Below are 56,957 nucleotides of genomic sequence, written 5' to 3'. Positions count from 1 at the left end.
CACGCGGGCTTCGGCCTGCGCTTCTGGAAGCGCGGGCGACTCAAACAGTGCGCGATGCAAGAAGCCACCGAGCAGTCCACCGACCAGTGGGAAGACGATGAAGACCCACAGCTGCGCGAGGGGCAGTGCGCCACCATAGATTGCCGTCGCGATCGAGCGCGCCGGGTTCACCGACGTGTTGTCGATCGGGATAGACGCGAGGTGAATCAGCGTCAGGGTGAGGCCGATGACGAGACCCGCCATGGCGGGGGTGCCCCGCTTGCTGTTGGTGACTCCCAGAATGATGACGACGAAGATCGCGGTGAAGAGAATCTCGGCCGTGATCGCGGCGCCGAGACCGAAGCCGCCGGGCGAGCCTTCGCCGAAGCCGTTGCTGGCGAAGCCGCCGTTCTGCGCGTCGCTCAGCCAGCCGTCAGGCCCGAAGGTGCCGATCAGCACGAGCAGGGTGGTGGCTACGGCGCCACCGACAATCTGCGCGATGATGTAGGCCGGAACGTCCTTCCAGGCGAAGCGGCCGGCCGCAGCGAGACCGAAGGTCACCGCCGGGTTGAAGTGGCCGCCTGAGATGGCTCCCCACGCGTAGATGCCGGCCATGACGGTCAGACCGAACGCGAGCGATACGCCCAGGAATCCGATTCCCAGCGAGGTGCCGTTGGCTCCCGTACCGAAGTCGGAAGCGAATAACGCGGCTCCAATTGACCCGAAGACGAGCAAGAACGTGCCGAGGGCCTCGGCGACAAGCTTGTTCGCCGTGCTCGGCGTGGTAGTGGTATCCGACATGGCGGACTCCTTTCCTCGACTGGAGCATAGCGGTTCGCACAGCAAATACTCAGGTACGCGGGCAGATGTCTTTCGAAGTGCCGCGTGCACGGCCGGGGGCGCCGCGACGGCCCACTCGGTTCAGAGCCGTCCCTGCGCCTTGAGATCCAGATAGCGGTCCGCGATTCTTGGGGGCAGGCCCTCGGGCGAAGCGCTGATGGCCTCGGCCCCGGCGCGTGCGATTGCCGAGACCACGCGTGCAGCATCCAATCCCGTGCGCTCATGTGCGGCCTGGCGGTAGATGTCTTCTGCGGTAGCGCGAGCCGACAGGGCAATCTCTTCATCGCTGGCCGCCCCGACGAGCACGTGACTGCGCTGTGCCAAGCCGGGTAGCGACCCGAGAAAACCCCTTGCGGCTTCGGTCGCATCTTGAGCCGTGAGCACCACCACGAGCGACGGGCGAGAGGTGAGCGCGCGAACGGCGGCGAATGCGGCGTCCCAATCCGTATCGATCAATTGGGCTTCTACGGGTGCCATGGCGTCGACGAGCGCGGGCAGAAGCGCGGCGCCGTCGACACGGGTTACACGGGCGCGCGCGACGCGGTCGAACATCACCAGATGCACGTGATCGCCGGCGCGCGTGGCAAGCGCGGCAAGCAGCAATGCCGCCTCCATCGCGGCATCCAGGCGAACGCCATCACCCACCCTGGCCGCTGAGGTACGCCCGGTGTCGATGAGAATCACGACGTGCCGGTCTCGCTCTGGGCGCCAGGTGCGCAACATCGTGGTGCTTGAGCGCGCCGTTGCTCGCCAGTCGATAGAGCGAACGTCATCGCCGCGCACATACTCACGCAAGCTGTCGAACTCGGTGCCCTGACCGCGAACCTGCACGCTCGTGTTGCCGTCGAGTTCACGCAGCCGAGCCAAACGAGAGGGCAGGTGCCGCCGCGAAGTGAACGGTGGCAACACTCGAATTGCCGCGACAGAATCGAGTCGACGTTGTCTGCCCGCCAACCGGAGCGGCCCATCAGAGCGCACCACCACGAACTGCGAAGTGAGTTCCCCGCGGCGACGCGGGCGCAATGCGACGGTGATGGTGCGGCTTTCGCCCGCAGGAATCGTGAGTCGGTATCGCTCGGCGGGGGCACCGGCGGTCGGCTGCCAAGCATCGCGCAGCCGGCCGCGCAGCGCGCGCGTGGCGAGATTTGTCACAGTGACCGTGGTCACCACCGATTCGTCGAGTCGTGCTTTAGGTGGCGCGGAGCGCGACACCCTGACCCGCTCCGGGTTGGTGGCCAATGCGGCATCGGCGACGCCAAGCGCCGCACAGAGCACGATCCACCCGGCGCAGGCCGCCCACGCGCTGATGCCCGCGAGCGAGAGCAGCACGACGGGCAGCGCGCCGAGAGCGACGAGCAGCGGAAGACGGCCGGTGAGATACATGGTTTAGATCGGCACCCGCGTCTGTTGCAGCACCGAACCGAGCACCGCGTCAACCGAGACGCCCTCGAGTTCGGCGTCGGGTCGCAGGCGAATGCGGTGGCGCCACGTGGGAACCACCATCGTCTGAACGTGATCTGGTGTGATTGCGGGGTAGCCGCCGAGCCATGCCCACGCTTTTGCCGCCGACAGCAGAGCGGTTGACGCGCGCGGGCTCACCCCCAGTTGCACTGAAGGGCTTTGGCGTGTGGCCTGCGCAAGATCCACCACGTAGCCGAGCACATCGTCAGAGACCGTCACCGCTGCGGCCGCTTTGCGAGCGGCGCGAATCTCGTCGGCACTCGCGACGGCCTGCAGCCCGGCACCGGCCAGATCGCGCGGGCTGAAGCCATCGGCGTGGCGCCGCAGCACCGCAAACTCGGCGTCGCGGGCGGGCAGATCGATGATCAGTTTTAGCAAGAACCGGTCGAGCTGCGCTTCTGGCAGGGTGTACGTGCCTTCATGCTCAACGGGGTTCTGAGTAGCGGCGACCAGAAATGGATCAGGCAGCGAACGTGTCACGCCGTCGGTAGACACTTGACGCTCTTCCATTGCTTCGAGCAGGGCAGATTGCGTTTTGGGGGGCGTGCGGTTGATCTCATCGGCGAGCACGATGTTGGTGAAGATCGGTCCCTCGCGAAATTCGAACTCGCCAGCCCGAGCATCGTAGATCAACGATCCCGAGACATCACCGGGCATGAGATCCGGAGTGAACTGAATGCGCTTGGTGCCAAGACCGAGCGCGGTGCTGAACGATCGCACCAGCAGAGTCTTGGCGACTCCGGGCACTCCCTCGAGCAGCACGTGGCCGCCAGCGAGCAGGGCGATCAGCAGGCCGGTGACCGTGCCGTCTTGGCCGATAACCGCCTTGCCGACTTCAAGGCGCACGCGATTCATCGACTCGCGAAGCGCATCATCGGTGGCGGGGGTATCTGCAGACGTCGCAGTGGGGTCGCTCATGAAGAGTTCCTTTCTGGGCGGACGGCCGTGTGCACGGCGCTTTCAAGTTGGCGAAGCTGTTCACTGAGCGACACGAGCTCGGCGTCGGTGGTGGGCACGTCATCGAGGAGGATCCGGCGAACGTCGACACGATCGCTTTCGGTGATGGATGCTGCCGCGTCGGCGACATCGCGGGCGTCCGCGTGTGCGCCCATGCGCAGGGCATGCGAGAGGCGCCCGATCGCCGCGATACGCAGTTGGTCAGCCGCGTGGCTGGCATCGCGCGAGGCGGCGTACATGCGAGCGCGGCCCTCGGTGGTTTCCGAGGCGCGCACGGTGACCGGCAACCGCTCTGCGACGAGCGGACCGAAGCGGCGCCCTCGCCAGATCGCCGCTGCCAGTCCCGACACGAGCAGAAGCACGATGACCGGGCTGACCCATGGCGGAGTCAACTCGCCCAAGGTGGGATCAGTGTTGGCGAGGTCGGTGTCACCGGCGCCCGGGATGTACCAGACCAGTCGGTCGTTCCCGCCCATCAGATTGATCGCGAGTGCTGCATTGCCGTTGTCGGCAAGATGCTGGTTGGTGAACAGCACCTGCGCGTCGACGGCCACGGCCACGCCGTCGGCATGCGCAGCGCTCACGAGCGCCCATCCGTCGTCGACCGGGTAGCAGCTCGCGCCGCTGATCGACGCAGTGAACAGGGCGCCCGGGGTGATCGGGCCTGATCTTTCGGCGGCGCCGAAACTGCATGCCGGTGTGACCGCCTCGTCTGGGGCGTAGCCTGCCGGTGTTGATCCGTCCACCAGCAGATCGAGGGTTCGAGACCGCGGGTCTACGAGCACGATGTCGTCGGCGGCGCCCGCGATCTGCTGCAGGCGCTCGTCTGACAATCCGGGGGTGTCGAGCAGTACCAGCGTGGCGGGTGCAGCATTCAACTCGCGTTCCGCAGCGGTGTGATCTCGAACCACCTGAACATCGACGCCGTGATCACGGAGCACCTCGACGACGGCTCTCGTTCCGTTCGGGCCGCTCGAATCGGGGTCGAGCAGTCCGCTTTGCGTCCATTCGCCGATTCCCGACAGTGTTGCGCCGATCGCGCCCAGGGCGACGAGGCCGAGACCGATGGCCGTCCAACCTGCTAGCCGAGTGCGCAATGAGGTCGGCGGCGTGCCGACGGTCACGCTCACGCGAGTGCTCCATCGGCGATGGCGGGCCGGGCGGCGGCCAGCGCGTCGTCGGTGGCGACTATCTGCCGGTAGAGCTCTGCTGTTCCGCGGCGGCGCAGATAGCGCACGTCGTCGAACGCGGTTGCGGCAGTCTCAAGCGCATCGGCTGAGGCAGGAAAGACGGGGGCGGCGGCACGAGCGAATGTATGGACTGTGGCGCCGGGGGGAGTGTTGACGACACCGCGTTCGATGCACCCCCGAGCGATCGCGCGAAAACGCAGCACGATGGCCTCATCCCACTCCGCGGATGTCGCTTTGGCGTGCGCGTCTCGACGAAGCTGCGCCGCAGAGCGCGCATCGCTCTCACCGAACAGTGCGGGCGGGTTTCTTCGTGCACGGCGAATTGCGCGTGGCGCGCCCCAAATGGCGAAGGCGGCAGCGATCAGAACGACGACGACGATCGCGGCGACCACGGCGGCGATCGGCCCGAACTCGCCGGGCAATTGAGGTGAGAACAGATTGGCGATGAACTCACCCACCGCCTGCGCGACACGGTCAAACAGCGTCGGCTCGGCGATGTCGTAGATCGGGTTCGACAGTTCTTCTTCTGCCCAGCGTCGCGCCGTTTCTTCGTCTGGGATCAATGGCGGAGCATCCATCGGAGCAAGGGGTGCAGCGATGGACGTCGTGAAGCGGGCTAGCTCCACGACGATTTCGGCTCGGCGGACTTGTCGCCAGACGGTGCTGAGGCGCCGGGAGCCGCCCACGTGGTGGGAGAGGTGGGCGCAGGCGAGGCGGGTGTAGCCGGGGGTGCGGCTGGTTGCGGTTGCTGAGGTGGCGCCGGGTAGGGCGGTTGCGGGGGATACGGCTGGGCGCCATCACCGGGCGCGTAGTCAGCTGGCAGGGCGTACGGGTTCACGGCGACGCGCGGTTCAACCTCGCGGCCGATGTGCTGCCGGTACGGATCTGTCAGCCCGGTTGCACCCGCATCGCGGTGCTCGATGTACGCGAGAAGGTCAAGGTCGAGACCTTCACGCCGCATACGCGCATCGATGTAGATAATGGCGGTCGCCGTGGACTGCACGACAAGCGCGACGGATTGGATCAGCAGCGTCAGGATCTGGGCGAACAGTGTGATCACCACGATGGCGATGATGGCGGAGGCATCGGGGTCGCCGGTCGGCGCGATGATCGATGTGAATGCTGAGCTGAGCAGACCGAGTGGAAAGCTGATCACCTGACTGACCGTGCCAAAGATCAGCGACACGACCAGCAAGAGACCGAGGGTGCGCCAAAACCGCCCGCGGATGAGCAGCCATGACCGTGACAGTGCCTTGCCGATGCTCTGATGCTCGATGATGATCGCCGCGGGAACCAAGAGCAGCTTGATCCCCAACCACCATGCGAGTGGGATCGTGGCGAGGGCGACAAAGATCCCCAACACCACCGCGAGAGGTACGGCGACGAGGCCGAGCGCGAAGATCGCACCGCCGAGCACCGCCAGTAGCACCAGCACCGCGACCACCATCAACGCGGTGTACGCAATAAGCCGTCCGACGACGGGTTTGATCTGCCGCCATAGTGCGCCCAGCGTGAGCTTCTCTGCGACCGCGGCGTGCGCGACCTCAGCGATGACGACCGCCTGCACAACGATGGTGAGCGCGCCCACGGCAAGTCCGAGCAGCAGGCCGGCGATAGCCGTGATCGTGATGGATCCGGCGAGAATGGCGTTGAAATCGTCTGAACCGGGAGTCACGGTGTCAAGACGAGAGAAGGTCAGCCACGCCACACCTCCGACCGCCACGGTCAGCACGATGTACGCAACGGCCTGGGCAACGAGCGCGAATCCCAACAGCACTCGCGGGTTCTGGCGCAGCGCGGCGAACGAACGGCCCAGGATCGTGCCAAAAGTCAGCGGGTGCAGCGGAATGATTCCCGGTCGAGAGGCGGGCGTCCATGCGGGATAGGCGGTCATCAGTCTCTCCCCTCGGCGCAAGCTGGAAAAGCGCCACGCAGTGTCCACTATCGTCGCACAGGCATGCCTTGACCTTGCAGTTGAAATCGTTCGGTTTCTTTGCCATCGGCCCTGGTTCAGCACATGCTGACCAGTCGTCGACTACTCTGTGTGGAGCGCATGGGGACGGCGCTGTTTCTGCGGTCCCTGCCGAACGCAAAAAAGGAAGACGCGTTAGATGACTTCACGCATCCTGGTAGTCGACGATGACACCGCTCTGGCCGAGATGATCGGCATTGTGCTGCGCACAGAAGGATTCGAGCCACTCTTTTGTGCCGATGGCGCCGTTGCCGTCGATGCTTTTCGCAATGAGCGGCCCGACCTGATTCTGCTTGATCTCATGTTGCCCGGCATGGATGGTGTTGAGATCTGCACGCGAATCCGCGCGGAATCAGGCATTCCCATCATCATGCTGACCGCCCGCACCGACACCGCTGACGTGGTGAAGGGTCTCGAGTCTGGTGCTGACGACTACATCGTCAAACCCTTCAACCCGAAAGAACTGGTCGCACGCATCAAGACGCGACTGCGCCCCGGGGGTCAACCGGCGAGCGAGACGCTGCGCATCGGCGACCTCAGCGTCGACGTTGCCGCTCATGAGGTGCGGCGCGGCGACACGCCCATCGCGCTGACGCCATTGGAGTTCGAACTGCTCGTGGCACTCGCTGCTAAGCCGCAACAGGTGTTCTCACGAGAGATGCTGCTCGAGCAGGTGTGGGGCTACCACTACAAAGCTGACACGCGACTCGTGAACGTGCACGTGCAGCGGTTGCGGGCCAAAGTCGAGCTTGACCCCGACAACCCGAAAATCGTGACCACGGTTCGCGGCGTGGGCTACCGCGCCGGCGCCGTGGTCTGAGGCAGCGGTGGCTTCCGCCCACGCAGGGGGTGAAGCATCCCGCGCGCGGCTGACCGGCTGGCGCGAAATACGCTCCTGGCCCGCGAACCTCGCACGATTGTGGCGTCAGTCGCTGCGGTTCAAGACGATCCTGGTCACCCTCACGCTGACCGCGGTCGCCGTGGCGATCGCCTGTGTGTGGATGGCGCTGGCGATTCAGAACGACCTCTTCGTCTCGCGCAAAGACCAGGTGCTCGTCGATGCGCAACGGGCGACGGAAGCGTCGCAGACGACTCTGGACAGCGCAGCGGTGCAGGGCGACGTTGTTCAGATTCAGAATCTGATGACGCGCGTGCGACTCACGCTCGGTCAGCAGTCTGCCAGCGACGAGTGGGCCGTTTTTCGCATCGGCCCGTTCTCGGCGATCGCCCCGCAAGATATCGCCACCGACCCGGCACTCGAAGAGATCATCACGCCCGAGCTACGGGCGAGTGTGCGAGAAGACTCGCAGCACCAGTACTGGCAATCGGTGGCTCTACCCGCCGGTGATGACGGCTCCGTGCCAGGCATCATCGTGGGCCAACAGATTGACGTGCCAGAAGTCGGACCCTATGAGCTTTACCTTGCCTACGACCTGGCAAGTGCGCCCCAGACTCTCGGCTTCGTGCACAGTACGCTCTGGATTGTGGGCATCGGGCTGGTGCTGCTGATCGGCGGAATCGCGTGGTTCGTGCTGCGCTCCGTCACCCGTCCGATCGGCGAGGCGGCCGACACGAGCGCAATGCTCGCCGCGGGGGAGCTTGGCGTGAGACTGCCCGTGCGGGGTGAAGACGAGCTCGCCACACTTGGGCGCTCGTTCAACGCGATGGCCGACAGCATCGAATCGCAGATCAAAGAGCTCGCAGAGCTGTCGCTGGTGCAACAGCGCTTCGTGTCAGACGTTTCACACGAGCTGCGCACCCCACTGACGACCATTCGGCTCGCAGCAGACATGATCAACGATCAGCGGTCCGAGTTCGAACCCGCCACAGCTCGTGCCGCCGAGCTGCTCAACGCGCAGGTGCAGCGCTTCGAAACGCTGCTGACCGATCTGCTTGAGATCAGCCGGTACGACGCGGGGTCTGTGCAACTCGAGCTTGAGCCGACCAGCCTGGCGGCGCTCGCCGAAGATGTGATCGAGTCGATGGCGCAATTGGCCGAACAGCACGGCACCGACGTTCGCCTGGTGGCCCCCGGTGGCTATTCACCGGTCGACATGGACCCTCGACGAGTGCGCCGAGTCGTTCGCAATCTGCTGGGCAATGCGATCGAACACGGTGAGGGGCGCCCGATCGTCGTCACCGTTGACAGCGACCAGCAGGCCGTCGCTATCGGCGTACGCGATTACGGCCTTGGAATGACGCCGACCGACGCCGAGCGAGTCTTCGACCGATTCTGGCGTGCCGACCCGTCCCGCAAACGAACTATCGGCGGCACCGGGCTCGGGCTCTCGATTGCCCTCGGCGACGCGCGTCTGCACGGCGGTGAGCTGGCCGTGTGGTCAGAGCTCGGTCGCGGCACGAACTTCGTGCTGACGCTGCCACGTGCGGCGGGCAAACTCACCGCTTCTTCGCCCGTATCTGCCGACCCGGGCGATGACTCGGTTGCCGCCGTGGATGACCTCGGGCTCACCCAGCCGCTCGAGGTGCTGAGCACCGGATCGGTGCGCACAGACGCGGTCGAGCGAGCTCGCAAGCCTCACCGCAAGGGAGACAAGTCATGACGCGGTTGCGCAGCATCCTGACCCTCGTGCTGGCGATGTGCATGAGCATTGCACTCGCCGCGTGCAGCGGGTTGCCGACGAGCAGCCCCGTGCAAGAGGGCCTCGAGCCTGAAAGTGCTACCGGGGTGCAGGATTTCTCCTTCTTGCCGGATCTTCCCCAGCCGGGAGCCTCGCCCGCAGAGATCGTGGAGGGGTTCATTCGGGCCGGCTCCGGTCCGGGCGCCCTCGGGCGGTGGGACAGAGCACGGGAGTTCCTCGCCCCCGAGTTTGCTGAAGTCTGGCGCCCCGACACCGGGGTGACCATCGACAGCCCAGGAGACCGCGTCTACGCGACCGACGACGACGGCAGCATCACCGTGTCGGTCGTCGCGGTAGCGACAGTCGACGACAAGGGCTCATACCAGCGCGCAGAAGTGGGCCCCACCGACTTGCCGTTCACCCTTGAGCAGCAAGAAGACGGCGAATGGCGCATCACTTCTGCTCGCGACGGCGTCGTGCTCGATCGCGACATCTTTCCCAGCGTCTTTCACGAGTACGCGGTGGCCTACTTCGATCCATCGTGGCAGTACCTCGTACCCGATGTTCGCTGGTTCCCGATCTCGAACGCGGCGACGCGGGTAGCCGATGCGCTCGTGAACAAGGCGCGAAGCACGTGGCTTGAAGATTCCGTCGTCACGGCGTTTCCTGAGAATGTGACGATGCTGGCGTCCGTGCCCGTAATTGACGGGGTGGCCGAAATCGATCTGTCAGATCAGGCCCTGGATGCCGACAGCACCGCTCTGGATCGAATGCTCACCCAGCTCGAAGCGAGTCTCGCAACGGCTGGCGCGACGTCTGTCTCGCTGACCGTGGGATCAAGTCCGATCGCCGCCGAGGCTGTCGCGACGCGCAGCACTCGCATTGCCGCCGCACCGCTGGTGCTCACTGACGACGGTTTTGGCTTTCTCTCGGGCGAATCGTTCGAGCCCATCCCAGGGCTGTCAACAGCGGTAGTGGATGCTGCGCCGACGGCCATTCAGGTTTCGGCAGACCGTCAGCTTGCCGCCGTCACTCAGGCTGATGGCGCCGTCGCTCGCGTAGGTGCCGATGGATCCAACCTCGTGATCGATGAGCGCGCCGATCTTGTGGATCCGACCATCGACCCGTTCGGTGTGGTCTGGACGGTGCCAGAAGACAGCCCGAGCGACGTTCACGCCGTGAATCGCGATGGCTCTGTCGTGACGATCGACGAAGCATGGCCAGATGCCTCAACCATCTCAGCCATGGCGATCTCGCGCGACGGAACCCGCATGGCGGCCATCGTGATGTCGGGTGAGCGTCAGATGGTGTGGGTCGCCGGCGTGACGCGAAGCGCTGACAGACAACCCGCGCGGCTGGGAGCACCAATCACAATCGGCGCTGTCGCGGGTTCAGGAGTGAATATCACCTGGCTCGATGACACGACCGTGGCGGCGCTTTCGAGCAGCGACGACACTTCGTCGGTGCTCGAGCAGGTCATCGGTGGCCCGTCTGCGGTCACCTCAGCCGCCGAAGGCATGACCTCGATCGCTGGTGGCGCAACAGCGGCGACGCTGCGCCTGCACGGCGCCGATGAGGCGGTGTACTCGAAGCGCGGCACTAACTGGGAGCAGACCGCGACCGGCGTCATCGTGCTGGCCACGCAGCAGGGCGTGCCGCAGTAGCGACGCGATTCCTCCCCGCGGTGTGCTGACGCTCGCGTCTGCACAGCAGGCGGGGATCTGCGTTACGCGTCGCGTCTGCGTCGCAGGCTGTCGCAATGCCCCTCACACTCTTCGACGATCTCGTTCGACCCGCACTCGCTCAAGCTCTCACCCTGGTGATGCCCGTGGAATGCGGCGGATGCGGTGCCGCCGACGTCAACCTCTGCGAGCGATGCGTCGACGAGCTGCGGCCCCACCCGAGCCGGCGCGCGCTCGCGGGTGTCGACGGCGACGTGCCGCTGTGGAGCGGCCTTCGCTTTGAGGGCGTCGCGGCTCGCGTGATTCGCGCGGTGAAAGAGGACGGACGTACGAGCCTCATTTCGTCGCTCACGCCGGCACTGAACGCAGCCGTTGCCAAGGTGTCGCCCCCTGCTGACACGGTGGTCGTGCCGCTGCCCACCTCACGAGCGGCGTATCGTCGGCGAGGCTACCGAGTGCCAGACCGCCTCGCGGCGCGTACGACACTGCCCGTGGCTCGCTTGCTGCGCACAGCTCGGCGTACCGCCGACCAACGAGGGCTGACGATCATGCAACGTCGTGAGAACGTGTCGCTGAGCATGCGGTCGATGGATGCTGCTGGGCGCCGTGTCATCGTCCTCGATGACGTTGTGACGACGGGCGCAACCCTCCAAGAGGCGATCCGGGCATTGCGATCAGCCGGAGCCATCGTACTGGGTGCCGTCACAGTTGCCGCGACACCGCGACAGGCTTCGAGCGAATATCAGACCTCCGCTAAGAGCGAACGACGCATTTGATACTCACAGGTGACATGTCGGTGTCGCGGGGGCTACGGTGGGGGCACAAGGCGACTGAGGTCCGCCCTTGACCCGGCGGACCGGAACATGGAGGTCAGGGATGGAAACCAGCATCGTCGGCGTTGGCGTGGGAATCACGGATCGATTTCGCGCAGTAGTCGAAGAAAAGGTAGCCCGAATTGAGCACCTCGCACCCCGCGCGCAACGCGTCGAGGTCAAGGTAACGCATCGAGCCCATCACAACGGTCGGATGGAAGACGACACCGTTGAACTCACGGTTGTGGGCAAAGGTCCAATCGTGCGGGCAGAGGCGAAAGATGGCGACAAGTTCGCGGCCCTTGATCTCTCGGTCGACAAGCTGTGCGAGCAGTTACGCAGGGCGAAGGACAAGCGCGTAGATGCGCGAAACCATCCTCGAGGCGCCAAGTTCGAAAAGGGGAGTGGCGAGATCTCCGGCCTCGATGTGCAGCCAGCCTCAGCCGAAATGCTGCGTGCAGTCGCGACGGGCGAAGTGCCCGTGCAGGCTGGCGACGAAGAAGAGCCCGACTACACACCCGTCGTCATCCGAACGAAAGAATTCCATCCTGAGTGGATGACGGTGGAAGAAGCGGTTGATCGGATGGAGCTCGTCGGACACGACTTCTTCCTGTTTGTCAACGCAAGCACCGACCACCCCAGCGTGGTCTACCGCCGCAAAGGCTGGGACTACGGAGTGATTTCCCTCACGACGCAGGCGGCGCCCGAAGCGGTGGCTTCCTGACAGTCTGAGCGAGAAACGCCCCGATCAATCGATCGGGGCGTTTTCTCTTTCGTTCGCGCTCAGTCGAACATGCCGTCCAGCAGGCTTCCGATCACGAATCCGCCGAGCAAGCCGCCCATCAGGTCGCTTCCGCCGCCGCGGCGGCCGCCGCCCGGTCCTGGCGGCCCCCACTGGTCGCCACCGGACGGGCGAGAAGAATTGATGTCGCGCTGCGCGAGTTGCAAGGCTTCGCCCGCGAGGAACGCCACGCGTCGAGCGAAGGTCAGCGCTTGCTCGCGGTGATCGTCGTCGATGGTGATCGCCGTCGATGCCGAAGTCCCCAGAAAGTGATCGAGGTTTGTGCGCAATCGCTCTGCTTCAGCGAGACGGGTGCGGGCATCGGCCCCGATCCAGCCGCGGTGCCCGGCAATCACACTGCGCGCCACGGCCAGCTGCTGGTCGGCATCGTCGATGGCATGGCGAACGTGAGCCATGTCGGGAATCACTCGCGCTGCGCGCTCACGCGCGGCGCTGATGGCGGCATCCAGTTCGCTGTTCGCGTCTCTGAGGCGTGAAAGCAGAGCGAACGGGTCGGTGTTGACCCCAACTGCTGGCAGCGTCTTGAGGGCCGCTTGCAAGTTCGACATCGCTGTCGTGACGGCGGGCACCTGGGGGGCGGAGCGCGCAGCCATAAGGTCTTCTCGTGACTCTTCAACCACCGCGGCGAGTGTGGACTCGGCGCGCAGCGCTTCCACTTCGAATGTTTCCACAGCGTCGATCAGTGTCGCCGCTCGTCTCGCTGCCTCGGTAGAGGCTTCAAGGGCGAGATTGGCCTGCTCTCGCTGGCCGGCTTCACGTCGCCGCTCGGCCACCGTGGCGCTGTGCTCAGCGAACCCGAGAAGCTGGTCGGCTTCGGAGGGATTCGACTCGACCTGCTCGAGCGCTTCGGGCGCATACCGCGCAGCGAGACGCTGGACTGTCTCACGCGCGTGCGGCACGCGAGTGCGCAACCGTGCGGTGTCCGCCCGCACCCGAGCAATAATCTCGGGGGCCCGGCGCGCGCGTTCGATAGGTTCGGCCAATGCCGCTGTGCGGTCATCGAGCAGCTCTTCGGCCCACTCACACAGTTGAACAATGCGCGCGTTGCGCGTGCGCAGCTCTTCGGGGGTGTCGGGAATGTCGTCGTGATTGAGCTGATGAAGATGAAACGCCTCAGACATGTGCGTACGCACCGACTCGAGCGCATCGCGCAGGTCCTTCGTCGACGTCGGGCCTAGCTCGGCATCGGCGAAAGCCAGCTCATCGGTGGTGACGCGAATGCGTTCGTCAGTTGCGACCAGCGCAATCTGCGCGCGGCGCGCGACATCAGCATCCTGAGCATGAAGTTCTTCTTGCTCGCGTTTACGTTTGCCCCAGAATCCGGCCATAGCTTCGATCCTAAGGTCGCAAACCATGCGTCGGCTGACCATCGGTGCTGTGCACTCGGGTCAGCGGCCGTCACGCGTGCTCGAGTCGTTGATGGATGCCGGGGTCAGCATCCATCAACGACTCACGACAGTGTCAGTACTCGCGCTTCTGGCGGGGCTTGCGCTCGCCACGGCTGGGACCGCCCGAGTCGAGACGGATCTCGATGAGCTGACCCGAGATGCGCGTATCAGAGAGTCGGCTGAGCGTGTCGCTGGAAAGGTTTGCCGGCAGTTCGACCAGCGAGAAGTCAGGGCGAATCTGGATCGCGCCGAAGTCACCACGGCTGAGGCCGCCCTCGTTGGCGAGTGCACCCACGATCTGGCGCGGTTCGACCCGCTGGCGCTTGCCCACGGCGATGCGGTAGGTCGCCATATTCGGGTTGCTGGGGCGCTGACGGCGCTCGCGCTGGCCATCGCGGCTGTCGCGATCAAAGTTGCTGCGGCGGTCGCCACGGTCCGCGAAATCGCGCTTGGGGCGTTCCGCCTCGGCGTCGAGCAACAGAGGCGACTCGCCCTGGGCGACGACGGCCAGTGCGGCCGCAACGTCTACTTCAGGTACGTCGTGGTGGCGCACGTAGTGGGCGATGATGTCGCGGAACCGCTCAATGCGGTCGCCTTCGCCAAGCGCCGCAGTGATGCGGTCGTCGAAGCGTGACAGTCGGGTGACGTTGACTTCGTCGACGCTCGGCAGGCGCATTTCGGTGAGCTCCTGGCGGGTTGCCCGCTCGATAGCGCGCACCAGGCCACGTTCACGCGGTGTGACGAAGCTGATGGCGTCACCTGAACGACCGGCGCGTCCGGTGCGGCCGATGCGGTGCACGTAAGACTCGGTGTCGGTGGGAATGTCGAAGTTCACCACGTGCGAGATGCGCTCGACGTCGAGGCCGCGCGCCGCGACATCGGTGGCCACGAGAATATCGAGCTTGCCCGACTTCAGCTGGTTGACGGTGCGCTCGCGCACTGGCTGGGCAACGTCACCGTTGATGGCGGCCGCAGAGTATCCGCGGGCGCGAAGCTTCTCGGCGATCTCTTCGGTGACGCTCTTGGTGCGACCGAAGATGATCATGCCCTCGAAGTTCTCGACCTCGAGAATGCGCGTCAGGGCGTCCATCTTCTGCTGGAACGACACGATGAGGTAGCGCTGCGTGATCGTCGACGACGTCGTGGTCTTGGTTTTGACCGTGATCTCTTCGGGGTCGTGCAGATACTGCTTCGACATGCGGCGGATCGTCGCCGGCATGGTGGCTGAGAACAGGGCGACCTGTTTGGTCGACGGGGTGTCTGCGAGGATCGTCTCGACGTCTTCGGCGAAACCCATCTTGAGCATTTCATCGGCCTCGTCGAGTACGAGGTACTTGAGCTCTGAAAGGTCGAGGGTGCCCTTGTCGAGGTGATCCATGATGCGGCCGGGTGTTCCGACGATCACGTGCACGCCACGGCGAAGCGCTGACAGCTGCACGCCATAGCCTTGGCCGCCGTATACCGGAAGAACGTGAACGCCCTTCACGTGCGAGGCGTACTTCTCGAAGGCCTCGCACACCTGCAAGGCGAGCTCGCGAGTCGGTGCAAGCACGAGTGCCTGCGGGGTCTTCTGCGACACGTCGAGGCGGTCGAGAATGGGCAACGCGAATGCGGCTGTTTTGCCGGTTCCGGTTTGGGCAAGACCTACAACGTCACGTCCCTGAAGGAGCGTGGGAATGGTGGCAGCCTGAATAGCAGAGGGGGTCTCGTAACCGACGTCACGCAGTGCTTTGAGCACCGATTCGCCCAATCCGAGGTCAGCAAAAGTTGTCGCGGTGGGCTCGGTCTGAGCCTCGGCCTGGGGGTTCGTTTCGTCTGTAGACACAGTTAAGAGTAGTGTGCCGAGGCTGTGAAGCGACAGGGCGCCGCGCCGAGCCCGCGCTCAGCGGCTGGCATCTCTGGCAGGTCTGCCGCGTTTGGGGCGCTCTTCGGAGAGCTCGAAGGCCATCGATCGTTCAGGATGCTGCGCCAAACGCCGCTCGGCACGGTCGAGCCAGCGCAGTTCGGCTTCGGCAGTGCAGATCATCGAATCGATGACGATCGAGCGAGCGAGAGCCCGCGGGTCGTTCGTTGCGGCACCTTCAGGCTGTGTGCGCTGCAGCTCGTCGAGCTGAGCAAGCGAAACCTGCCGTTGCGCTTCGATAAGCGTTGCGACGTCGACTCCTGGCAGCGTGGCAGCGAGCGCGAGTTTTATCGCGAGCTCGTCTCGTGTTCCGCCGGTGCGACGTACCGGAGTGCCTAACCAGTTGTCGACCTCTGATGACCCCGCGTCGGTGATCTTCCAATAGACGTGACCCTGCTCGTCGAGGTCTGCCTTGGTGACAAGGCCATCGCGCTCCAGGCGGTCCAAGGTGTTGTAGATCTGCCCGACGTTCAGCGGCCAGGTTGAACCGGTGCGCCGATCGAACTCAGTGCGCAATTGGTAGCCGTAGCAAGGGCCTTGATTGAGGATGGCCATCAGACCCTGCCGCACCGACACGTGAAACGCTCCGTTCTTCGCATACTGAGTATGTAATTGCCGAGTATAGGCACGCCTGGATTTCGCGACAGTCTGATACCCAGCACACGCCAAGGTCACAGACAGATAACATGGGCAGGTATGCCTGGGCGCAGCTTCCGGGCGGCATGGGCGCCAAACGCGTCGAACCCGACAAGATGGAGACACTTCGTGGCAAACCCCCTCGAGAAACTGCTTCGTGCCGGCGAGGGCCGAATCCTTCGTCGTCTGAACCAGGTCGTCAAAGCGGTCAACGCCCTCGAAGAGGACTACGCACAGCTCACCGACGAGGAACTGCGCGGCGAATCCGCAGAACTTCGCGCACGCCATGAGGCGGGCGAGACGCTCGATCAGCTCATGCCCGAAGCGTTTGCAGCCGTTCGTGAGGCGGCCAAGCGCACCCTCGGTCAGAGAGCGTATGACGTTCAGATCATGGGTGGCGCCGCGCTTCACCTCGGCAACATCGCCGAAATGAAAACCGGCGAAGGAAAGACTCTGACGGGTGCATTCCCGGTTTACCTCAATGCGATCGCCGGCAAAGGCGTGCATGTCATCACGGTCAATGACTACCTGGCGTCGTATCAGGCAGAGCTCATGGGGCGCATCTATCGCACCCTTGGCTTGACCACCGGCACGATCGTCGCCGGACAGACGCCCGAGGTCCGTCGTGCGCAGTACGAGTGCGACATCACCTACGGCACCAACAACGAGTTCGGCTTCGATTACCTTCGCGACAATATGGCGTGGCGAAAAGAAGACCTCGTTCAACGCGGTCACTTCTTTGCGATCGTCGACGAAGTCGACTCGATCCTGATCGACGAGGCTCGCACCCCGTTGATCATTTCTGGACCCTCCTCCGGCGAGGCCAACCGCTGGTTCGTAGAGTTCGCGAAGATCGCCAAGACGCTGGATGCTGGCGTCGACTACGAGGTTGACGAGAAGAAGCGCACGATCGGTGTGCTCGAGCCCGGCATTGAAAAGGTTGAGGATTACCTCGGCATCGACAACCTGTACGAATCGGCCAACACGCCACTCATCTCCTTTCTCAACAACTCGATCAAGGCGCTCGCACTTTTCAAGCGCGACAGCGACTATGTCGTGATCAATGACGAGGTGATGATCGTCGACGAGCACACCGGCCGCATCTTGGCAGGCCGACGCTACAACGAGGGCATTCACCAGGCCATCGAGGCCAAAGAAGCGGTTCCCGTGAAGGCTGAAAATCAGACTCTCGCGACGGTGACACTGCAGAACTACTTCAGGCTGTACGACAAGCTCGCGGGTATGACCGGTACGGCAGAGACCGAAGCCGCCGAATTCATGTCGACCTACAACCTCGGTGTGGTTCCGATTCCGACCAACCGGCCGATGGTGCGCAAAGACCAGTCCGACCTCGTCTACAAGAACGAGCAGGCCAAGTTCGCCCAGGTCGTCGAAGACATCGCGGTGCGCCACGAGGGCGGTCAGCCCGTTCTCGTCGGCACGGTGAGTGTCGAGAAGAGCGAATACCTCTCACGGCTGCTCGCGAAGAAGGGCATCAAGCACGAGGTGCTCAACGCGAAGAACCACGCACGTGAGGCAGAGATCGTTGCCCGTGCGGGCCGCTTCGGCGCGGTGACGGTGGCCACCAACATGGCCGGTCGCGGTACCGACATCATGCTCGGTGGAAACGCCGAGTTCCTCGCGGTGCAAGAGCTCAAGTCCAAGGGCCTTGACCCGGTTGAGACGCCCGAAGACTACGAGGCCGAGTGGGACTCGGTCTACGAGTCGATGCGCGAGAAGGTCGCTGAAGAGAGCACCAAAGTTGTCGAAGCCGGTGGGTTGTACGTCCTCGGCACCGAGCGGCATGAATCGCGTCGAATCGACAACCAGCTGCGCGGCCGCTCTGGTCGTCAGGGTGACCCCGGCGAGAGCCGCTTCTACCTGTCGCTCACCGATGACCTGATGCGGTTGTTCCAGTCGGGCGCAGCCGAAGCGATTCTCGCGCGCACGAACTTTCCCGACGACGTCGCGATCGAGTCGGGAATGGTCTCACGGGCCATCAAGTCGGCACAGAGCCAGGTGGAGAGCCGCAACGCCGAGATCCGCAAGAACGTTCTGAAGTATGACGATGTGCTCAACCGGCAGCGCGAGGCAATCTACTCGGATCGTCGCCACATTCTTCAGGGCGACGACATCGCAGACCGCGTGCAGCACTTCATCGAAGACGCCATCAACGCGGTCATCGATGACCACACCGGGTCGGGTCACACCGAAAGCTGGGACTTCGACGCGCTGTGGACCGAACTCAAGACGCTTTATCCCGTCAGCGTGACCATCGACGAGGTTGTCGCAGAAGCCGCGGGGCGCCGGGGCGGTATCAACGCGGAGGGGCTCAAGCGCGAGATCATCTCCGACGCACGAATCGCGTACAGCGCCCGCGAAGAAACTCTTGGCGACGCGGCAACGCGTGAGCTTGAACGACGCGTGGTGCTGCAGGTGCTTGATCGCCGCTGGCGCGACCACCTCTACGAGATGGACTACCTCAAAGATGGCATTGGCCTGCGTGCCATGGCACAGCGTGATCCCTTGATTGAGTACCAGCGCGAGGGCTTCCAGATGTTCCAGTCGATGATGGGACAGATCAAAGAAGAGTCCGTCGGCTACTTGTACAACCTCGACGTCGAAGTACGTCGTCAAGGTGAGGGTGAAGCTCAGGTGGAGGCTAAGGGTCTCAGTGCCTCGGCACCCATCGAGGGCCAACGACTGGAGTACTCGGCCGCCAACGATGCTGGCGAAGTCGAGGTGCGCAACGAACGCGGCCAGGTGCAGCAGTCGGCGACATCGCGCATGCGTCAGGCCGCCGCGACCGCGGCGGCGCAGGGCCAGACGCAGGCGGCGCCGCCCGCTGAGGCGCCTCGTGGCGCGTTCGGTCAGAAAGCGGATGCCGGCAATGCCGGCCCGGCCGCACAGAACCGCGCACAGCGCCGCGCTGCAGACAAGAGCAAATAGAAACGACGCACGCAGAACGCGCGTTCGCGGCAGGCTTTGCGCTGCCTCGAGCGCGCGTTCTCTGTTGCGTCCGGGTGCGGCTGCCCGACGATGTCGATGGGCTCTCGCTCGACCCCGATATCCTGGTGCGATGAGTCAGCTTCGCCCCCTCGATCAGTCCCGCAAGCTCAAAGACGTGCTCTATGAGATTCGTGGGCAGGCGCTCGTTGCGGCGGATCGTCTCGAAGCCGATGGTCACACCATTTTGAAGCTCAACACGGGAAATCCCGCCACGTTCGGCTTCGAAGCACCGTTTCAGATCGTTCGTGACATGATCGACGCTGTGCCGCAGGCGCACGGCTACAGCGACAGCCGTGGCATCATGTCGGCCAGACGCGCCGTGGTCTCGCGATATGAAGAAGACCCCACCTTTCCGTCGTTCGATCCCGATGACGTGTATCTGGGCAACGGTGTATCTGAACTGATCACGATGGTCATGCAGGCGCTGCTCGATGAGGGCGACGAAGTTCTCATTCCTGCACCGGACTATCCGCTCTGGACGGCGATGACGAGCTTGGGTGGCGGAACACCCGTGCACTACGTCTGTGATGAAGAGAATGGCTGGCAGCCTGATCTCGAAGACATCCGCTCGAAGATCACTCCGCGCACCAAGGCGATCGTCGTCATCAACCCGAACAATCCAACGGGCGCCGTGTATACGAGGGAAATACTCGAGGGGATCGCCGACATTGCACGAGAGCACTCGCTGCTGGTGCTGTCAGATGAGATCTATGACCGCATTCTCTTCGACGACGCGGTGCACATTCCGATGGCATCCGTAGCGCCAGACCTTCTCGTGCTCACCTTCAACGGGCTGTCAAAGACATATCGTGTCGCCGGCTACCGATCGGGTTGGTTGGTGATCACCGGCCCGAAAGCCCACGCCGCCGGGTTCATCGAGGGCGTGACGCTACTGGCATCCACCAGGCTCTGCCCAAACGTTCCCGCACAGTTCGCGGTGCAGGCCGCTCTTTCTGGCGTGCAGTCGATTGACGCGCTGATCGCGCCCACCGGCAGGCTGCACGAGCAACGCGACGCTGCGTGGAAAACACTTGAGTCGATTCCCGGTGTCAGCTGCGTGAAACCGCAAGGAGCGCTCTACGCGTTCCCGCGATTCGATCCGAACGTGCATGAGATCCACGACGACGCGAAGTTCGTCTACGACTTCTTGATCGCAGAGCATGTGCTGCTGGTGCAGGGAACCGGTTTCAACTGGGCGAGCCCAGATCATGTGCGCATCGTGACCCTGCCCGAAGCACGTGTGTTGACCGAAGCTATCGAGCGGCTCGGCAACTTTCTCGCGTCGTACAAGCAATAGCTAGAGAAGAGCGAGCGAGGTCGCTCGCCAGCGCCCGTCCATGCCCTCGAGACGGGCTGCAACGGCACGAACCCGTGTCGGGATCTGCACGATCACCGTGCCCTCGACGACGCCGTCGGTGGGCGCTGAACAGTGCACGCTGAGGATCTGATGAACCGGGCGCACGGCGGGAACGCCTCGGGCGCTTCGGGCTCGGGTCGCAAGATTTGTGCGAGTGACGAGCTTGCGAAACGGATCTTCGGTGAGCCAGCGTGCCAGTTGATCCACTTCGCGCACGCCCGCGAACACCTCGAGAACTCCTCGAGTGAGGTTGCGGAGGAAGACTTCTGGGTCGGGGAGCTCAACGGCTGAGGTTCGCTGTGGGGCGAAGAATTCAGAAAGCTCCAGCGCTTCATCAGAGGCGCGGTATGCGCGGGCGTGGCCCGTCGGCGGCGTTGCCATGGGGTACCTATCTCAACAGTGGGGGGTTATCCGTGAGCTAGTAGAACACTTGTGAGGCCCGTAGGAAAAGGCGAAACCCCAGGTTGTGGATAACTTCTCATCGAGTCCTAATGCATCGCCTACTCTCGGCACGTGCGTTGGGACCGCTTTTTTGCCGATCTTGAGGATCAGCTTGCCTCTGAGTGGGAGGCCGAGCGTGCGGCGCTCGACACCGAAGCCGAACGGCTGCGTCTTTCACGCGTCGCGCTCCGAGATCGCCTTGGTGTGCTGGCATCGCGCGAACGCACGACCTCGGCTCTCGCATTCGAAATGTCTGACGGGTCGACTCTGCACGCCGAGGTATCAGGCGTCGGCGCTGACTGGGTCGCGCTTGAACCGACACAGCCGCTTGCCGGTGCCGTGCTGGCTCCGCTCGAGGGCATCGTGTCTGTGCTCGTGCCCCATGTTGACGTCTTACGCAGTGCGCGCCCGGTCGCCGAGCGATCTTCACTCAGCGACCGGGTCACTTTTGGTTTTGTGCTGCGCGATCTCGTTCGGCGACGGGTTGGCGTCGGGGTGACCCTCGCTGTGGGCGGGCGTCACCTCACGGGTACGATCGACCGCGCCGGCGCGGATCACTTCGATCTCGCGCTGCACGATAGCGGGCAGCCCCGCAGAACCACCGACGTCACGGGGCATCGACTGGTGCCGTTCGCGGCGGTGTCGTGGATTCGGCTCGACGCAGACGCTCCACTGATCTAACAACAACGAGTCATTCAGATTGACGAATGATTCCGCCGCCCCAGAGCTCAGGAAAACTGGCGGTATTCGACTGCCGCCACAGCGCCATCCGGCGAGCTTCCTCGGCTTGGTCGTCGAGATAGCCACTCACACTCGCCTCTTCGATGCGCCAGCGCGGCGGCGCGCCTACCCGCATTCCGCGAATCTGACCGCTCATCACGAGCGCCATGACCTCGTCGACCGAAATGCTGAGAAGCTCGCCAACCTGGGCCGGGGCGAGCAAGCGCACCTCAGGCACGGAGTTGTCGGGCATGCCCCCATTATGGCGGCGGCCTGTGCAAGGCGCGGGGAGGGGCACGCCCCTGTGGATAACCGAAGCCGCAGATTTGCTCGGTGAGCGACTATTGACGACATGACGGTCGCAGATTCAGTTCGCTCACCACGACGCCGAGTGTGGGGCGACGCGCGATTCCTTCTCGGGATTGTGCTCATCGTCGCATCCATCGCGGGGGTCTGGCTCGTTGTCGCGACCGCTCGGCAGACGTCCCCTGCCTACGCCGCAACGCGCGCCATCGTTCCCGGAGAAGCCATTGCGCCCGGCGACTTGCGAGTAGTCGAAGTCGCGCTCGGTCAGCTGGGCGACTCGTATGTCGCCCCTGACGATTTGGCCGAGGGCGCAGTAGCCACCCGCACGATCGCCGCGGGGGAGCTGCTGCCGGCGTCTGCCGTTGCCGACCCGGTGACGGTGAGCACGACAAGCGTCGTCATCCGCACGAGCGCTGATGTTCCAGCCTCTATCGATGAAGGTGCAACCGTGGAGCTGTGGGCGGCGCCGCTTCTCGAGCGGGGCACGTACGACACCCCGCGAATTCTGGTGGCAGATGCTGTCGTTGCGGCGGTCACAAGGGACGATTCTGCTATCGGAGGCGGCTCCGCGGCACTCGAACTGGTGATCGCGCGCGCCGACGTCGCGGCAACCCTTGCCGCGATCGCCGATCAGTCTGCCCTGTCGGTGGTTTCTGCTGGAGCAGGCTCGTGAACGTGGTTGTTGCCGTCGATGGCGGTGAAGCGCTGTCGGCTGGTCTCACTCGTGAAGGCTACGAAGTCACGACGATAGCCGAAGCGCGAGCGCTCGCCGAGGTTGCTGGCGACGCTCTGTTAGGAGACGAATCCGAGAGCCTGCTGCGGGCGGTGCTGGCTGCAGACGCGGTGGTGTTAGAGGTGCGGCGAGACTCGCTGACGGCCGAAGTAGTGGCACTGTGCGATCGGGCAGCAACACGTATTCTGCCCCTGTGTGCAGATGATTCCGACGAGAGAGTCGCCGCGGTCTTCGGCCTGGAACAACCCCTCGCCGCCAATGCAACTCCGCGACTTGTCGCTGAAGCCCTCGCGGCTCAGCCGCGCAGCGTTGTGGAGACTGCCGATGCGCGTGAGGCTCCACGCGTGATTGTGGTGTGGGGCGCTCCGGGAGCGCCAGGTCGCTCTACGGTTGCCATCGAACTCGCGACGGAGCTCGCGCGAGGGGGCAAGCATGTCGCACTGGTGGATGCTGACACTCACGCGCCGTCGATCGCCTTGACGTTGGGTATCGCCGATGAGGGCCCGGGGTTTGCTGCAGCATGCAGGCAGGCGGAACTCGGCGGACTCGATGAGAAGGAGCTCACGCGAATAAGCATCCCCCTTGGGCGCACCGGAGTCGACGTGCTCACCGGGCTGAACCGGCCGTCGCGATGGCCGGAACTCAGCGAGAAACGAGTGGCGAAGGCCCTTGAGCTTTGCCGCAGCTGGGCGGACTTCACCGTGGTCGACGTCTCTTCGTCACTCGAACGCGACGAAGAGATTGTCAGCGACCTCGAGGGGCCCAGGCGCAACGCCGCCACGCTCGCGGCGTTGCGTTGCGCAGACGTCGTCGTGGCCGTCGCAGGTGCTGATCCGATCGGGATCTCACGCTTTCTGCGGGCACACGCCGATCTTCGCGCGACCATTGGGGGCACGACCGTGCGGGTGGTTGCGAACAAGGTGCGGCCCGGCGCGCTGGGAATCGACGCGCGCGGACAGATTCGTCGCACCCTAGAGAGGTTCGGCGGCATCAGAGACGTGTGGTTCTTGCCACTCGACGCCAGAGCGGCCGATGCTGCTTTGCTCGCATCTCGCACAATTGCCGAGCAGTCTCCCAAGTCCCCGCTCGTGCTCGGGGTGCGGCGATTCGTCGGCGATGTGCTTGTGCCGCCGCCTGCCACCGTTGCGGCATCGCGACGGGTCACGCGGCGTTACACCAAAACGGCAGCATGACAAACCCGCTCTAGGCTGGAGGGGTGTCGACCCTCAGTGATCTTGTCTACGCCCAAGGCCGTGCGAGCGAAGAAGACGTCGAGTGGCTGCATCGCCTCGCTGGCGACGGGCAGCTGCTCGCCGACCTCGCCTTCGCAGACATCGTGCTCTGGGTGCCCACGCCCGACGATTCGTTCGTCGCGGTCGCGCACACTCGGCCCGGGGGAGCAGCGACGCTGTTCTATCGTGACATCGTCGGCGGTCGGGTTCGACCGCAGTGGAACACTCAAGTGCGCGAGGCCTTTCAGACCGGGCGCATCGTCGATTCGGCGTCGCCTGATTGGTTTGAAGAGACGCCCACTCGGGTGCGTGCAGTGCCGGTCGTACGGGCACAGGGCACAGACGCCCCGCAGACCCTTGGTGTGGTGACTCGCCACACCAACCTCGGCGAGACCCGCACGCCCTCTCGACAGCAGATCACCTTCAACGATTGTGCCGACGACCTTTTCGGCATGGTGGCATCGGGAGAGTTCCCGGATATGACCGCCCCGACTTCTCCGCGCAGAGGCGCTCCGCGCGCATCCGACGGGCTCATCCGGCTCGACGTTGACGGCATCACAACGTTCGCGAGTCCGAACGCGCTGTCGGCTTTCAACCGGCTGGGTTTCGTCGATGAGCTCGAAGGCGAATCGCTTGTCGAAGTGGTGACGACGATCCTGCCCGACAAGCGGCAGTTCGACGAGTCGCTGCCCGTCGTGGTTACCGGGCGGGCACCGTGGCGCGCAGATATGGAGTCGCGTGGCGTCACCGTGTCGTTGCGCACTATCCCGCTTCGCGATCATGGCACGCGCATCGGCGCGATCGTGCTGTGTCGCGATGTCACGGAGATACGCCACCAAGAGCAGGAACTGATCACCAAAGACGCGACGATCCGCGAGATTCACCATCGGGTCAAGAACAACCTGCAGACAGTCGCCTCATTGTTGCGGATTCAAGCTCGGCGCTCGCATTCCGAAGAGGCCCGCGAAGCGCTCACGCATGCCATGCGTCGCGTTGCCGCCATTGCGGTCGTGCACGACACGCTTTCTGAGGGGCTGGCGCAGAACGTCGAGTTCGACGAAGTCTTTGCACGTGTGCTCAAGCTGGTCGCGGAGGTCGCCGCGGCCCCCAACACACGCGCGCGCACGCGGTCGTCTGGACGGTTCGGCACCTTGCCCAGCGAATACGCTACGCCGCTAGCGCTGGCGTTGACCGAGCTTGTCACCAACGCTGTCGAGCACGGTCTTGCCGGCCAAGAGGGTGACGTCGAGATCATTGCAGCGCGCAACGAGGAGAAACTCGAAGTTCGCGTCCGCGACACCGGCTCAGGATTGCCAGAGGGTCAGGTGGGAAACGGTCTCGGCACGCAAATCGTTCGAACGCTGATTCAAGGTGAGCTCAGCGGCACAATCGATTGGCACACGTTGACCGGCAGCGGCACCGAAGTGACTATCGAGATTCCGATGCGCTATATCGCGCAGGCATAGGGTCAGCTCGCTCGGCGAGCGCGGGCTGCGCGCCGCTTGAGAGCGCGGCGTTCGTCTTCTGACAGACCGCCCCATACGCCGGAGTCTTGACCGCTTTCGAGTGCGTACTGAAGACATACCTCGGTGACGGTGCACTTTGCGCAGACCGTTTTGGCCTTTTCAATCTGGTCGACGGCCGGGCCCGTGTTTCCTACGGGGAAAAACAGCTCGGGGTCGACAGTCAGGCAGGCCGCCTTATCGCGCCAATCCATGGTGGTGCTCCTTGATACGAGGTTGGGGTTGAGTGACGTGGGTATGGTTTCGGGTCCGATACCCTAAATGAGTGCGAGAGAATGCTCGCCCCACGTCGCTGTGGGAGCACACGGCTTTGTCAATGCTCCCATAGGCGATATCGCGAATCAAGAGATGAACGTAGGGTTTCTGTCTGGTTACCTGAGTATTCCCTTGACTCTGTGTCGGAATGTCACATGAGTGCGTGGTTTTGCGGAAGGGAATTGGCGAATGTCTACAAGCAAGCGTGAGCGCGTGGCAGCCGTTTTGGTGGGCCTCGAGGGCGTCGCGGTCGCCGGATTGGTCGCATGGCAGGTGCTGGCGCTCCTGGCAGGAGACACCGGGGTGCTGTCGACGGCCTTGGCTCTCGTCGTGCTCACCGCGGTGGGCGCCGCGGCTGTGCTGGCATTTTCGGTGGCCATTTGGCGCAATGAGTCGTGGGGTCGATCCGGCGCAATCGTCACTCAGCTGCTGATCCTTGCGGTCGCGGTTGGCGCAGCAACTGGCGAGTTCGCGCACCCGATGGCGGCAGCGGCGCTTGCACTGCCGGCAGTCGTGACGCTGGTTCTTCTGGTGCTGGCGGTTCGTGCTGCCGCCATCAGAGAACGCGGCGAGACACGCTAAACCTCGAGCGTCTTGCGCAACCGTGCGACATGGCCGGTGGCGCGAATGTTGTACAGCGCGTGACTGACGAGACCGGCCTCGTCAATGACGAATGTGGAACGGATCACACCCATGAAGGTCTTGCCGTAATTCACCTTCTCACCCAGACGCCATACGCATCGTGAATGCTGTGGTCGGGGTCGCTGAGCAGGTCATAGGTGAGGCCATCGCGCTCGCGAAAGCGACGCAGCTTCTCGGGCTCGTCGCGCGAGATGCCGAGCAGCGTGTAGCCGGCTGCCTGCAGAGGCGCCAGGCTGTCTCGAAAGTCGCATGCTTCTGTCGTGCACCCTGGCGTCATAGCTTCGGGATAGAAGAACACGATCACGCGCCCTCCGCGCAGTGCGTCTAGCGAGACGACGGCATCATCTTGGTTCTTGAGAGCAAAGGAGGGTGCGGCAGAACCGGCTTCAAGGCGATTGGTCACCGCCCCAGACTACTTCTCTGCGAACGTCGCCAGCAGCCTTTGCAGTGAATCCAGTCGCTCCGCGCCTCGATCTCCGAGCCGTCCCTCTGCAACGGCGACCGGTAGCGCGCAGTCGGGTGCCGTTGCCAGGTGCGTGCATCCTCGGGGGCATTCGAGGGCGATCTCGGCCAGGTCGGTGAAAGCTCTCAAGATATTGGCGGTCTTGACGTGTCCGAGGCCGAACGACCGCACGCCCGGCGTGTCAATGACCCACCCGGTCTTGTCTGCGCTCTGATAGCGCAGCGACACGGTAGAGCTCGATGTGTGCCGGCCGCGACCGGTGACCTGATTCACGTGCCCTGTCGCACGGTGTGCGTCTGGGACAAGAGCGTTCACGAGCGTAGATTTACCGACGCCCGAGTGGCCGACGAACACGGTGGAATGACCGACCAGCGCCTCGCCGATCGCTTCGAGCGGCATCCCGCCTGTGCTCATGCCGCTTGTGAAGATCTGGAGGTCATCGAGCGCTTCGAAATGCCGCAGGAACGCTGTGGGATCGGCGATATCGGTCTTGGTGACAACGAGAAGCGGACGCATGCCCGCATCGAGGGCGGCGATGAGATAGCGATCCACCAGACGTGCGCGTGGTTCCGGATCCGCCGCTGCGACCACGACAAGCATCTGATCAGCATTCGCCACGATCACGCGCTCAACTTGATCTGTGTCGTCTGCGCTGCGTCGTAGCAACGACGTGCGCTCCTCGATGCCGATGATGCGTGAGAGCGTGCCCGCGTCACCGGAGCGGTCGCCTACGACTCGCGCACGGTCGCCCGTGACAATCGGCATCTTGCGCAGCTCTCGCGCGCGCGTGGCCAGCACGAGACGCTCATCGACGCCGCCTTCGTCAGCGAGCACGGTGTAGCGCCCGCGGTCTACCCCAAGCACGCGCGCGATCTGCGCGTCGGCGTGAGCGGGGCGTCGCTTGGTGCGGGGACGGTTGGCTTTGGGGTTTGGACGGACGCGAATGCTGGACTCGTCGAACTCGAGCACGTCATCGTCGTCATCATCGAGCCAGCTCACAGTGAATGCATCGCCTCGGCAGAGTCGACGCGATCGCTGTCATCGAGCATCCGCTGCCAGATGGTGGGGAACTGCGGCATGGTCTTCGCCGTTGTACCGATGTCATCGACCTCGACGCCATCCACAGCAAGGCCGATGAGAGCTCCGGTCGTCGCTAGTCGGTGGTCATGATGCGCACGCCAGCCGCCCTCGTGCAGCGGTTGAGGCACGATGCGAATGCCGTCTTCGAGCTCGTGCGCTTCTCCACCGAGCGCGCGAAGTTCTCCGACAAGCGCAGCGATGCGGTCAGTCTCATGGCCGCGAATGTGCCCGATGCCGTAGAGCGTCGTGGGGGCATCAGCGAATGCCGCCAGCGCAAAGATGGTCGGGGTCAACTCGCCAGCAGCCGAGAGATCAAGATCGACTCCATGGATGCTGCTGCCGGCGGTCACAGTCAACGCGCCGCCGCGGCGCACGACACGCGCACCCATCAGCGAAAGAATGTCCGAGAGCATGGCTCCGGGTTGTGTGGAATGAGCCGGCCAGCCGGTCACCGAAACTGACCCGCCCGCGATCATCGCGGCGGCCAGGAATGGCGCGGCGTTTGAGAGATCGGGCTCGATGGCAACATCTTTGCCGCGAATGCTGCTCGCGGGCACGATCCACTCGCCGACAGCGGGACGCTCGACGTGCACGCCGCGATGCGCGAGGGATTCAACGGTCATGTCGATGTGCGGAATGCTCGGTAGGCGATCGCCGCAGTGCCGCAAATGCAATCCCACGTCGAACCGGGGAGCAGCCAGAAGCAACCCTGAGACGAACTGGCTCGAGGCGCTGGCGTCGATGGTGATCTCGCCACCACGCACGTGGCCGCGACCACGCACTGTGAACGGAAGGGTCCAGCGTGCGCCATCGTCGATGTCGACACCAACATCTCGCAGCGCGGAGATCATCGCACCCATCGGCCGGTGCAGGGCGCTCTCGTGGGCGGTGAGCGTGACATCTCCGTGCGCGAACCCCGCGAGGGCAGCCGCGAACCGCATAACAGTGCCTGCCTGACCAGAGTCGACGACGGTGTCACCACGGAACGGCTTGGCGGGAGTGACGAGAAAATCATCCCCGTACAGGCCATCGCCGCTCTCGAGTTCGATTCCCACACCGAGCGCGCGCAGCGCATCCACCATGCGGGCGGAGTCATCAGAGTGCAATGGCGCGGTGAGTCGGCTCGGCGAGTCGGCGAGCGCCGCGAGAATGAGCTCTCGGTTCGTGAGGGACTTTGACCCCGGCACGGTGACAGTGGCATTCAGTGGGCCGGTAGCAGTGGGGGCTCGCCAATGACCGCTTCGTTTGGGAGCGGTCTGTGAATTGGGGGAATACCCGTCGACTGTCATCGCGTTCTACCCTACTGAACCGGTGACGCAACGCCGGCAGCACGCGAGGAAGGACATCGAGCAGGTGATTGCAACTCTTGAGAGATCTGGCGCCGAGGTGTCGGGCGATGACTTCACCAGAAACACGCAAGACATCGCCGTAGACTTGCGCCTGATGACCGAGCAAGAGGATTCAGCGGCCGCGGCCCGACGACAGTTTGAAGAGCAAGCGCTGCCCTTCATGGACCAGTTGTATGCCGCGGGTATGCGCATGACCAGAAACCCGGCCGACGCAGCCGACCTCGTTCAAGAGACCTTCGTCAAAGCGTTCGCTTCTTGGAAGTCGTTCACTCAGGGAACGAATCTCAAAGCGTGGCTGTACCGGATTCTGACCAACACGTACATCAATACCTATCGCAAGAAGCAGCGTGAGCCGTATCAGGGCACGATTGACGAGCTCGAGGACTGGCAACTCGGTGGTGCCGAGTCAACGACCGCTTCGACGACGCGATCGGCCGAAGCTGAAGCGATCGACCACATGCCGGCCTCCGTCGTCAAAGACGCGTTGCAGGCGATCCCCGAAGACTTCCGGCTCGCGGTCTACCTGGCAGACGTTGAGGGATTCGCCTACCAAGAGATCGCCGACATTATGAAGACCCCTATTGGCACAGTCATGAGCCGCCTGCATCGAGGCCGGCGAATGCTCCGTGATCTGCTTGCCGACTATGCGAAAGAACGCGGCATCGAGTCCGCTACGAGGAGCGCGAAATGACTGATTGCGGCTGCGAAAAGGCGCGGCGTGACCTTGAGGAGTACCTCCGCAACGAGGTCTGCAAGACGCAGCACAGCGACATCACAGAGCATCTGCGGCAATGCCCCGAGTGTCGCGATGAGGCGCTTGTTGCCCGTACGCTCACCGATGTGGTTGCACGAGCGTGCAAAGAGGCTGCTCCCGAAGAGCTGCGCGACTTGGTAATGGCGAAGCTGCGCGAGGCGCAAGCGAGTCACTAGCGACCGAGGCGTGCGGCGAGTTTTCCACTACACATGCTGAGGGTCCAAGATGCCGTTGCATCTTGGACCCTCAGCATGTGACAGGCTGGCTCAGCTAATCGTCAGCGCCTTCTTCATGATCTCGGCGTGCTCCGCAGCGTGGACCTTGGGCGAACCGGTTGCCGTTGATGCGGCGGCGGCACGCGAGACGCGACTGATCGTGCGCCCCTCCATGTGCTTCACGAGCTCAAGCGCTACGAAGGGCCACGCGCCCTGGTTCTCTGGCTCGTCCTGTACCCAGACCAATTCAGCGTTCGGGTACAGCTCGACAACCTTGTTCAACTCGACCGCGGGAGTCGGGTAGAACTGCTCGAGACGCACGAGCGCGATCTCGGGGTTCGGGTTCTTCTCCAGCTCGGCCCTGAGGTCCCAGTGGATCTTGCCCGAGTGCAGCAGAACCCGCTTGACGGCGCTGCGGTCGAGGCCGCGATCGTCGTCGAGAACGGGCTCGAAAGTGCCGGTGAGGAAGTCATCAACGGGGCTGGTTGCACCGCGCAGTCGCAACATCGCTTTCGGCGTGAACACCACCATCGGGCGGCGCGGACGTGAGTACGCTTGACGACGCAACAGGTGGAAGTACGATGCCGGTGTCGACGGACGCGCAACAACCATGTTGTCTTGTGCGCACATCTGCAGATAGCGCTCAATGCGTGCGGATGAGTGGTCTGGTCCCTGGCCTTCGTAACCGTGGGGCAGAAGCAGCACGACACTCGACTGCTGGCTCCACTTCTGATCTGCTGACGAGATGAACTCGTCGATGATCGACTGCGCACCGTTCGCGAAGTCACCGAACTGCGCTTCCCAGAGCACGAGAGCATCGGCGCGTTCTACCGAGTAGCCGTATTCGAATCCCATGGCGGCGTATTCGCTGAGCAGCGAGTCATATACCCAGAAGCGTCCCTGATCGTCGTTCAGGTTCGACAGCGGAATCCATTCCTGGCCGTTTGCGCGATCGTGAAGCACCGCGTGGCGCTGCACGAAGGTCCCCCTGCGTACGTCCTGGCCGGCCAACCGCACGTTCGTCTTCTCGAGCAGCAGCGATCCGAATGCGAGAAGCTCGCCAAACGCCCAGTCGATGTTTCCGTTGCGGCTCATATCGGCCCGCTTGTTGAGCAACTGCTGCAACTTGGTGTGAACGGTGAAGCCATCCGGCTTGTTCACGAAGGCGTCACCGATCAGCTGAACGACCTCGCGGCTGACGCCCGTGGTGTCGGGGGCGCCCACGACGGGTTCTTCAGACGCGTCGATCTCTACGACGTTCGATGTGCCGGTCTCTGCCGCATGCGTTTCTGCGAAGGCGATCTCGAGGCGGTTCTGGAAGTCACGCTTGGCTTGCTCGTACTCTTCTTCGGTGATGTCACCGCGACCGACGAGCGCTTCGGTGTAGAGGCGGCGAACCGAACGCTTCGCTTCGATCAGGTTGGTCATCAGCGGCTGGGTCATCGAAGGATCATCGCCCTCGTTGTGCCCGCGTCGGCGGTAGCAGACAAGGTCGATGACGATATCGCGGTGGAACTTCTCACGGTAAGCGAATGCGACCTGAGCTGCGCGGTTGACCGCTTCGGGGTCATCGCCATTCACATGAAGGACGGGAGCCTGGATGGTTTTTGCCACGTCCGTCGAGTAGATCGACGAACGGCCGTCTTGCGGAGTCGTCGTGAAGCCGACCTGGTTGTTGACCACCACGTGGATGGTTCCACCGGTGCGATAGCCCCGCAGCTGCGACATCTGCAGCGTCTCGACGACCACGCCCTGACCGGCGAAAGCGGCGTCGCCGTGCACGAGAATCGGCAGCCACGAGAACGTGCCGATTGGCTTGCGATCTTGCTTGGCGCGAACGATACCCTCGAGAACGCCATCGACGGTCTCAAGGTGGGAGGGGTTGGCGGCGAGGTAGACCGGAAGCTCCTTGCCTCGATCGTCAACGAACGTGCCCTCGGTGCCGAGGTGGTACTTCACGTCGCCGGAGCCGCGCTTGGAGCCGACCGCGACGGCTCCTTCGAACTCGCGGAAGACCTGTCCGTACGTCTTGCCTGCGATGTTGGTGAGCACATTCAGGCGTCCGCGGTGCGCCATGCCGATGGCCGCTCCGTCGAGGCCCGCTTCGGCTGCTCCCTGCAGAATCTCGTCGAGAAGGGGAATCAGCGATTCTCCGCCTTCGAGGCTGAACCGCTTCTGGCCGACGTACTTGGTCTGCAAGAACGTTTCGAACGCCTCAGCCTGGTTGAGCTTGTCGAGAATGCGCATCTGCTCGTCGTGCACGGGCTTCTGGTACTTCACTTCCAGCAGCTCCTGGAACCAGCGACGCTGTTCAGGATCTTGAATGTGCATGTACTCGATGCCCGTTGTGCGGCAGTACGAGTCGCGCAGCACTCCCAGAATCTCGCGCAACTTCATCACGCGTCGACCGCCGAAGCCGCCGGTGACGAATTCACGATCGAGATCCCAGAACGTGAGCCCGTGTTCTTCGATCTCGAGGTCGGGGTGTGTGCGCTGCATGTACTCGAGCGGATCGGTGTCGGCCATCATGTGCCCGCGCACGCGGAACGAGTTGATCAGCTCCTGCACCCGAGCCTGCTTGTCGACGCGCTCTGCGAGGTCGACGTTGATGTCGGCAGCCCAGTGAATCGGGGCGTAGGGAATGCGCAGTGCCGCGAAGATGTCGTCGTAGAAACCGCGCTGACCGATGAGCAGTTCGTGAACCTTCTTGAGGAACTCGCCCGAGCCAGCGCCCTGAATCACGCGGTGATCGTAGGTGCTGGTCAGCGTGATCGTCTTGCCGATCGCCAACTCGCTGAGCGTCTTGTCGCTCGCGCCCTGGAACTCCGCCGGGTACTCAAGCGCACCTGCGCCGACGATGCAACCCTGCCCCTTCATCAAACGGGGTACCGAGTGCACGGTGCCGATTCCGCCGGGGTTTGTCAGCGAGAGCGTGGTGCCCTGGAAGTCTGCTCCGGTGAGCTTGCCGGCGCGAGCGCGAACCACGAGGTCTTCGTATGAAGCCAGGTACTCCTCGAACGACAGGGAGTCGGCGCGCTTGATGCTCGGCACCATGAGCGCGCGCGTGCCGTCAGGCTTGGGCAGGTCAATAGCGATACCCAGGTTGATGTGCGCCGGGGCGACCACCGAGGGCTTGCCGTCGATCTCGGCGTAGAAGACGTTCTGGCTCGGGAACTCTTTGAGTGCCTGAATGAGGGCCCAGCCGATGAGGTGCGTGAAGCTGATCTTGCCACCGCGGGTACGTGACATGTGGTTGTTGATCACGATGCGGTTGTCGATCATCAACTTCGCTGGCACGGTGCGCACGCTGGTGGCGGTCGGCACGGTGAGCGACTCGTCCATGTTCGACGCAAGAGCCTTTGGCATTCCGCGAAGAACGGTGACCTTGTCTTCGACGGGTTCATCTGCCACGACGGGGGCAGCCTTGGGTGCCTGTGCGGGCACCGGTTGCGGTGAAGCGGGGCGGGCGGTCGTGCGCGCTACTGGCTGGGCGCCGATCACGGGGATCGGAGCGGTGACCGGGTGCGCCTCGCTCGAAGATGGCTGCGTCGGGCTAGGGGGCGCGTCTGCCGTCACGGGGTGGTAGGCCTCAAGAACTGGCCACCAAGCCTTGTCAACGGAGTTCTTGTCGACCTTGAACTGTTCGTACAGCTCATCGACGAGCCATTCGTTGGCCCCGAACTCTCCCTCACTCGAAACTCCGACGCCCGACACCTGGCTGGACACGCTCGATTGCCTGCTTTCATCGATGAAGAATGAACCGCACGGGACGTAGTGCCCTCGCATGCGTCTGTTAAGCGTAGCCCAGTATCTGCATCAGGTATGGGTATCTGCGATGGGCTGGCTGTAAAGATCATGGGTGCGCGCGGGTACGTCAGCGGGTCAGTAGCGTTGAGGCATGGAGTTCTACGGAGAGACACCCACTGTTGATCTGACGTATTCAGATGTATTCCTCGTTCCACGACGCTCGTCGGTGACCAGTCGTCTCGACGTCGATCTGTCACCGGGCGACGGATCAACAGCCACGATTCCGCTCGTTTCGGCGAACATGAATTCCGTCACCGGCCCACGCCTTTCAGCGACACTTGCTCGAAGAGGTGGGCTTGGAGTGCTGCCCCAAGACATGGCGTTGCAAGACCTTGACGCCGCGATTCGTTGGGTGAAAGCGCAGCCCGCCATCTGGGATACCCCGCTTGTGCTGCCGCCGCATGCCACCGTCGCCGAGGCATCGCTGCTTCTTCCGGCGACCGAGGGCTATGGCATCGTCGTCGCCGACGCGGACGAGCCGATGATCACCGATGTGCTCGGCATTGTTCCTGCAAGCAGGCTGGGCACCGCGCTTCCTGACGCAAGACTGGGAGATCTTGCTCGCGGTCGAGTCATCGCCATCGACGCGCACGACATCGAGAGCGCTCGCCACGCGTTCGACGTGATCGTCGCGGCCGGCGCCGAGACGGTGTGCGTCGTCGATCACGGGCGAGTCGTCGGCACCTTGTCGAAGCGCAGCGCATTGCGCTCCACGCTCTACCGACCGGCGGTGGACTCGTCGGGTCGCCTTATCGTGGCTGCCGCGGTCGGCATCAACGGCGACGTGGCGGCGAAAGCGAAGGCGCTCGCCGCTGCCGGCGTCGATGTGCTTGTCGTCGATACCGCGCACGGGCATCAAGAGGGCATGTTGCGAGCGCTCGGCGCCGTCGCGAGTCTGGATCTGGGCATTCCGATCGCGGCGGGGAACATCGTCACTGCCGACGGCGTAGACGATCTTGCACGCGCCGGGGCCACCATTCTGAAGGTTGGGGTGGGTCCTGGAGCGATGTGCACGACGCGCATGATGACCGCGGTGGGGCGACCGCAGTTCTCTGCCGTTCTCGAGACCGCTGAAGCGGCGCGAGCTCACGGTGCACACGTGTGGGCGGACGGGGGAGTGCGCTATCCGAGAGACGTGGCGCTCGCACTCGCGGCGGGAGCAGCATCCGTCATGATCGGGTCTTGGTTCGCTGGAACGATCGAGGCGCCGGGACAGCTGCAGACCGACTCCGACGGTCGCGTCTACAAAGAATCGTGGGGAATGGCGTCGACGAAGGCGGTGCACGACCGCTTCGGGCGCCTAGACCCGTATGACCTCGCCCGCAAGGAGCTGTTCGCCGAAGGCATCTCTTCGTCGAAGATCTACCTCGATCCGCAGCGGCCCGGAGTCGAGGATCTCATCGACATGATCACCTCGGGTGTTCGGTCATCGTTCACCTACGCGGGCGCTGCGAGCGTGTCGGAGTTTCGTGGACGGGCGCGGGTGGGATTGCAGTCAGCGGCGGGGTACGACGAGGGCAAGGCGCTGTCGGTCAGTTGGTGACAAACGACGAGTCGAATCGTCTGCACCTGCTTTAGGATATGAGGACGATGGACGACCCTCCCAGTTGTAGACGCTTGCCCCACCGACCCGCCTCCGCAATGAACGGGGGTGATGCGTGATGGATTACGTCATGCTGGGCGTGGGGCTGCTGCTCACTATCGGAACCGGCCTGTTCGTCGCTTCTGAATTCGCGCTGGTCAATCTCGATCGCGCCGATCTCGAAGCTCGCCGCGACGCGGGTGAGACCCGGCTTGCGCTGACCATCAGCGCGCTGAGGATCACATCGACTCATCTCTCCAGCGCGCAGCTGGGGATCACTCTGACGACGCTGCTCACGGGTTACACGATGGAACCGGCCATCTCGAACCTGCTGACACCGGTTTTCGAAGCGTGGAACTTGCCCTCAGGGCTTATCTCGCCGCTCGCCGTCATCATCGCGATCACGGTTGCCACGGTCTTCTCGATGATCATCGGTGAGCTCGTGCCCAAGAACTTCGCGCTCGCCGTGCCGCGCCAGACCGCGAAGCTTGTGATCCCGTTTCAGGTGGCATTCACCACCGTGTTCAAGCCCGCGATCGTCGTGCTCAATGGCAGTGCAAACGGCGTTCTGCGCGCGATGGGGATTGAGCCCAAGGAAGAGCTGTCGGGCGCCCGCAGCGCCGAAGAGCTCTCGAGCCTCGTGCGCAGATCAGCCCTCGCCGGTGTTCTCGAAGAAGACACCGCCTCGTTGCTCAACCGCACACTCACTTTTGCTCGCCACACCGCCGCCGACGTCATGACGCCGCGCCCCAGCATCCACGCGCTCGCCGCTGACGATTCCGCTGAAGCGGTCATTCAGCTTGCTCGGCGCACCGGCCACAGCCGCTTTCCGGTCTATGACGAATCGATGGATGACATCACCGGTGTTGTGCACCTCAAAGCAGCGGTCAGCGTGCCTCGCGAGCGTCGAAGTGACGTTCCTGCCGCTGCGCTCGCCACCGACCCGCTTCGCATTCCTGAAGCAGTGCACCTCGACGTGCTGATGTCGGAACTGCGAGCCAAGGGATACCAAATGGCGATCGTGGTCGACGAATACGGCGGCACGGCCGGTGTCGTAACTCTCGAAGACCTCGTGGAAGAGATCGTGGGTGAGGTTCTTGACGAGCACGACCGTCGGCGCGCCGGCGTCGTGCGCGCCGAAGGCAACGTCGTCTTTCCGGGCGAGCTTCGGCCCGACGAAGTGCTCGACCGCACCGGCATTCGCATTCCCGAGGGCGACGTGTATGACACCGTCGGTGGCTACATCATGAGTCTCCTCGAGCGCATTCCGCGAGTCGGTGACACCGTCGATATCGAAGACGGCCAACTCGAGGTGCTGCGCATGGACGGTCGCCGTGTCGACCGCGTGCGATTCACCGGGGTGACCCTGCAGGCCGAGCCGGCCGCGGCGGAAGGAGGCGAGCGATGAGCGACTGGGCAGGTATTGCATGGCTCGTTGTCCTTCTGATCTTCAACGCCTTCTTCGTTGGCGCAGAGTTCGCCGTGATCTCGGCGCGCCGCTCGCAGATCGAGCCGCTCGCTGAGAAAGGCTCGCGTTCGGCCAAGACCGCGCTCTACGCGATGGAGCACGCCACCCTGATGCTGGCCACAAGTCAGCTCGGAATCACCATCTGCTCGCTGCTCATCTTGAACGTGTCTGAACCCGCGATTCATCATCTGCTGGCCGAGCCACTGGGCCTCACGGGGTGGGCCGAGGGCGTCGTTGATGCTGTGGCATTCTTCATCGCGCTCTTGGTGGTGTCGTACCTGCACGTGGTGTTCGGTGAAATGGTGCCGAAGAACCTCGCGTTCTCGGTGCCCGATCGTGCTGTTCTCATGTTGGCTACGCCGCTCGTTTGGTCGTCGAAGCTGTTCTACCCGGTGATCGTCACCCTGAACTGGATCGCCAACCACGTCGTGCGTCTGTTCGGGGTGGAACCCAAGAACGAAGCAGCGTCGACCTTCACGCTCGAAGAAGTCGCGACGATCGTCAATCAGTCGCGCATCGAGGGCGTGCTGGATGATTCCTCGGGAGCAGTGGCAGCTGCCGTTGAGTTCACCGACAAGAAGGCGATTCAGGTCGCGGTGCCGCTCGCGCAGCTGGTCACGCTCAGCCACACCACCACGCCGCATGAAATCGAGCGGGCTGTGGCAAAGCACGGCTTCTCGCGATACGTCATCGTGGATGACGACGCAGAGCCCATCGGCTATGTGCACCTGAAAGACATCCTGCGCGCGGCGGAGGGCCAGCATGCGGTCACCGATGTTGCGACGCCGATTCCGTCTAAGCGCATTCACCATATGGTGCCGGTGCTCGAAACCACAGACCTTGAAGACGCGCTCGCGTCGATGCGTCAGGCCGGGCGTCACCTCGCTCGAGTCTGCAACGTCGACGGCGACACCACGGCAGTGCTGTTCCTCGAAGACATCATCGAAGAGCTGATCGGTGAAGTTCAAGATGCGACGAGGCGGGGTCTGCGCCGGTAGTCGCATCGGCGAGTTCTTTGGTGACCTCCGTGTCGGATGGGCTCCGCGAGTAGGGTGGCGCCCATGGATCGCACATGGACCGTGACCGATGTGGCGCGCAACGTCAGGATGCCTTCTGGCGCCGACGACAAGTACTCTCGCGGCGTTGTGGGGCTTCGCACCGGCTCAGAGGGCTTTCCCGGCGCAGCCGTTCTCGGTGTCGAGGCAGCGTGGCGAACCGGCGTGGGGATGGTGCGCTACCTCGGCCCGCAGTCTGCGCACTCGCTGGTGCTCTCACGGCGTCCAGAGACCGTGATCTCAGACGGTCGCGTGCAGTCATGGGTGGTGGGATCGGGAATGGATGCTGCGACGCGCGGCCGTGGCGAGACGCACGCGCTGCGCACCATCTTGTCGGGCGAGCAACCCGTGGTCGTCGATGCTGGTGCGCTCGATCTGGCTCGAGGAGCCACCACCATGGTCGTGGTGACGCCTCACGACGGCGAGCATGCTCGAATGCGCGAGGCGCTTGGTCTTCACCCGCGCAGCGATCGTGCCAGGGCCGCACACGAGACAGCGAGCGCGCTCAATGCGGTGGTGCTCCTCAAAGGCTCAGTGACCCTGATCGCGTCGCCCGAGGGCCAGTTGATCAGGGTGGATGCGCCAACCGCCTGGCTCGCGACTGCCGGCACGGGTGATGTGCTGGCGGGCGCTGTGGGAGCTCTCGTGGCGTCAGCAGTTGCGGCAGGCGAGGTGCGAAACCTAGCCGCGCTCGCTGACATTGCCGCGAGCGCGGCCTGGCTTCACGGTCGCGCCGGCGAGGTGGCGTCATCGCAATTCGGCGGTGGCCCCATCACTGCGCTAGACGTCGCGCAAGCGCTGCCGCGCGTCGTGGCAGAAGCGCTCGCATCGCGCTGATCGCACGCGCCGCCTCGCCACGTCACCGCCAGCTGCGCACCTAGGATGGCAGGGTGTCGACGCGGGCAGGGCTATGGGTTTCGTTCGTATTGGTGCACGTCATCGTGGCGGCTCTCGGCTTTGTGTGGCCGAGTCAGCCCATGGGAGATGTCTACTTCGTCTACGAACCGTGGTCGCTGAACGCGCTCGCAGGCAGATCGATTGTCGGAATCACCGAGGCATGGGTTTATCCGCAATGGGCCTTGCTGCCCATGGTGCTCGCGCACGCCTTCGAATGGATTGCCGGCTACGAGATCGCTTGGGCCTTGCTGGTCACCCTCGCCGACGCACTCGCCTTTGCTGTGTTGCTAGGAAACGGGCGCTCTCGCGGACGCGTCACCGCCGCTGCATTCTGGCTGGCATTCACTCTGCTGCTGGGGCCGGTGGGAATGTACCGCCTCGATGCGATCACGGTGCCGCTGGCGATCGCGGGATGCCTGTGGTTGGTCGGCAGACCTGCACTTGCTTCTACCTTGCTCGCGATCGCCACCTGGATGAAGGTGTGGCCGGCCGCCCTGCTGGCAACTGCCGTGATCGTGCTGCGAAGCCGACTGACCGTGATCGCCGGTGCGCTGGTGGTGACGGGTGCGACCATCATCGTCATTGTGCTGGGTGGCGGCAGCTCGTTTGTGTTCGGGTTCGTCGCGGGCCAGACAGAGCGGGGTCTTCAGCTTGAGGCTCCCGTCAGCGCGTACTACCTGTGGCGGGCTGTGGCGGGAATCGAAGGTTCATTCATCTTCTACGACCCGACGATCTTGACGTTTCAGGTGACCGGTCCGCAGGTAGACACCGTCATCGCAGTGATGACTCCGCTGTTGGTGGTCGCTGCGCTGGCTGTGGCGGCGCTGGGAGCGTTCAAGGCATGGCGCGGTGCAGGTTTTGCCGCCCTCTTCGCCCCGCTTGCGCTCGCGCTTGTGCTGACCTTCTGGGCGGTGAACAAGGTGGGGTCGCCGCAGTTTCTCACCTGGATCATCGCGCCGATCGCACTGGGGCTCGTGATCAATCGACAGCGCTGGTTCGGCATTGCGATCACGGCTCTGGTCGCAGCCGCGCTCACTCAGATCGTGTATCCCTTGCTCTACGACAAGCTGCTGACTGCCGCCCCTATCGCTGCGGCTGCCCTCACTGCGCGCAATGCGCTGATGATCGCACTCCTCGTATGGTCGGTCGTACTCGTGGCGCGCGTTCCCGTGCCTGCGCGGCGCAGACTCTCTTTCTTGCCACTTCAATCCTGAACCCGGAGGTTCTCATGCTCGTTGCTTTCTCAGTCTCCCCGGCCGGAACCGGCAATGCCGATGGCTCGGTGCACGATGCGGTGGCGGCCGCCGTAGCCGTGGTGCGCGGCAGTGGCCTGCCCCACCGCACGACTTCGATGTTCACCGAGATCGAGGGGGAGTGGGACGAAGTGTTCGACGTTGTCAAGCGCGCAACCGAGGCCGTGCAGCCGTTCGGGTCACGGGTGTCGCTCGTGTTGAAAGCAGATATTCGACCCGGCTACTCGGGCGAACTCGATGGGAAAATCGATCGGTTGGAAGCCGCAATCGACGCGCATAAGAACAGCAAGAACCACTCTTAGCGGTGCGCCGAGCCGGCAGGTCGAATCGATTCGACAGTCGGCACGTTCGCGCGCTATTGTTACGCGGTGACCTCCTCGACTTCAGTTTCGAGGGGTGCGGCGATGTGGGCGCTCCTCTCTCTCGCCGTCGGCAGTTTCGGCATCGGCATGACCGAGTTCGTCGTCATGGGCTTGCTGCCAGACATCGCGGCGGATCTGCTGCCCGAGGTGTGGGCAGCCAATCCCGAGCAGGCGATCGCTCAGGCTGGTTGGCTTATCTCGCTCTACGCGCTGGGCGTCGTGATCGGCGCGCCCACGATCGCGGGAAGCGTAGCGAGGTTTCCGCGCCATCGAGTGATGATCGTATTGGCACTCGCCCTCGCCATATTCAACGCGCTGACCTTCATTCTTCCGACGTTCGAGCTGGTGGCAGCATCGCGTCTTCTGGCTGGTCTGCCGCACGGCGCCTACTTTGGAATCGGCGCGCTGGTCGCCGCTGACGTGATGGGGCCAGGCAATCGGGCAAAGGGTGTGGCGTTCGTATTGACGGGGCTCACACTCGCGAACGTCGTCGGGGTGCCGCTGGGAACATATCTAGGGCAACAGGTGGGGTGGCGCTCCGCATTCATGGTCGTCGCGGCGATCTTCGCCGCGGCGACTGTGCTCATCGGCCTCTTCGTTCCGGCGCATCCGGGTGAACCCGGCCGCACGTTCTTGCAAGAGCTCGGGGTGTTCAAAAGCGGGCAAGTGTGGCTCGCGCTCGCTGTCGGCTCCATCGGATTTGGCGGATTCTTCGCGGTCTACAGCTACGTAGCGCCGGTGGTTACCGAAGTGACGGGCTCAGCCGAATGGGTGGTTCCTATCGTGCTGGTGCTGATGGGCATCGGCATGACCATTGGCAACCTCGTCGGCGGACACCTCGCCGACGTGTCGCTTCGACGCACGCTCATCGGCGGTTTCATCGCTCTCATCGTGGTGCTCGCGCTCTTGGCGCTGACTGCCCAGTGGCTGTGGGCGTTCGGCTTCTTCGTCTTCGCCACCGGTTTCGTGGCGGCCGGGCTCAGCCCGACGATCCAGACTCGTCTCATGGATGTGGCGGGCGACAACCAGTCGATTGCGGCGGCGCTCAACCACTCTGCGCTCAACATCGGCAACAGCATGGGCGCGCTGCTGGGTGGCGCGGTCATCGCGCTCGGCTGGGGCTATGTCGCTCCTGCGTGGGTGGGCGTCATGCTCGCGGTGGGCGGCCTCGCGGTAGCGATGCTCAGCTTGGCGTCTGATCGTCGTGTGCAGCCTGTCGCGGCGTGACAGGCCCGGTACGGACTGCATCGGCTCGAGCAGGCATACGCTGAGGCTATGCCGCAATCAAAGACGCCTGCAGATTCAACCTTCGCCGCCCTCGCGGCGACTCTAGGCGACGCGCTGCCGCGTCGACCCGAAGATGCTTCCGACCCCACCACCCCGGTTGCCGCCACGGTGGTCATGGTGCGCGATAGCGATGACGGTCCTGAAATCCTGCTGATCGAGCGGCCCGATCGCGGCTCGTTTGCCGGTGCCTGGGTGTTCCCCGGGGGCAAGCTCGACAGTGATGACCATCGAGCAGACGACGATGCAGAGGAACTGCCTGCGCGTCGCGCGGCCGCGCGCGAAACGTTTGAAGAAACGGGTCTCATCGTCGATCCCGACTCGCTGATCCCGCTCTCGACCTGGGATCCGCCGCCCGGTCTTCCCCTGCGCATTCGCACGTGGTTCTTCGTCGCTCACGCGCACCAGGGCACCGTCACACTCGCCGCCGATGAAGCCGTTAACTCCGAGTGGCTTCGGCCACTCGAAATGCTCGAGCGCCACAGCAACGGAGAGGTCACGCTCTATCCACCGACGTGGATAACTCTGCACACGCTCGCACACCACCCCGATGTGCACTCGCTCGTGGCAGCGACCCGACTGGCGGGCCCGCAACAGTTCGAAACGATGGCGCGCCTCGGCGACGACGGACCCATCATGCTGTGGCAAGAAGACGCGGAGTATCACGGCGATGCAGCACCCGAAGCATCCCGAGCCCGACACCGAATCACGCTGGGCACCTTGCCCTGGGTCTACACGCGTGAAGTGAACGAACGCTAGGGCTCAAGTAGGCGACGCAGGTGCATCGCCACGGCTGGTGTTTCAATCAAGAATCCGTCGTGCCCGAAATCGCTCGACAAGACCACGGCGCGATCGCCGTCGAGGGTGTTCGGGATGCTGCGCGCGATGCGATGCTGCCCATCGATCGGAAACAGTCGGTCGCTGTCGATTCCCAGCACGAGCGTGGTGGCGGTGACCCTGGCGAGCGCTTCTTCGACGCCGCCGCGGTCTCGACCCACATCGTGCGAGTTCATTGCTTCCACGACAGTGATATAGCTGTTGGCGTCGAACCGGCGAGTGAATTTGTTTCCGTGAAAGTCGAGGTAGGACTCAACGGCGAAGCGACCACCGTGGCCTAGCGGGCTGACGCCAGACTGCCACGAGCGTTGAAAACGCTGGTTGAGCTCGGTGGGGGAGCGATAGTTCAGCAGCGCCATGCGGCGGGCAAGGGCGAGCCCGCGGGTAGGTCCATCGCCGTCTGCGGCGTCGTAGTACTCGCCACCCTGAAACCGAGGATCGATACGGATGGCTTCGATCTGCACCGAGTTGAGCGCAATCTGGTCGGCGGTATTCATCGGCGGGGCAGACAGCACCGCGAGTCGCGCGACGCGCTCTGGCATGCTGATTGCCCACTCGAGTGCGTGCATGCCGCCCATCGATCCGCCGACGACCGCCGCCCACACGTTGACGCCGAGCTGGTCAGCGAGCTGAGCTTGCGCCGCCACCTGGTCGCGAATGGTGAGGAACGGAAAACGCGCCGCCCATTCGTAGCCAGATGGAGCGATGCTTGCGGGTCCCGTTGATCCCTGACAGCCGCCGAGCATATTGGGGGCGATGACGAACCAGCGGTCGGTATCGATGGCTGAACCGGGACCGACGATATCTTCCCACCACCCCGATGTGGCGTGGCCTGGACCAGCGGGCCCGCTGACGTGCGAGTCGCCGGTCAGCGCGTGCAACACCAAAACGGCGTTGTCTCGCGCTTCGTTGAGGGTGCCCCACGCCTCATAGGCGAGGCGAAACGACGGCAGCACTCCGCCGCTCTCGGTGTGAAACTCTCCAAACGATGCGAACTGTCGGTTTCCTGCGGGGTCACCGTCACGCCAAGCGCCCGTGGCGGGCGGACGCCCCAACAAGAACCGTGCATCGGCCTCGGTGACGGGCGCCGACGGCACGGTGTCTTCGGAGGTCTGCCAATCCATTCGTCTATTCTCTCGTGTTCACGAGACCTCACCGAACTGTTACGAGGTGCTGGCTAGGCCTCGTGCATCAGTCCTACGAGAAGTCTTGACCACCGAGGTACTCGACGTCTGGGTCGAGGCTCGTGCCGCTGATCACGCAGGTCGTTCTCAGGCCCACGGTCTCGTCGTTTGAGAGGAAGCCGACATAGACCAACCAGCTGCCGTCGTCTTGTGACATCACACTGTCGTCGGCGTAGTCCATTGCGATGAAGTAATCGCTTGGCACGTCTGTCTCTGACACGGCAACGCACAGGGCCCATGCGTCGTAGGCGCTGATCGGCTGCTCCGACTCTTCGATCTCACCAAAATCGACGTCGTCGGCAACCGGCGCTTCGGGTGTGGGGGTGACGGTGACCGTCACGGTGGGTGCTGGTTGAGCATCCGCGGCGGACGCACATGCCGTGAAAAGTGCTGCTACGGCGACGAGCGCAGCGGCTGTGGTGGTGCGTCGGACCATGAGTTGATTCACTGTGGCCCCCAGGGCGTCGTTCGCGGATTCGCTGCGACTAAACCTAGCGGAAATCAGCCCTGCGGAACGGCGCGCAGACGCGTGTGCGGGGGGCGACCGAAATGCAAGATGCCTCGACCCGTGAGGGGCCGAGGCATCTTGCATCCCTTGCACAGGGTTAGAGGCGCGCAGCCTCCGAAACCTCGCGCGCGGCGGCTAGCGCCTGCTCGAGGTCTGCCTTGAGGTCATCGATGTTCTCGAGTCCCACCGACAGCCGAACGAGACCGGGGGTGACTCCCGACGTCAGCTGCTGCTCAGGAGTGAGCTGGGAGTGGGTGGTAGATGCTGGGTGGATGACCAGCGAGCGCACGTCTCCGATGTTGGCGAGGTGGCTGAACAGGCTCAGCGAGTTGACGAATGCGCGGCCCGCCTCGACGCCGCCCTTGAGCTCGAACGAGAGCACGGCGCCGACGCCCTTGGGCGCGTACTTGTTGGCAGCGGCATACCACGGCGACGACGGAAGGCCCGAGTAGTTGACCGACGCGACATCGTCGATGTTCTCAAGCCACTCTGCGATCTCTTGAGCGTTCTGCACGTGGCGTTCAATGCGCAGCGAGAGCGTCTCGATGCCCTGGATCAGCAACCACGCGCTCATCGGAGCGATTGCTGCGCCGAGGTCACGCAGCAACTGCACGCGCGCCTTGATGATGTAGGCGAGGCCGTCGCCGACAGCGGTCGTGTAGCTGGCGCCGTGATAGCTCGGGTCGGGCTCGGTGAGGCCGGGGAACTTCTCGACGTTCTTGGACCACTCGAACGATCCGCCGTCGACGATGATGCCGCCGATCGTGGTGCCGTGGCCGCCGAGGAACTTGGTGGCCGAGTGCACGATGATGTCGGCGCCGTGCTCGAAAGGCTTGATGAGGTAGGGCGTCGCGATCGTGTTATCGACGATCAGGGGCACACCGGCCTCGTGTGCGACGTCGGCGACCTTGCGAATGTCGAGCACGTTGATCTGCGGGTTGCCGATGGTTTCGCCGAAGAACAATTTGGTGTTCGGTCGCACTGCGCGGCGCCATTCCTCAGCGTCATCTTGGTTCTCGACGAAGGTCGTCTCGATGCCCAGCTTTGCAAGTGTGTACTTGAACAGGTTGTACGTGCCGCCATAGATCGACGACGACGACACGATGTGGTCGCCAGCACCCGCGATGTTGAGCACCGCGAAAGTCTCGGCAGCCTGACCACTGGCAACCAGCAACGCCCCCGTTCCGCCCTCGAGCGCGGCGAGACGCTGCTCGACGACGTCTTGAGTAGGGTTCTGGATGCGCGTGTAGATGTTGCCGAATTCAGCGAGCGCGAAGAGATTCGCCGCGTGGTCGGTGTTGTCAAAGACGTATGAGGTCGTCTGGTAAATCGGCGTAGCGCGAGCATTGGTCACCGGGTCTGGCTGCGCGCCGGTGTGAATCTGCTTCGTCTCGAACTGCCAGTTCTCGGGTGTCGACATGGCTTACTCCTGCGGGTCTGAGCGCCGAGAGCGGTCACCCTCGAACCACACCGACAGTACGGCTGCGGTGGCAAGTTGCCAAGCAACGAGACACGCGGCGTAACGTACGGCGCGCGGCGCTGCTTTGTCGTCGGTACCGTGGAGGCATGACGACCAGACGTGCAGTGGTGACCGGAGCGAGCTCAGGAATCGGTGAAGAGACGGCGCGCACGCTGCGTGCAAGCGGCTGGGACGTCGTTGCAGTGGCTCGTCGCGCCGATCGGCTCGCCGCGCTCGAGGCCGAGACCGGCGCCGTGGCATTTGCCGCAGACCTCACCAGAGCCGAAGACGTCGCCGCGCTCGCCGAATGGCTCGAGGATTCTGGCCCGGTGCACTCGTTGGTTCACGTTGCCGGTGGCGCGCGTGGTGCTGATCGCGTCGAAGATGGCAGCGCGGCGGACTGGACCTGGATGTTTGAAGTGAACGTGCTGTCAGCTCAGCGCCTCGTTTCGGCCTTGCTGCCGCAGTTGCGCCGCGCCGCGGCATCCGATTCTCACGCCGACACACTTTTCGTGACTTCGACGGCGGCCCAGACCGCTTATGCGGGCGGTGGCGGCTACAACGCGGCAAAAGCGGGCGAGAGCATGCTCGTCAGCGCGTTGCGCCTCGAGCTGAACGGTGAGCCGATTCGCGTTGTCGAGGTGGCACCGGGAATGGTTCTGACCCCCGAGTTCACAGTGAACCGGCTCGGCGGCGATCAGGCTGCCGCGGAGCGCGTGTATGACGGGGTGGAAGCACCGCTTACGGCAGTCGACGTCGCCGACGTGATCTCATACGCGTTGAACGCGCCCGGCCATGTGAACCTCGATCTGATCACTATGCGGCCGGTGGCACAGTCAGCACAGCACCTGCTGGCGCGCGGCCCGCTGCGCCCGCGTCAGAACGACTGAGCGGATCAGAGGATCGTCGGCTGGGCGGCGACCTCGTCGCCGGGAGCCTCATCGGCAAACGCGACCTTCGGCACGAAGAACAGCAACACGGCCGCAAGAAAGCCGCCAGCGGCGCAGATCGCCCACACCGCCAGATACCCACCGAGCGAGGCGGCCGTCTGGCTGGCCACGGTGCCCACTCCGGCAGCGAGCACCACGCCGAAGATCGCCGAGGCGAATGTGCCGCCGATCGTCTTGGTGGTGTTGGTAAGCGCGGAGGAGATGCCGGTTTGACCGGCCGGCGCGGCGGCGGCGGCTGCTGCAGGAAGCGCACCGACGAGTGCGCCTGACCCGATACCCGCGATCGAGAGGTTGAGCAGCACCTGCCAGAGTTCTTGATGGAAAGGCAAGAAGAGCGTGTAGCCGATGCCCACGAGAGCGGCTGCGGCGATCAGAATGATGCGTGGACTTGCCCGGCGCGACGTGAGCGCGAAGATGATCGCCCCGACGATGAGCGAGACGAGGTAAACCCCGATCACATTCGATCGGGCTGATGCGTCGAGGCCCAGACCATAGCCGAGAGACGAGTCGGTGCCCGCGTAGGTCGACAGCGGTCCTTGCGCCCCGAGCAGGCTGATGCCCACCAGGAAGGCAGTGATCTGCACCGGCCACATCTCGGGCCGTCGCAACACTCGAATGTCGATCGCCGGGTCTTTCTGGCGCAGTTCGAAGCGCGCAAACCAGACGAACACCAATATGCCGGCGATGAGCAACACCGCGACCCAGGCCCATGAACCAGCACCGAGTTCCAGCTCGTTGATCATGCGCATATACACGAGCGCACTCGTGATGAGCAGAAGACCCCATGCCAGAATCACGAAACCCCAGGTGTCGAGTTGGCGGCCGGGCATCGGTTTCGAATCGGGCACTGCGAACCAGATGACGAAGACCGTCGCGGTGACGGCGATGGCGGGGAAAATCAGGGTGAAGGTGAGGTCGCCACCGCTCGCGTCGAAGATGCGGCCTGCGGCAAGTGCGCCGAGAATCGCGCCGGCCTGCAGCCCCACGACCAACAGGCCAGCAGCGCGGCGCGTGATCGAAACGCCGTGGTTCTGACGACGACCGCGTTCGAAGATCAGCGCGATCTCAAGCGGCAGCCAGACCACATAGAACCCCTGCAGCGACCACGCGATCAGAAAGCTCCAGAAGTCGCCGGCAAAGGCGAGCCACCACGTTGCGGCGGCCGTGAGGATGGCCGCGGCGAGCAGCACCTTCTTGTGCCCGTACATATCGCCGAGCTTCGCCATGATCGGCACGACGAGCGCCGAGAGCAGAAGCTGAGCAGCTTCGAACCAATTGACGTCGGAGTCGTGCACGCCGAGTGCGATCACGATGTCGCTGAACAGGGGCACGTAATAGCCCTGCAGAATGCCGCTGGTGATTTCGACGAACACGAACCAGCCGATGAGACCTGCGGTGATGCCGAGTGCGGAACCACGAAGCCTGTCAGCGGCAGCAGAGGATCGAGACATCGGCTGAGCGTAGCACCGCCGCGCGCCTAGGCTAGAACCGACGGACCAACGAAAGGCACAGTCAATGTCTGAGCGCGAGACACTCACCTGGGATGGCTTCGGAGAATCCTGCCGTCAGCTGGCTCGCACCATCCTGGCCGACGGGTTCGTTCCTGATGTCGTGGTGGCGATTGCCCGTGGCGGCTTGCTGCCGGCTGGCGCGATCGCGTACGGGCTGGGTGTGAAGAACTGCGGCGCGATCAACGTCGAGTTCTACACCGGCATCGGCACTGTTTTGGACGCACCCGAGATTCTGCCACCCGAACTCGACATGACGTACCTCGGTGGAAAGCGTGTGCTGCTGGTCGATGACGTCGCCGACAGCGGACGAACTCTGGCACTCGCGGTCAGCTTGCTGACAGATCGCGGCGCGGACGTTCGGTCGACGACGATCTATACCAAGCCGACGACCATCATTCACCCTGACTACGTCTGGAAAGACACGTCGCTTTGGATCGACTTTCCATGGTCGTTCCAGGGAACCGTCGCTGAAGAAGACGCCTCCTGATCGATGGCGCTGTCGCTCGACGAACTCGCCGCTGCGGGGCTGATCGACCAGGGGTGGGCCCGGGCGCTCGCTCCGGTTGCGGGCGATCTCGCGGTGCTCGGCGATCGGCTGCGATCTGAAGTCGCTGCTGGCCGCCCCTACCTGCCGGCGGGCGACCACGTGCTTCGCGCGTTTGAACGGCCGTTGGCTGAAGTCAAGGTGCTCATCGTCGGGCAAGACCCTTACCCGACACCTGGTCATGCGATCGGGCTGTCGTTTGCGGTCGACAGAGCTGTGCGACCGTTGCCGCGCAGTCTCGGCAACATCTACACAGAACTAGAGGCTGACCTCGGAATCTCCCCGCCCGATCATGGCGATCTCTCTGCCTGGAGTGATCAGGGTGTGATGCTCTTGAACCGAGTGCTCACCGTGCGCGAGGGTGAGGCGGGCAGTCATCGCAGGTGGGGCTGGGAAGCAATCACCGAACGCGCGATCGGCGTGCTTGTTGAGCGCAACGCCCCGCTGGTCGCGGTGTTGTGGGGCAAGGATGCTGCATCGCTGCGCCCCATGCTCGGTGAAACACCGATCGTCGAATCGGCCCATCCGTCACCGCTTTCTGCCCGCCGGGGATTCTTCGGCTCGCGACCGTTCTCTCGCGTGAATGAACTGCTGATCGAGCAGGGCGCCACGCCGATCGACTGGCATATTGCCGCGTAGGCTAGAGCGCATGCTGGAAGAGGAGTACGACAAAGATCGACGCGTTCTTCCGGCACGTTTGCGCAAGAAACCCGCACCAGAGTTGCCGTTCTCGTATGAGATCAGGCCGATCGTCAAAGCCGATCTGCCCTACGTGCGCGAGATCTACAACTACTACGTCACCAACTCCGTCGTCACCTTCGACGAGAAGAAGTGGACGCTTGCCCAGTGGCGTGAAAAGCTCGAATATCTGCGCAAGCTCGACATGCCGTTTCTGGTGGCCCAATCGCCGAGTGGCCAGATTCTGGGCTACGCCTTGGTGCAGCCCATGTCGTCGAAATCGGCGTACCGGTATTCAGTAGAGAACTCGATCTATCTGGGACAGGCTGCCGCGGGAAAGGGTCTCGGTCGCGCACTGCTTGAAGCGTTGATCGATGCGTGCGAAGACAGCGGCATCCGCCAGATGGTGGCGATCGTCAGCGACCGAGGCGCCGATGCCTCGGTTGCCCTTCATGAGAAGCTCGGTTTCGTCGAGGTGGGGCGCATGGGGCGCGTCGGCCGCAAGTTCGGTCGCTGGTTGGGCACGATCTACCTGCAGAAGAGCCTGAAGTCGAAGAAGCGTTCGCGACGACGAAAGTAGTCCCGCAGCTACCGCCCGGCAGATCCATCCCACGATCGCACCGCGTCGATCAAGCGACGCCACGCTCCCGTGGCTTCAACTTCGGGCAGCACCGCCCGCTGATCGGGCGTGCCCGCGCATTGCGCGTGCACGAGCCACACAAATCGGTCTGCCCCGCGCTCGCGTATCGCGTCGCCTGCAACACGCTCTGTCTCGGGCCACGGGCATTGCTCGACCAGCGACACGAGCTCTGCGGCGTTCTCGTGTGTCGCTGTGATGTGCCAGTGGCGACTCAGCCCGGCAAACCCGCCCGTGCGGGTCACCGAGATGCTGATTTCGCTCGAGTCAATCGGCGGTTGGCTCATCGTTCATGACACCTACGCCCACCCATCCGGAGTGAACCGCGGCGGCCTCCTCTGAGTTCTCACCGTACTCCGCAGCCGCTGCGGTGAGTGTCGCCGCGGCGAAGGTCGCGAAGTCAGCCGAAGGGGCAAGAGTGTGCGCTGTCAGAGTGCGGTACCAGATGAGCCCCGCGCGTTCCCACGCATGGCCACCGAGCGCCATCGCGGTGAGGTAGAAGGCGTGATTGGGAATTCCCGAGTTGATGTGCACTCCACCGTTGTCGCTCGCTGTGACAACGAAATCGCGCATGTGCGCCGGCTGAGGATCACGGCCGAGTACATCGTCGTCGTACGCAGATCCGGGTGCTGACAGTGATCGAAGCGCATGGCCTTCGACGTGCTCGCTGAAGATGCCTTCGCCTACGAGCCAAGATGCTCGCTCGGTCTGGTGTCCGCGAGCATGCTGTTCCGCAAGCGTTCCGAACACGTCAGAAATGGACTCGTTCAGCGCTCCGGATTGTCCCTCGTAGTTGAGACCACCCTCAGTGTCGACGACCCCGTGACTCAGCTCGTGAGCAACGACAGACAGGCTGTGTGCGAAACCGACGAAGATCTCTCCGTCTCCATCGCCGAACACCATGCGCTCGCCGTTGTAGAACGCGTTGTCGTATTCGCGGCCATAGTGCACCGTCGCCAACAGGTTGCTGCCGACGCCATCGAGGCCGTTGCGGGCGAAAGCGTCCCAGAAGAAGTCGAACGTTGCTCCCAGTCGGTCGAAGGCATCGTTGACGGTGACATCTGAAGACACGGGACTCTGTTCGGTGCGCACCACCACGCCCGGCAGGATCTCGCGGCTTTGAGCGTCCGAGATCTCGCGGCGGGGTGCGGGCGCCGTCTCGGCGATAAGGCTGCCACCCTCGTCAATAGACAGCCGAAGGCGTGAGCGAGGTGAGTGCCACTCGTGAGCGATCGCCAGGGTCGAGCGCGCCGCATGTGCGGCACGGGCCCAGCCCGGTTCTTGCACGGAGGCAATGCGAGCCAGCAGATACGGCGGAACGATCGCAGCTGTCATGGCTTGAGGCTAGTGGTCGCTTCAGACCTCGGCTGGGATATTGCTGCTACTGATGCGGGTTGATAGTGGGTATCGATGCGAGCAGGCGGCGCGTATAAGACGTCTGCGGTTCGAAGAGCACCTTCTCGGTGGGGCCCTCTTCGACGATGCGACCGTCTTTCATCACGACAACCTCGTCGCACAGGCTCTGCACCACACCGATGTCATGAGACACCATCACGATCGTCAGACTGTCGCGCACGCGCAGTTCCCTGAGCAGCTCGAGAATCTGTGCGCGCACGGTCACATCGAGTGCAGAGAGCGGCTCATCACCGATGAGCAAACGGGGTCGATGCGCAATCGCGCGTGCCAGGGCAATGCGTTGGCGTTGTCCACCCGAAAACTCATGTGGATAGCGGCTGGCCATATCGGTGTCGAGACCCACCTCTTGGAGCACCTCGTTCACGCGGGCACGGTGGTCGGTCTCTATTTGCAGGGCCCACAGCGGCTCGGCGACAATGCGCCCGACGCTCATGCGCGGGTCTAGCGAGGCATAGGGGTCTTGAAACACGATGCCGGTCTGGCGACGCAACCAGTGCAGCGACCGCGCTTTCGCGCTGGCATCGACGAGCTGGCCATCGAAGTGGACTGAGCCCGCGGTCGGCTTGTCGAGTCCGAGGAGCAGACGCACGAGCGTCGATTTTCCTGATCCTGATTCGCCGATGATTCCGACAGCGGATCCTTCTCTCACATCGACATCGGCGTCTTCGAGCGCGGTCGACGTCGACGCGCGCGCGAAGAGCTTCTCAGCCGGGGTGCGATACGTGCGCGTGAGACCCCGTCCTTTCAGCAGCACATCGCTCACTGCGCACCTCCGGGACGCCACAGTGTGGCGGTGGCGTCGCGCAGCAGCGCTTGAGTGATCGGCGAGGTCGGCGTGCTCAGCAGGTCTGCAACCGGAGCGGCCTCCACCACACGGCCACGTTCGAGCACCACCCCATGGGTCGCAATGCGTGAGAGCACGGCGAGGTCGTGGGTGATGAACAGCAGCGACATACCGTCGTTGGCGACCAGAGATTGAAGCAGGTCGAGTACTTCCGCCTGAATCGTGACGTCGAGGGCTGTGGTGGGTTCGTCGGCGATCAGAAGACGCGGACGGCAGGCCAGGGCCATTGCGATTGCTACCCGCTGACGCTGCCCGCCCGAAAGCTGGTGTGGGTATCTCGCGACGATAGTCTCGGGCTCGGGGAGTGCAACTCGGGATGCTTCGAGGATCGCGCGTGCTGCGGCGTCTCTCCTCGAGAGCCGTTCGTGAATGCGCACTGACTCGGCAATCTGTCGGCCCACGGTACGGATCGGGTTGAGGGCCGTTTGCGGCTCTTGGAACACCACGCCGATTTCGTCGCCGCGAATGCGGGCGAGCTCTCGGTCGGGTAGTCCCAGCAGTTCCCGGCCATTCCACTGCACGCTGCCGGTGGCATGCGCGCCGTCGGGCAGCAGACCCGCGATCGCGAGTGCCGTCATCGACTTTCCTGAGCCTGATTCCCCGATCAGGCCGACACGGGCACCGTCATCGACGCTGAACGACACGTCATCGACCACGCGCTTTCCGTCGATCTCGACGGTGAGGGAGTTCACGGCGAGACTCATGCCACGACCTCCGGCATGTGGGTGCGCGAACTGCGGGCTGGCCCCGATGTGGCGCGCAATGTCGGGTCGGTCACCTCTCGAATTCCATCGCCGAGAAGGTTTAGCCCGAGCACAGTGAAGGTGATCGCCAGGCCCGGAGCCAGCACCGCCAGGGGATACACCGTCAGATATGCCTGCAGCTCTGCCAGCAGAAGACCCCATGACGGCTCGGTTACCGGCGCCCCGAAGCCGAGGTACGACAGTCCAGCCTCTGCGAGAACGGCGACGGCCATTCCCCAAGACAGCTGCACGATGAAGACCGGGGCGACGTTGGGCAGCAGATGGCGCAGCAGATTCTGCGAGGGCGTCAGCCCGTACGCCCGGCCGGCGACCACGAAATCGCTCTGCTGCACGCGTCGGAGTTCGGGTCGGGTGACTCGAGCGATGTTGACGCCGAACCCGATTCCCACCGACCAGATCACGACCCACAGCGATCCTCCCCAGACCGCAGAGATCATCATGGCGATGATGAGCACGGGAAACGCGATCAGAATGTCGACGAGCACCGCGACCGACTCGCGCAGCCAACGCACGGTGAGCGCCCCCAGCGCGGCGAGCAAGACGCCGATCACCGCGGCAATAGCGCTTGCGCCGATAGCCACGATCACCGTGGTTCGCGCCCCCGCCATGATCAGGCTGAGAATGTCGCGACCTGAACCGTCTGTGCCTAAGAGATGTGGCCAGCTGGGGGAGAGCCAGCGGTTCGCGATCTCGACGCGTTGCGGATCGAACGGGGTCCACAACAAGGAGACCAGTGCGGTGATGACAACGAGCGCGACCACGATCAGTCCGAACCGGCTGGTAGACAGCCGCCACAGACGGGAGAGCCAATGTGCGCGCGCGGGGCGCTCGGCAGCATCCATCACTCCGCCTCCCGCTGTCGTGGGTCGATCACACGATGCACGATGTCGACGACAAAACCGACGATGAGCACAAAGCCGGTGAGAGCCAGCAGTTCGCCCTGTACTTTCGGCAGGTCGCGCGCACTCACGTCTGCGACGAGCATTCGGCCAATGCCGGGCAACGAGAAGAGCTGTTCGATGACGACTGCGCCGACGATGATTCCCGCGACCTGCAGACCCAGCACCGTGATGATCGACAGCCCGACCACCGGAAGTCCGTGGCGCACGAGCGCCGCGTTGCGGGTGAGACCTTTCGCCGCGGCGGTGCGGACAAAATCTTGGCCAGCTGCCTGCAACGTGGCGCTGCGCACGAAGCGCATCAACATCGCGCCTTCGATGATGCCGATGGTCAGCGCAGGCAGAATGAGGGCGCTCAGCGCCGCCCAAGGGTCTTGCCACCCGGCGCGAGGAAATCCCTGAGCCGGCAACCATCCCAGCCACACCGCAAAAACGACGACCAGCATCATTCCTGCCCACACCACGGGCACGGCGGCGATTGCTTGCGCGCCAGCACTCAGTGCCGTGCCGGCAGCGCGTCCGCGGCGCATGGCTGACAGCACGCCCAGCGGCACACTGAACAGCACCGCGATCATAAGAGCCATGATGCCGAGCGGCACCGTCACCTGGGCTTTCTCAGCAAGCTCACTTGCGACGCTCGAGCCGGTGAGCAGCGAGGTCCCCAGTTCGCCGCGAAAGATGCCACCAATCCAACTGAAGTACTGCTCGCTGAGTGAGCGGTCGAGCCCCAGCTGCTCGCGCAACGCCGCGACCTGCTCGGGAGTGCTATTCGTTCCAGCGATGAGCTGCGCAATATCTCCCGGCAGCACGCGCAGCGTCAAGAAGATCAACACACTGGCAACGAACAGCCCTACCAATAGGAGGGCGGTGCGCGTCAGCGTGTATCGGATCACCCGTTGCTCTTGCCGAGTTCGGCTACGTTCAGTCGCTCATTGACATTGGTAGAGGGCATACCCGAGATGTTAGTACCGACGGCAACGACTGAGGCCCCGGTGTAGAGCCAATCGGCGGCCGAGTCTTCTGACACAATCCGAGCGGCCTCCTGAAGCAGAGCCGCAGCTTCTTCTTCATCGGTTGCTGCAAGCGACTCAGCATACAATTCCTGCACCTCTGGGTTGTCGTAGGTGAAGTAGTAGTCCGGGTTCGCCCAGTTCTCGAAGTCTCGCGCCTCGGTGTGCAGCACGAAGCTCAGATCGTAGTCCTGGTTGACGTACACGCTGTTCAGCCACGTGGAGAAGTCGACCGACTCCACCTCTAGCGTGATGCCAACCTCGTTGAGGTCCGAGACCAGAATCTGCGGCACCGTTGTGGAGTAGAAGTTCGGGATCGTCAGCGTGAGTGTGAGGTCTTCTGCGCCGGCCTCTTCGAGGAGTGCGCGGGCCGCAGCGGGATCGTAGGGTGCAACGTCTGACAGGTCTTCGTACCCGGGATCGAGCGCCGGAATCGGCCCGTACTGCACCTCGCCCGAGGCCTGCGCTTCGATAAACGACTCGTTGTTGATTGCCTGGCGGATCGCCTGGCGAACACGCTGGTCGTCGAGTGGTTCAGCATTGCTGTTGAAGGCGAGCGTGCCCTTGTCGGTTGACTGGCCGAGCACGAGGGCGAAGTCGCCCGTCGCTTCGATCTGGTCTTTGAGGTTGGCGTCGAAGCCTGTCAGAACGTCAACTTCGCCGGCGAGCGCCGCATTGAGTGCCGCTTGGTTGTCTGGAATGTAGGCAAACACCACCTCGGCGACCTGCGCAGCATCGCCCCAGTACTCGTCATTTCGCGTGAGAGTGATGCTGTCGCCCTGGCGCCAGCTCGTCAACGAGAAGGGGCCGGTGCCGTTGGCCGCAGTTTGATAGTCGATCTCGTCGCCCTCTTTGAGGATGACGCCGGCGCGGCCGGTGAGGTTCCAGAGCAGGCTCGAATCTGGTTCGGCGAGGGTGAGGACGATGTCTTGTCCGTCAGCGGTGATCGACTCCACGTTGGCGAGACGGGCTGAGTCGGTCCATTCGGCGCTTTCTTTCCTCGTGGTCAACGTCCACACCACGTCTTCGGGCGTCAGTTCCTGGCCGTCGTGGAATGTCACACCCTCTTGCAGGGTGAATGTGTAGGTGAGGCCGTCGGGCGAGACGGTCCAATCACTCGCGAGGGAGGGCACGATGTCTTGGTCGGGCGTGCGTGAGACGAGGCCCTGATAGACGTTGTCCATCAGCACCTGGTCGAGCGCCGAGCCCGAGGTCTGGCGAATGTCGAGGTTGCCTGGTTCGAGAACAAGGCGGATTGCGGCGGACGCTTGAGGATCAGCCTCGCCGGTTGCTGTCGGAGACGGCGCGGGGGTGCCGGAGCACGCGCTGAGCGCGAGGGCGCTGGCGGCAATCAGTGAAATGACCGCGGCAGTGGGGGTACGACGTGACATGGGGGCCTTTCTCAACTGTGCGCATCGGGCGCGCGGGCACCGGGTTTGCAGACAAGAAACCACCGGCGCGAAAGACAAGCCTAGAGAACTTGTCGCTGCCAGAGCGTTCTGCATGCGACAAATGCAACGAAACTGTTAGCCTGCCGAAATGCGTTTTTTGATCTGATCTGCCAGTTCTCTCGGAATCTCTTCTTGCGGGTTGTGCCCAGATGGCATCGAAACAATGGATGCTGCGGGCACGCGCGCCACGAACTCTGCGAGGTTCGCTTCGCTGATGTAGCCGTGCTGACCGCGCAGAAGCGTGATCGGCGCTGTGACAGCGGCTAGATCGGTCCAG

Annotated in this window: 53 protein-coding genes and 1 pseudogene (2 of these 54 cut by a window edge); 26 read left to right on the top strand and 28 right to left on the bottom strand. The window is 63.7% G+C overall.

Annotated features, from left to right (window positions below):
• From aqpZ to WDU96_RS12700, 6 genes are all read right to left on the bottom strand, one after another.
• On the bottom strand, positions 1-780 hold the 5' portion of the coding sequence (gene aqpZ / locus WDU96_RS12725) for an aquaporin Z (RefSeq protein WP_337338893.1). 6 nt of this gene lie to the left of the window's left edge; only the first 780 of its 786 coding nucleotides appear in the window; it begins with the start codon at positions 778-780; the stop codon falls past the left edge of the window.
• A 120-nt stretch (positions 781-900) separates the two neighbouring features.
• Positions 901-2,202, bottom strand: coding sequence for a DUF58 domain-containing protein (locus WDU96_RS12720; protein ID WP_337338892.1), 1,302 nt, complete (start codon positions 2,200-2,202; stop codon positions 901-903).
• A 3-nt stretch (positions 2,203-2,205) separates the two neighbouring features.
• Complete coding sequence (locus WDU96_RS12715) at positions 2,206-3,198, bottom strand: AAA family ATPase (RefSeq protein ID WP_337338891.1); 993 nt, start codon at positions 3,196-3,198, stop codon at positions 2,206-2,208.
• Complete coding sequence (locus WDU96_RS12710; RefSeq protein ID WP_337338890.1) at positions 3,195-4,367, bottom strand: DUF4350 domain-containing protein; 1,173 nt, start codon at positions 4,365-4,367, stop codon at positions 3,195-3,197. The genes WDU96_RS12715 and WDU96_RS12710 overlap by 4 nt, the downstream gene beginning before the upstream one ends.
• Entirely contained in the window at positions 4,364-5,005 is a 642-nt protein-coding gene (locus tag WDU96_RS12705) for a DUF4129 domain-containing protein (protein WP_337338889.1), read from the bottom strand. Before WDU96_RS12705 ends, WDU96_RS12710 begins: the two co-directional genes overlap by 4 nt.
• Before the next feature lie 38 nt (positions 5,006-5,043).
• A complete protein-coding gene (locus WDU96_RS12700) occupies positions 5,044-6,321 on the bottom strand; it encodes a DUF7847 domain-containing protein (RefSeq protein ID WP_337338888.1) in 1,278 nt (425 codons plus the stop codon).
• A gap of 217 nt (positions 6,322-6,538) precedes the next feature.
• Here WDU96_RS12700 and mtrA point away from each other — a divergent pair, with 217 nt between their 5' ends.
• From mtrA to hpf, 5 genes are all read left to right on the top strand, one after another.
• Positions 6,539-7,219 (top strand): MtrAB system response regulator MtrA, encoded by a 681-nt coding sequence (gene mtrA, locus WDU96_RS12695; RefSeq protein ID WP_337338887.1) that lies wholly within the window; start codon positions 6,539-6,541, stop codon positions 7,217-7,219.
• Between the two features lie 7 nt (positions 7,220-7,226).
• Positions 7,227-8,960 carry an MtrAB system histidine kinase MtrB gene (mtrB, locus tag WDU96_RS12690; protein ID WP_337338886.1) on the top strand — a complete coding sequence of 578 codons (1,734 nt, stop codon included), beginning with the start codon at positions 7,227-7,229 and terminating at the stop codon, positions 8,958-8,960.
• A complete protein-coding gene (locus tag WDU96_RS12685; protein WP_337338885.1) occupies positions 8,957-10,642 on the top strand; it encodes an LpqB family beta-propeller domain-containing protein in 1,686 nt (561 codons plus the stop codon). Before mtrB ends, WDU96_RS12685 begins: the two co-directional genes overlap by 4 nt.
• 95 nt (positions 10,643-10,737) lie before the next feature.
• Positions 10,738-11,436: a ComF family protein gene (locus WDU96_RS12680; RefSeq protein WP_337338884.1), complete on the top strand. Its 699-nt coding sequence runs from the start codon at positions 10,738-10,740 to the stop codon at positions 11,434-11,436.
• A 100-nt stretch (positions 11,437-11,536) separates the two neighbouring features.
• Positions 11,537-12,196: a ribosome hibernation-promoting factor, HPF/YfiA family gene (hpf, locus tag WDU96_RS12675; RefSeq protein ID WP_337338883.1), complete on the top strand. Its 660-nt coding sequence runs from the start codon at positions 11,537-11,539 to the stop codon at positions 12,194-12,196.
• A 59-nt stretch (positions 12,197-12,255) separates the two neighbouring features.
• Here hpf and WDU96_RS12670 read toward each other — a convergent pair whose 3' ends face one another.
• The 3 genes from WDU96_RS12670 to WDU96_RS12660 all read right to left on the bottom strand — a co-directional run bounded on the left by WDU96_RS12670 (position 12,256) and on the right by WDU96_RS12660 (position 16,141).
• Positions 12,256-13,602: a hypothetical protein gene (locus WDU96_RS12670; RefSeq protein WP_337338882.1), complete on the bottom strand. Its 1,347-nt coding sequence runs from the start codon at positions 13,600-13,602 to the stop codon at positions 12,256-12,258.
• Positions 13,603-13,735: 133 nt separating this feature from the next.
• Positions 13,736-15,487 carry a DEAD/DEAH box helicase gene (locus tag WDU96_RS12665; protein ID WP_337338881.1) on the bottom strand — a complete coding sequence of 584 codons (1,752 nt, stop codon included), beginning with the start codon at positions 15,485-15,487 and terminating at the stop codon, positions 13,736-13,738.
• A gap of 57 nt (positions 15,488-15,544) precedes the next feature.
• A complete protein-coding gene (locus WDU96_RS12660; RefSeq protein WP_337338880.1) occupies positions 15,545-16,141 on the bottom strand; it encodes a PadR family transcriptional regulator in 597 nt (198 codons plus the stop codon).
• Positions 16,142-16,330: 189 nt separating this feature from the next.
• Between WDU96_RS12660 and secA the strand changes: the two genes are divergently transcribed.
• Together secA and WDU96_RS12650 are read left to right on the top strand one after the other, a co-directional pair.
• Entirely contained in the window at positions 16,331-19,150 is a 2,820-nt protein-coding gene (secA, locus tag WDU96_RS12655) for a preprotein translocase subunit SecA (RefSeq protein WP_337338879.1), read from the top strand.
• Between the two features lie 130 nt (positions 19,151-19,280).
• Entirely contained in the window at positions 19,281-20,507 is a 1,227-nt protein-coding gene (locus tag WDU96_RS12650) for a pyridoxal phosphate-dependent aminotransferase (protein WP_337338878.1), read from the top strand.
• On the opposite strand, the gene WDU96_RS12645 is transcribed toward WDU96_RS12650, so the two are convergent.
• Positions 20,508-20,948, bottom strand: coding sequence for an Rv3235 family protein (locus tag WDU96_RS12645; protein WP_337338877.1), 441 nt, complete (start codon positions 20,946-20,948; stop codon positions 20,508-20,510). It lies immediately after the preceding gene.
• A gap of 132 nt (positions 20,949-21,080) precedes the next feature.
• On the opposite strand from WDU96_RS12645, the gene WDU96_RS12640 reads away from it, so the two are divergent.
• The gene (locus WDU96_RS12640) at positions 21,081-21,689 is read left to right on the top strand and encodes a hypothetical protein (RefSeq protein WP_337338876.1); all 609 of its coding nucleotides are present in this window, start codon (positions 21,081-21,083) and stop codon (positions 21,687-21,689) included.
• Positions 21,690-21,699: 10 nt separating this feature from the next.
• Here the strand turns inward: WDU96_RS12640 and WDU96_RS12635 are convergent, their stop codons facing one another.
• On the bottom strand, positions 21,700-21,981 hold the full coding sequence (locus WDU96_RS12635; protein ID WP_337338875.1) for a helix-turn-helix domain-containing protein: 282 nt from the start codon (positions 21,979-21,981) through the stop codon (positions 21,700-21,702).
• A 99-nt stretch (positions 21,982-22,080) separates the two neighbouring features.
• On the opposite strand from WDU96_RS12635, the gene WDU96_RS12630 reads away from it, so the two are divergent.
• From WDU96_RS12630 to WDU96_RS12620, 3 genes are read left to right on the top strand one after another with little or no spacing between them, the layout of a single operon-like run.
• A complete protein-coding gene (locus tag WDU96_RS12630) occupies positions 22,081-22,707 on the top strand; it encodes an SAF domain-containing protein (RefSeq protein WP_337338874.1) in 627 nt (208 codons plus the stop codon).
• Positions 22,704-23,960 carry a CpaE/TadZ family protein gene (locus WDU96_RS12625; RefSeq protein WP_337338873.1) on the top strand — a complete coding sequence of 419 codons (1,257 nt, stop codon included), beginning with the start codon at positions 22,704-22,706 and terminating at the stop codon, positions 23,958-23,960. The genes WDU96_RS12630 and WDU96_RS12625 overlap by 4 nt, the downstream gene beginning before the upstream one ends.
• 23 nt (positions 23,961-23,983) lie before the next feature.
• Complete coding sequence (locus tag WDU96_RS12620) at positions 23,984-25,465, top strand: sensor histidine kinase (RefSeq protein ID WP_337338872.1); 1,482 nt, start codon at positions 23,984-23,986, stop codon at positions 25,463-25,465.
• A 2-nt stretch (positions 25,466-25,467) separates the two neighbouring features.
• On the opposite strand, the gene WDU96_RS12615 is transcribed toward WDU96_RS12620, so the two are convergent.
• Positions 25,468-25,716 carry a WhiB family transcriptional regulator gene (locus WDU96_RS12615; RefSeq protein WP_337338871.1) on the bottom strand — a complete coding sequence of 83 codons (249 nt, stop codon included), beginning with the start codon at positions 25,714-25,716 and terminating at the stop codon, positions 25,468-25,470.
• Between the two features lie 250 nt (positions 25,717-25,966).
• Between WDU96_RS12615 and WDU96_RS12610 the strand changes: the two genes are divergently transcribed.
• Entirely contained in the window at positions 25,967-26,359 is a 393-nt protein-coding gene (locus WDU96_RS12610) for a histidine kinase (RefSeq protein ID WP_337338870.1), read from the top strand.
• Here WDU96_RS12610 and bcp read toward each other — a convergent pair.
• From bcp to aroA, 3 genes and pseudogenes are all read right to left on the bottom strand, one after another.
• A pseudogene (gene bcp / locus WDU96_RS12605) lies at positions 26,356-26,822 on the bottom strand (thioredoxin-dependent thiol peroxidase). The gene WDU96_RS12610 and the pseudogene bcp sit on opposite strands and share 4 nt — an antisense overlap.
• Before the next feature lie 9 nt (positions 26,823-26,831).
• Positions 26,832-27,881: a ribosome small subunit-dependent GTPase A gene (rsgA, locus tag WDU96_RS12600; protein WP_337338869.1), complete on the bottom strand. Its 1,050-nt coding sequence runs from the start codon at positions 27,879-27,881 to the stop codon at positions 26,832-26,834.
• A complete protein-coding gene (gene aroA, locus WDU96_RS12595; RefSeq protein WP_337338868.1) occupies positions 27,878-29,251 on the bottom strand; it encodes a 3-phosphoshikimate 1-carboxyvinyltransferase in 1,374 nt (457 codons plus the stop codon). The genes rsgA and aroA overlap by 4 nt, the downstream gene beginning before the upstream one ends.
• Positions 29,252-29,405: 154 nt before the next feature.
• Between aroA and WDU96_RS12590 the strand changes: the two genes are divergently transcribed.
• On the top strand, positions 29,406-30,002 hold the full coding sequence (locus tag WDU96_RS12590; RefSeq protein ID WP_337338867.1) for a sigma-70 family RNA polymerase sigma factor: 597 nt from the start codon (positions 29,406-29,408) through the stop codon (positions 30,000-30,002).
• On the top strand, positions 29,999-30,241 hold the full coding sequence (locus tag WDU96_RS12585) for an anti-sigma factor family protein (protein ID WP_337338866.1): 243 nt from the start codon (positions 29,999-30,001) through the stop codon (positions 30,239-30,241). Before WDU96_RS12590 ends, WDU96_RS12585 begins: the two co-directional genes overlap by 4 nt.
• A 90-nt stretch (positions 30,242-30,331) precedes the next feature.
• Here the strand turns inward: WDU96_RS12585 and WDU96_RS12580 are convergent, their stop codons facing one another.
• Positions 30,332-34,006 carry a multifunctional oxoglutarate decarboxylase/oxoglutarate dehydrogenase thiamine pyrophosphate-binding subunit/dihydrolipoyllysine-residue succinyltransferase subunit gene (locus WDU96_RS12580; RefSeq protein ID WP_337338865.1) on the bottom strand — a complete coding sequence of 1,225 codons (3,675 nt, stop codon included), beginning with the start codon at positions 34,004-34,006 and terminating at the stop codon, positions 30,332-30,334.
• A gap of 172 nt (positions 34,007-34,178) precedes the next feature.
• Here WDU96_RS12580 and guaB1 point away from each other — a divergent pair, with 172 nt between their 5' ends.
• From guaB1 to WDU96_RS12540, 8 genes are all read left to right on the top strand, one after another.
• On the top strand, positions 34,179-35,630 hold the full coding sequence (gene guaB1 / locus WDU96_RS12575; RefSeq protein WP_337338864.1) for a GMP reductase: 1,452 nt from the start codon (positions 34,179-34,181) through the stop codon (positions 35,628-35,630).
• A 118-nt stretch (positions 35,631-35,748) separates the two neighbouring features.
• Positions 35,749-37,077 (top strand): hemolysin family protein, encoded by a 1,329-nt coding sequence (locus tag WDU96_RS12570; RefSeq protein WP_337338863.1) that lies wholly within the window; start codon positions 35,749-35,751, stop codon positions 37,075-37,077.
• On the top strand, positions 37,074-38,135 hold the full coding sequence (locus tag WDU96_RS12565) for a hemolysin family protein (protein WP_337338862.1): 1,062 nt from the start codon (positions 37,074-37,076) through the stop codon (positions 38,133-38,135). The genes WDU96_RS12570 and WDU96_RS12565 overlap by 4 nt, the downstream gene beginning before the upstream one ends.
• Positions 38,136-38,198: 63 nt before the next feature.
• Positions 38,199-39,029, top strand: coding sequence for an NAD(P)H-hydrate dehydratase (locus WDU96_RS12560; RefSeq protein WP_337338861.1), 831 nt, complete (start codon positions 38,199-38,201; stop codon positions 39,027-39,029).
• Positions 39,030-39,082: 53 nt separating this feature from the next.
• On the top strand, positions 39,083-40,303 hold the full coding sequence (locus WDU96_RS12555; RefSeq protein WP_337338860.1) for a hypothetical protein: 1,221 nt from the start codon (positions 39,083-39,085) through the stop codon (positions 40,301-40,303).
• Positions 40,304-40,317: 14 nt separating this feature from the next.
• A complete protein-coding gene (locus WDU96_RS12550) occupies positions 40,318-40,644 on the top strand; it encodes a thiamine-binding protein (RefSeq protein ID WP_337338859.1) in 327 nt (108 codons plus the stop codon).
• Between the two features lie 102 nt (positions 40,645-40,746).
• A complete protein-coding gene (locus tag WDU96_RS12545) occupies positions 40,747-41,931 on the top strand; it encodes an MFS transporter (RefSeq protein ID WP_337338930.1) in 1,185 nt (394 codons plus the stop codon).
• A gap of 48 nt (positions 41,932-41,979) precedes the next feature.
• A complete protein-coding gene (locus tag WDU96_RS12540; protein WP_337338858.1) occupies positions 41,980-42,747 on the top strand; it encodes an NUDIX hydrolase in 768 nt (255 codons plus the stop codon).
• Here the strand turns inward: WDU96_RS12540 and metX are convergent.
• From metX to WDU96_RS12525, 3 genes are all read right to left on the bottom strand, one after another.
• Complete coding sequence (gene metX, locus WDU96_RS12535) at positions 42,744-43,949, bottom strand: homoserine O-acetyltransferase MetX (protein WP_337338857.1); 1,206 nt, start codon at positions 43,947-43,949, stop codon at positions 42,744-42,746. The genes WDU96_RS12540 and metX overlap by 4 nt on opposite strands.
• Before the next feature lie 73 nt (positions 43,950-44,022).
• Positions 44,023-44,445 carry a hypothetical protein gene (locus WDU96_RS12530; protein ID WP_337338856.1) on the bottom strand — a complete coding sequence of 141 codons (423 nt, stop codon included), beginning with the start codon at positions 44,443-44,445 and terminating at the stop codon, positions 44,023-44,025.
• A 169-nt stretch (positions 44,446-44,614) separates the two neighbouring features.
• A complete protein-coding gene (locus WDU96_RS12525; protein ID WP_337338855.1) occupies positions 44,615-45,937 on the bottom strand; it encodes a bifunctional o-acetylhomoserine/o-acetylserine sulfhydrylase in 1,323 nt (440 codons plus the stop codon).
• Between the two features lie 146 nt (positions 45,938-46,083).
• Between WDU96_RS12525 and WDU96_RS12520 the strand changes: the two genes are divergently transcribed.
• On the top strand, positions 46,084-46,866 hold the full coding sequence (locus WDU96_RS12520; RefSeq protein ID WP_337338854.1) for an SDR family oxidoreductase: 783 nt from the start codon (positions 46,084-46,086) through the stop codon (positions 46,864-46,866).
• Between the two features lie 5 nt (positions 46,867-46,871).
• Here the strand turns inward: WDU96_RS12520 and WDU96_RS12515 are convergent, their stop codons facing one another.
• The gene (locus WDU96_RS12515; protein WP_337338853.1) at positions 46,872-48,377 is read right to left on the bottom strand and encodes an MFS transporter; all 1,506 of its coding nucleotides are present in this window, start codon (positions 48,375-48,377) and stop codon (positions 46,872-46,874) included.
• Between the two features lie 64 nt (positions 48,378-48,441).
• On the opposite strand from WDU96_RS12515, the gene WDU96_RS12510 reads away from it, so the two are divergent.
• Genes WDU96_RS12510 through WDU96_RS12500 form a run of 3 tightly spaced genes read left to right on the top strand, consistent with a single transcriptional unit; the run spans position 48,442 to position 50,239 of the window.
• Positions 48,442-48,924: a phosphoribosyltransferase gene (locus WDU96_RS12510; protein ID WP_337338852.1), complete on the top strand. Its 483-nt coding sequence runs from the start codon at positions 48,442-48,444 to the stop codon at positions 48,922-48,924.
• 3 nt (positions 48,925-48,927) lie between these two features.
• On the top strand, positions 48,928-49,620 hold the full coding sequence (locus WDU96_RS12505; protein WP_337338851.1) for a uracil-DNA glycosylase: 693 nt from the start codon (positions 48,928-48,930) through the stop codon (positions 49,618-49,620).
• Positions 49,621-49,630: 10 nt separating this feature from the next.
• Positions 49,631-50,239: a GNAT family N-acetyltransferase gene (locus WDU96_RS12500; RefSeq protein ID WP_337338850.1), complete on the top strand. Its 609-nt coding sequence runs from the start codon at positions 49,631-49,633 to the stop codon at positions 50,237-50,239.
• Positions 50,240-50,247: 8 nt separating this feature from the next.
• On the opposite strand, the gene WDU96_RS12495 is transcribed toward WDU96_RS12500, so the two are convergent.
• The 8 genes from WDU96_RS12495 to WDU96_RS12460 all read right to left on the bottom strand — a co-directional run.
• Positions 50,248-50,583 (bottom strand): protealysin inhibitor emfourin, encoded by a 336-nt coding sequence (locus tag WDU96_RS12495; protein ID WP_337338849.1) that lies wholly within the window; start codon positions 50,581-50,583, stop codon positions 50,248-50,250.
• Complete coding sequence (locus WDU96_RS12490) at positions 50,564-51,631, bottom strand: M4 family metallopeptidase (RefSeq protein ID WP_337338848.1); 1,068 nt, start codon at positions 51,629-51,631, stop codon at positions 50,564-50,566. The genes WDU96_RS12495 and WDU96_RS12490 overlap by 20 nt, the downstream gene beginning before the upstream one ends.
• Positions 51,632-51,677: 46 nt before the next feature.
• Positions 51,678-52,466, bottom strand: a complete 789-nt coding sequence (locus WDU96_RS12485) for an ABC transporter ATP-binding protein (protein ID WP_420063962.1) — start codon at positions 52,464-52,466, stop codon at positions 51,678-51,680.
• A 5-nt stretch (positions 52,467-52,471) separates the two neighbouring features.
• Positions 52,472-53,260 (bottom strand): ABC transporter ATP-binding protein, encoded by a 789-nt coding sequence (locus WDU96_RS12480; RefSeq protein WP_337338846.1) that lies wholly within the window; start codon positions 53,258-53,260, stop codon positions 52,472-52,474.
• Positions 53,257-54,162, bottom strand: a complete 906-nt coding sequence (locus WDU96_RS12475) for an ABC transporter permease (protein ID WP_337338845.1) — start codon at positions 54,160-54,162, stop codon at positions 53,257-53,259. The genes WDU96_RS12480 and WDU96_RS12475 overlap by 4 nt, the downstream gene beginning before the upstream one ends.
• Positions 54,162-55,112, bottom strand: coding sequence for an ABC transporter permease (locus WDU96_RS12470; RefSeq protein ID WP_337338844.1), 951 nt, complete (start codon positions 55,110-55,112; stop codon positions 54,162-54,164). Before WDU96_RS12470 ends, WDU96_RS12475 begins: the two co-directional genes overlap by 1 nt.
• On the bottom strand, positions 55,109-56,620 hold the full coding sequence (locus WDU96_RS12465) for an ABC transporter substrate-binding protein (RefSeq protein WP_337338843.1): 1,512 nt from the start codon (positions 56,618-56,620) through the stop codon (positions 55,109-55,111). Before WDU96_RS12465 ends, WDU96_RS12470 begins: the two co-directional genes overlap by 4 nt.
• A 135-nt stretch (positions 56,621-56,755) precedes the next feature.
• On the bottom strand, positions 56,756-56,957 hold the final stretch of the coding sequence (locus WDU96_RS12460; protein WP_337338842.1) for an alpha/beta fold hydrolase. It continues 761 nt past the right edge of the window; the window shows 202 of its 963 coding nt (coding positions 762-963); the start codon falls outside the window, past its right edge; its stop codon occupies positions 56,756-56,758.

Origin of the sequence: Microbacterium marmarense (assembly GCF_037204165.1) — a bacterium.
GTDB classification, from domain to species: Bacteria; Actinomycetota; Actinomycetes; order Actinomycetales; family Microbacteriaceae; genus Microbacterium; species Microbacterium marmarense.
Note: the sequence above shows the minus strand (reverse complement) of the source record. Positions and strands in the feature narration are given on the sequence as shown.

Excerpts from the sequence above, each read along its gene's own strand:
- WDU96_RS12720 (WP_337338892.1), bottom strand. The coding sequence starts at position 2,202 with ATGTATCTCACCGGCCGTCTTCCGCTGCTCGTCGCTCTCGGCGCGCTG.
- WDU96_RS12715 (WP_337338891.1), bottom strand. The coding sequence starts at position 3,198 with ATGAGCGACCCCACTGCGACGTCTGCAGATACCCCCGCCACCGATGAT.
- WDU96_RS12705 (WP_337338889.1), bottom strand. The coding sequence starts at position 5,005 with ATGGATGCTCCGCCATTGATCCCAGACGAAGAAACGGCGCGACGCTGG.
- WDU96_RS12700 (WP_337338888.1), bottom strand. The coding sequence starts at position 6,321 with ATGACCGCCTATCCCGCATGGACGCCCGCCTCTCGACCGGGAATCATT.
- mtrA (WP_337338887.1), top strand. The coding sequence starts at position 6,539 with ATGACTTCACGCATCCTGGTAGTCGACGATGACACCGCTCTGGCCGAG.
- WDU96_RS12685 (WP_337338885.1), top strand. The coding sequence starts at position 8,957 with ATGACGCGGTTGCGCAGCATCCTGACCCTCGTGCTGGCGATGTGCATG.
- WDU96_RS12680 (WP_337338884.1), top strand. The coding sequence starts at position 10,738 with ATGCCCCTCACACTCTTCGACGATCTCGTTCGACCCGCACTCGCTCAA.
- hpf (WP_337338883.1), top strand. The coding sequence starts at position 11,537 with ATGGAAACCAGCATCGTCGGCGTTGGCGTGGGAATCACGGATCGATTT.
- WDU96_RS12670 (WP_337338882.1), bottom strand. The coding sequence starts at position 13,602 with ATGGCCGGATTCTGGGGCAAACGTAAACGCGAGCAAGAAGAACTTCAT.
- WDU96_RS12650 (WP_337338878.1), top strand. The coding sequence starts at position 19,281 with ATGAGTCAGCTTCGCCCCCTCGATCAGTCCCGCAAGCTCAAAGACGTG.
- WDU96_RS12645 (WP_337338877.1), bottom strand. The coding sequence starts at position 20,948 with ATGGCAACGCCGCCGACGGGCCACGCCCGCGCATACCGCGCCTCTGAT.
- WDU96_RS12635 (WP_337338875.1), bottom strand. The coding sequence starts at position 21,981 with ATGCCCGACAACTCCGTGCCTGAGGTGCGCTTGCTCGCCCCGGCCCAG.
- WDU96_RS12630 (WP_337338874.1), top strand. The coding sequence starts at position 22,081 with ATGACGGTCGCAGATTCAGTTCGCTCACCACGACGCCGAGTGTGGGGC.
- WDU96_RS12615 (WP_337338871.1), bottom strand. The coding sequence starts at position 25,716 with ATGGATTGGCGCGATAAGGCGGCCTGCCTGACTGTCGACCCCGAGCTG.
- WDU96_RS12610 (WP_337338870.1), top strand. The coding sequence starts at position 25,967 with ATGTCTACAAGCAAGCGTGAGCGCGTGGCAGCCGTTTTGGTGGGCCTC.
- aroA (WP_337338868.1), bottom strand. The coding sequence starts at position 29,251 with ATGACAGTCGACGGGTATTCCCCCAATTCACAGACCGCTCCCAAACGA.
- WDU96_RS12590 (WP_337338867.1), top strand. The coding sequence starts at position 29,406 with ATGACCGAGCAAGAGGATTCAGCGGCCGCGGCCCGACGACAGTTTGAA.
- WDU96_RS12585 (WP_337338866.1), top strand. The coding sequence starts at position 29,999 with ATGACTGATTGCGGCTGCGAAAAGGCGCGGCGTGACCTTGAGGAGTAC.
- guaB1 (WP_337338864.1), top strand. The coding sequence starts at position 34,179 with ATGGAGTTCTACGGAGAGACACCCACTGTTGATCTGACGTATTCAGAT.
- WDU96_RS12570 (WP_337338863.1), top strand. The coding sequence starts at position 35,749 with ATGGATTACGTCATGCTGGGCGTGGGGCTGCTGCTCACTATCGGAACC.
- WDU96_RS12565 (WP_337338862.1), top strand. The coding sequence starts at position 37,074 with ATGAGCGACTGGGCAGGTATTGCATGGCTCGTTGTCCTTCTGATCTTC.
- WDU96_RS12560 (WP_337338861.1), top strand. The coding sequence starts at position 38,199 with ATGGATCGCACATGGACCGTGACCGATGTGGCGCGCAACGTCAGGATG.
- WDU96_RS12550 (WP_337338859.1), top strand. The coding sequence starts at position 40,318 with ATGCTCGTTGCTTTCTCAGTCTCCCCGGCCGGAACCGGCAATGCCGAT.
- WDU96_RS12545 (WP_337338930.1), top strand. The coding sequence starts at position 40,747 with ATGTGGGCGCTCCTCTCTCTCGCCGTCGGCAGTTTCGGCATCGGCATG.
- WDU96_RS12540 (WP_337338858.1), top strand. The coding sequence starts at position 41,980 with ATGCCGCAATCAAAGACGCCTGCAGATTCAACCTTCGCCGCCCTCGCG.
- metX (WP_337338857.1), bottom strand. The coding sequence starts at position 43,949 with ATGGATTGGCAGACCTCCGAAGACACCGTGCCGTCGGCGCCCGTCACC.
- WDU96_RS12530 (WP_337338856.1), bottom strand. The coding sequence starts at position 44,445 with ATGGTCCGACGCACCACCACAGCCGCTGCGCTCGTCGCCGTAGCAGCA.
- WDU96_RS12525 (WP_337338855.1), bottom strand. The coding sequence starts at position 45,937 with ATGTCGACACCCGAGAACTGGCAGTTCGAGACGAAGCAGATTCACACC.
- WDU96_RS12520 (WP_337338854.1), top strand. The coding sequence starts at position 46,084 with ATGACGACCAGACGTGCAGTGGTGACCGGAGCGAGCTCAGGAATCGGT.
- WDU96_RS12515 (WP_337338853.1), bottom strand. The coding sequence starts at position 48,377 with ATGTCTCGATCCTCTGCTGCCGCTGACAGGCTTCGTGGTTCCGCACTC.
- WDU96_RS12510 (WP_337338852.1), top strand. The coding sequence starts at position 48,442 with ATGTCTGAGCGCGAGACACTCACCTGGGATGGCTTCGGAGAATCCTGC.
- WDU96_RS12505 (WP_337338851.1), top strand. The coding sequence starts at position 48,928 with ATGGCGCTGTCGCTCGACGAACTCGCCGCTGCGGGGCTGATCGACCAG.
- WDU96_RS12500 (WP_337338850.1), top strand. The coding sequence starts at position 49,631 with ATGCTGGAAGAGGAGTACGACAAAGATCGACGCGTTCTTCCGGCACGT.
- WDU96_RS12495 (WP_337338849.1), bottom strand. The coding sequence starts at position 50,583 with ATGAGCCAACCGCCGATTGACTCGAGCGAAATCAGCATCTCGGTGACC.
- WDU96_RS12490 (WP_337338848.1), bottom strand. The coding sequence starts at position 51,631 with ATGACAGCTGCGATCGTTCCGCCGTATCTGCTGGCTCGCATTGCCTCC.
- WDU96_RS12480 (WP_337338846.1), bottom strand. The coding sequence starts at position 53,260 with ATGAGTCTCGCCGTGAACTCCCTCACCGTCGAGATCGACGGAAAGCGC.
- WDU96_RS12475 (WP_337338845.1), bottom strand. The coding sequence starts at position 54,162 with ATGGATGCTGCCGAGCGCCCCGCGCGCGCACATTGGCTCTCCCGTCTG.
- WDU96_RS12465 (WP_337338843.1), bottom strand. The coding sequence starts at position 56,620 with ATGTCACGTCGTACCCCCACTGCCGCGGTCATTTCACTGATTGCCGCC.